55 protein-coding genes, 1 tRNA gene and 1 pseudogene (2 of these 57 cut by a window edge) are annotated in these 56838 nt (G+C 73.5%); 23 read left to right on the top strand and 34 right to left on the bottom strand.

Annotated features, from left to right (window positions below; translation table 11 throughout):
- Nucleotides 1–1659: the 5' portion of a thioredoxin domain-containing protein gene (locus ACPFP2_RS07795; protein WP_424087511.1), read on the bottom strand. It extends 378 nt beyond the left edge of the window; 1659 of the gene's 2037 nt are visible here — the first part of the coding sequence; the start codon lies at nt 1657–1659; the stop codon falls past the left edge of the window.
- A gap of 133 nt (nt 1660–1792) precedes the next feature.
- On the opposite strand from ACPFP2_RS07795, the gene ACPFP2_RS07790 reads away from it, so the two are divergent.
- Complete coding sequence (locus tag ACPFP2_RS07790) at nt 1793–2824, top strand: phosphatidylinositol-specific phospholipase C domain-containing protein (protein WP_424087509.1); 1032 nt, start codon at nt 1793–1795, stop codon at nt 2822–2824.
- Nucleotides 2825–2926: 102 nt separating this feature from the next.
- Here the strand turns inward: ACPFP2_RS07790 and ACPFP2_RS07785 are convergent, their stop codons facing one another.
- The 3 genes from ACPFP2_RS07785 to mca all read right to left on the bottom strand — a co-directional run bounded on the left by ACPFP2_RS07785 (nt 2927) and on the right by mca (nt 6860).
- A complete protein-coding gene (locus tag ACPFP2_RS07785) occupies nt 2927–5389 on the bottom strand; it encodes a putative bifunctional diguanylate cyclase/phosphodiesterase (protein ID WP_424087563.1) in 2463 nt (820 codons plus the stop codon).
- Between the two features lie 247 nt (nt 5390–5636).
- The gene (locus ACPFP2_RS07780) at nt 5637–5930 is read right to left on the bottom strand and encodes a hypothetical protein (RefSeq protein WP_424087507.1); all 294 of its coding nucleotides are present in this window, start codon (nt 5928–5930) and stop codon (nt 5637–5639) included.
- A 48-nt stretch (nt 5931–5978) separates the two neighbouring features.
- Entirely contained in the window at nt 5979–6860 is an 882-nt protein-coding gene (gene mca, locus ACPFP2_RS07775) for a mycothiol conjugate amidase Mca (protein ID WP_424087505.1), read from the bottom strand.
- A 186-nt stretch (nt 6861–7046) separates the two neighbouring features.
- On the opposite strand from mca, the gene ACPFP2_RS07770 reads away from it, so the two are divergent.
- Entirely contained in the window at nt 7047–7481 is a 435-nt protein-coding gene (locus ACPFP2_RS07770; RefSeq protein WP_424087503.1) for a DUF4307 domain-containing protein, read from the top strand.
- A 144-nt stretch (nt 7482–7625) separates the two neighbouring features.
- Nucleotides 7626–8126: a transcription elongation factor GreA gene (gene greA, locus ACPFP2_RS07765; protein ID WP_424087501.1), complete on the top strand. Its 501-nt coding sequence runs from the start codon at nt 7626–7628 to the stop codon at nt 8124–8126.
- Nucleotides 8127–8196: 70 nt separating this feature from the next.
- Here the strand turns inward: greA and ilvA are convergent, their stop codons facing one another.
- The 4 genes from ilvA to ACPFP2_RS07745 are packed head-to-tail and all read right to left on the bottom strand — an operon-like array spanning nt 8197 to nt 12927.
- Nucleotides 8197–9417, bottom strand: a complete 1221-nt coding sequence (gene ilvA / locus ACPFP2_RS07760; protein WP_424087499.1) for a threonine ammonia-lyase — start codon at nt 9415–9417, stop codon at nt 8197–8199.
- The gene (locus ACPFP2_RS07755) at nt 9414–10310 is read right to left on the bottom strand and encodes a DUF4328 domain-containing protein (protein WP_424087497.1); all 897 of its coding nucleotides are present in this window, start codon (nt 10308–10310) and stop codon (nt 9414–9416) included. Before ACPFP2_RS07755 ends, ilvA begins: the two co-directional genes overlap by 4 nt.
- A gap of 48 nt (nt 10311–10358) precedes the next feature.
- Nucleotides 10359–11768, bottom strand: coding sequence for an amidase (locus tag ACPFP2_RS07750; protein WP_424087495.1), 1410 nt, complete (start codon nt 11766–11768; stop codon nt 10359–10361).
- Nucleotides 11769–11784: 16 nt separating this feature from the next.
- Nucleotides 11785–12927 (bottom strand): cystathionine gamma-synthase, encoded by a 1143-nt coding sequence (locus tag ACPFP2_RS07745; RefSeq protein WP_424087493.1) that lies wholly within the window; start codon nt 12925–12927, stop codon nt 11785–11787.
- A 123-nt stretch (nt 12928–13050) separates the two neighbouring features.
- On the opposite strand from ACPFP2_RS07745, the gene ACPFP2_RS07740 reads away from it, so the two are divergent.
- Complete coding sequence (locus tag ACPFP2_RS07740; RefSeq protein ID WP_424087491.1) at nt 13051–13473, top strand: HIT family protein; 423 nt, start codon at nt 13051–13053, stop codon at nt 13471–13473.
- Nucleotides 13474–13705: 232 nt separating this feature from the next.
- On the top strand, nt 13706–15310 hold the full coding sequence (locus ACPFP2_RS07735; RefSeq protein ID WP_424087489.1) for a hypothetical protein: 1605 nt from the start codon (nt 13706–13708) through the stop codon (nt 15308–15310).
- 85 nt (nt 15311–15395) lie between these two features.
- Here the strand turns inward: ACPFP2_RS07735 and ACPFP2_RS07730 are convergent, their stop codons facing one another.
- Nucleotides 15396–15902, bottom strand: coding sequence for a hypothetical protein (locus ACPFP2_RS07730; RefSeq protein WP_424087488.1), 507 nt, complete (start codon nt 15900–15902; stop codon nt 15396–15398).
- A 211-nt stretch (nt 15903–16113) separates the two neighbouring features.
- Here ACPFP2_RS07730 and msrA point away from each other — a divergent pair, with 211 nt between their 5' ends.
- The 9 genes and pseudogenes from msrA to ACPFP2_RS07685 all read left to right on the top strand — a co-directional run bounded on the left by msrA (nt 16114) and on the right by ACPFP2_RS07685 (nt 24752).
- Entirely contained in the window at nt 16114–16776 is a 663-nt protein-coding gene (gene msrA / locus ACPFP2_RS07725; protein WP_424087486.1) for a peptide-methionine (S)-S-oxide reductase MsrA, read from the top strand.
- A gap of 40 nt (nt 16777–16816) precedes the next feature.
- On the top strand, nt 16817–17158 hold the full coding sequence (locus ACPFP2_RS07720; RefSeq protein WP_424087484.1) for a hypothetical protein: 342 nt from the start codon (nt 16817–16819) through the stop codon (nt 17156–17158).
- A 173-nt stretch (nt 17159–17331) separates the two neighbouring features.
- Nucleotides 17332–17721 carry a nucleotidyl transferase AbiEii/AbiGii toxin family protein gene (locus ACPFP2_RS07715; RefSeq protein WP_424087482.1) on the top strand — a complete coding sequence of 130 codons (390 nt, stop codon included), beginning with the start codon at nt 17332–17334 and terminating at the stop codon, nt 17719–17721.
- A gap of 95 nt (nt 17722–17816) precedes the next feature.
- A pseudogene (locus tag ACPFP2_RS07710) lies at nt 17817–17942 on the top strand (peptide-methionine (S)-S-oxide reductase MsrA); the annotation flags it as partial.
- Between the two features lie 247 nt (nt 17943–18189).
- Nucleotides 18190–19974, top strand: a complete 1785-nt coding sequence (locus ACPFP2_RS07705) for an N-acetylglutaminylglutamine amidotransferase (RefSeq protein WP_424087480.1) — start codon at nt 18190–18192, stop codon at nt 19972–19974.
- A gap of 2 nt (nt 19975–19976) precedes the next feature.
- A complete protein-coding gene (ngg, locus tag ACPFP2_RS07700) occupies nt 19977–21806 on the top strand; it encodes an N-acetylglutaminylglutamine synthetase (RefSeq protein ID WP_424087478.1) in 1830 nt (609 codons plus the stop codon).
- On the top strand, nt 21803–22978 hold the full coding sequence (locus ACPFP2_RS07695; protein WP_424087476.1) for an osmoprotectant NAGGN system M42 family peptidase: 1176 nt from the start codon (nt 21803–21805) through the stop codon (nt 22976–22978). Before ngg ends, ACPFP2_RS07695 begins: the two co-directional genes overlap by 4 nt.
- Nucleotides 22979–23316: 338 nt before the next feature.
- Nucleotides 23317–24246 carry a ribonuclease Z gene (locus ACPFP2_RS07690; protein WP_424087474.1) on the top strand — a complete coding sequence of 310 codons (930 nt, stop codon included), beginning with the start codon at nt 23317–23319 and terminating at the stop codon, nt 24244–24246.
- Nucleotides 24243–24752 (top strand): N-acetyltransferase family protein, encoded by a 510-nt coding sequence (locus tag ACPFP2_RS07685; protein WP_424087472.1) that lies wholly within the window; start codon nt 24243–24245, stop codon nt 24750–24752. The genes ACPFP2_RS07690 and ACPFP2_RS07685 overlap by 4 nt, the downstream gene beginning before the upstream one ends.
- Nucleotides 24753–24841: 89 nt before the next feature.
- Here the strand turns inward: ACPFP2_RS07685 and ACPFP2_RS07680 are convergent, their stop codons facing one another.
- The gene (locus ACPFP2_RS07680) at nt 24842–26212 is read right to left on the bottom strand and encodes a cystathionine beta-synthase (protein ID WP_424087470.1); all 1371 of its coding nucleotides are present in this window, start codon (nt 26210–26212) and stop codon (nt 24842–24844) included.
- A gap of 76 nt (nt 26213–26288) precedes the next feature.
- Nucleotides 26289–26645, bottom strand: a complete 357-nt coding sequence (locus tag ACPFP2_RS07675) for a YkvA family protein (RefSeq protein WP_088977466.1) — start codon at nt 26643–26645, stop codon at nt 26289–26291.
- A gap of 181 nt (nt 26646–26826) precedes the next feature.
- Here ACPFP2_RS07675 and ACPFP2_RS07670 point away from each other — a divergent pair, with 181 nt between their 5' ends.
- The 3 genes from ACPFP2_RS07670 to ACPFP2_RS07660 all read left to right on the top strand — a co-directional run bounded on the left by ACPFP2_RS07670 (nt 26827) and on the right by ACPFP2_RS07660 (nt 30078).
- Entirely contained in the window at nt 26827–27879 is a 1053-nt protein-coding gene (locus tag ACPFP2_RS07670; protein WP_424087468.1) for an SGNH/GDSL hydrolase family protein, read from the top strand.
- Between the two features lie 49 nt (nt 27880–27928).
- Nucleotides 27929–28732 (top strand): SGNH/GDSL hydrolase family protein, encoded by an 804-nt coding sequence (locus ACPFP2_RS07665; protein WP_424087466.1) that lies wholly within the window; start codon nt 27929–27931, stop codon nt 28730–28732.
- 83 nt (nt 28733–28815) lie between these two features.
- Nucleotides 28816–30078, top strand: coding sequence for an acetyl-CoA C-acetyltransferase (locus ACPFP2_RS07660; RefSeq protein WP_424087464.1), 1263 nt, complete (start codon nt 28816–28818; stop codon nt 30076–30078).
- On the opposite strand, the gene ACPFP2_RS07655 is transcribed toward ACPFP2_RS07660, so the two are convergent.
- The 4 genes from ACPFP2_RS07655 to ACPFP2_RS07640 all read right to left on the bottom strand — a co-directional run bounded on the left by ACPFP2_RS07655 (nt 30075) and on the right by ACPFP2_RS07640 (nt 32353).
- A complete protein-coding gene (locus ACPFP2_RS07655) occupies nt 30075–30395 on the bottom strand; it encodes a hypothetical protein (RefSeq protein ID WP_424087462.1) in 321 nt (106 codons plus the stop codon). The genes ACPFP2_RS07660 and ACPFP2_RS07655 overlap by 4 nt on opposite strands.
- Before the next feature lie 38 nt (nt 30396–30433).
- Nucleotides 30434–31189 carry a Bax inhibitor-1/YccA family protein gene (locus ACPFP2_RS07650; protein WP_424087460.1) on the bottom strand — a complete coding sequence of 252 codons (756 nt, stop codon included), beginning with the start codon at nt 31187–31189 and terminating at the stop codon, nt 30434–30436.
- A gap of 151 nt (nt 31190–31340) precedes the next feature.
- Nucleotides 31341–32162: a Bax inhibitor-1/YccA family protein gene (locus ACPFP2_RS07645; protein WP_424087458.1), complete on the bottom strand. Its 822-nt coding sequence runs from the start codon at nt 32160–32162 to the stop codon at nt 31341–31343.
- A 110-nt stretch (nt 32163–32272) separates the two neighbouring features.
- Nucleotides 32273–32353, bottom strand: a tRNA-Leu gene (locus tag ACPFP2_RS07640).
- Between the two features lie 102 nt (nt 32354–32455).
- Between ACPFP2_RS07640 and ACPFP2_RS07635 the strand changes: the two genes are divergently transcribed.
- Complete coding sequence (locus tag ACPFP2_RS07635) at nt 32456–34291, top strand: hypothetical protein (RefSeq protein WP_424087456.1); 1836 nt, start codon at nt 32456–32458, stop codon at nt 34289–34291.
- A gap of 94 nt (nt 34292–34385) precedes the next feature.
- On the opposite strand, the gene ACPFP2_RS07630 is transcribed toward ACPFP2_RS07635, so the two are convergent.
- The 16 genes from ACPFP2_RS07630 to eno all read right to left on the bottom strand — a co-directional run bounded on the left by ACPFP2_RS07630 (nt 34386) and on the right by eno (nt 48342).
- Nucleotides 34386–35738, bottom strand: coding sequence for an NAD(P)/FAD-dependent oxidoreductase (locus tag ACPFP2_RS07630; RefSeq protein ID WP_424087455.1), 1353 nt, complete (start codon nt 35736–35738; stop codon nt 34386–34388).
- 102 nt (nt 35739–35840) lie between these two features.
- Nucleotides 35841–36401, bottom strand: coding sequence for a hypothetical protein (locus tag ACPFP2_RS07625; protein WP_424087453.1), 561 nt, complete (start codon nt 36399–36401; stop codon nt 35841–35843).
- A 49-nt stretch (nt 36402–36450) separates the two neighbouring features.
- A complete protein-coding gene (locus ACPFP2_RS07620; RefSeq protein WP_424087561.1) occupies nt 36451–37830 on the bottom strand; it encodes a DUF58 domain-containing protein in 1380 nt (459 codons plus the stop codon).
- On the bottom strand, nt 37827–38834 hold the full coding sequence (locus ACPFP2_RS07615; protein ID WP_424087451.1) for an AAA family ATPase: 1008 nt from the start codon (nt 38832–38834) through the stop codon (nt 37827–37829). The genes ACPFP2_RS07620 and ACPFP2_RS07615 overlap by 4 nt, the downstream gene beginning before the upstream one ends.
- Nucleotides 38831–39418: a hypothetical protein gene (locus ACPFP2_RS07610; RefSeq protein ID WP_424087449.1), complete on the bottom strand. Its 588-nt coding sequence runs from the start codon at nt 39416–39418 to the stop codon at nt 38831–38833. The genes ACPFP2_RS07615 and ACPFP2_RS07610 overlap by 4 nt, the downstream gene beginning before the upstream one ends.
- Complete coding sequence (locus ACPFP2_RS07605; protein ID WP_424087559.1) at nt 39415–40158, bottom strand: DUF4129 domain-containing protein; 744 nt, start codon at nt 40156–40158, stop codon at nt 39415–39417. The genes ACPFP2_RS07610 and ACPFP2_RS07605 overlap by 4 nt, the downstream gene beginning before the upstream one ends.
- Nucleotides 40159–40177: 19 nt before the next feature.
- Entirely contained in the window at nt 40178–40891 is a 714-nt protein-coding gene (locus ACPFP2_RS07600; protein WP_424087558.1) for a uracil-DNA glycosylase, read from the bottom strand.
- 19 nt (nt 40892–40910) lie between these two features.
- On the bottom strand, nt 40911–41597 hold the full coding sequence (locus ACPFP2_RS07595; protein WP_424087447.1) for a dienelactone hydrolase family protein: 687 nt from the start codon (nt 41595–41597) through the stop codon (nt 40911–40913).
- A 204-nt stretch (nt 41598–41801) separates the two neighbouring features.
- On the bottom strand, nt 41802–42383 hold the full coding sequence (locus ACPFP2_RS07590; RefSeq protein WP_424087445.1) for an LppU/SCO3897 family protein: 582 nt from the start codon (nt 42381–42383) through the stop codon (nt 41802–41804).
- Nucleotides 42384–42602: 219 nt separating this feature from the next.
- Entirely contained in the window at nt 42603–43661 is a 1059-nt protein-coding gene (locus ACPFP2_RS07585) for an HAAS signaling domain-containing protein (protein WP_424087443.1), read from the bottom strand.
- Nucleotides 43658–43990, bottom strand: coding sequence for a PadR family transcriptional regulator (locus ACPFP2_RS07580; RefSeq protein WP_088977448.1), 333 nt, complete (start codon nt 43988–43990; stop codon nt 43658–43660). Before ACPFP2_RS07580 ends, ACPFP2_RS07585 begins: the two co-directional genes overlap by 4 nt.
- A gap of 140 nt (nt 43991–44130) precedes the next feature.
- Complete coding sequence (locus tag ACPFP2_RS07575; protein WP_424087556.1) at nt 44131–45063, bottom strand: exopolyphosphatase; 933 nt, start codon at nt 45061–45063, stop codon at nt 44131–44133.
- Between the two features lie 244 nt (nt 45064–45307).
- A complete protein-coding gene (locus ACPFP2_RS07570) occupies nt 45308–45811 on the bottom strand; it encodes an amino-acid N-acetyltransferase (RefSeq protein ID WP_424087440.1) in 504 nt (167 codons plus the stop codon).
- A 2-nt stretch (nt 45812–45813) separates the two neighbouring features.
- Nucleotides 45814–46371: a DUF501 domain-containing protein gene (locus tag ACPFP2_RS07565; protein ID WP_091293000.1), complete on the bottom strand. Its 558-nt coding sequence runs from the start codon at nt 46369–46371 to the stop codon at nt 45814–45816.
- 34 nt (nt 46372–46405) lie between these two features.
- Complete coding sequence (locus ACPFP2_RS07560) at nt 46406–47026, bottom strand: FtsB family cell division protein (RefSeq protein WP_424087438.1); 621 nt, start codon at nt 47024–47026, stop codon at nt 46406–46408.
- 32 nt (nt 47027–47058) lie between these two features.
- Nucleotides 47059–48342 (bottom strand): phosphopyruvate hydratase, encoded by a 1284-nt coding sequence (eno, locus tag ACPFP2_RS07555; RefSeq protein ID WP_088977443.1) that lies wholly within the window; start codon nt 48340–48342, stop codon nt 47059–47061.
- 233 nt (nt 48343–48575) lie between these two features.
- Between eno and ACPFP2_RS07550 the strand changes: the two genes are divergently transcribed.
- Together ACPFP2_RS07550 and nudC are read left to right on the top strand one after the other, a co-directional pair.
- Nucleotides 48576–49268, top strand: coding sequence for a hypothetical protein (locus ACPFP2_RS07550; RefSeq protein ID WP_424087436.1), 693 nt, complete (start codon nt 48576–48578; stop codon nt 49266–49268).
- Entirely contained in the window at nt 49265–50167 is a 903-nt protein-coding gene (gene nudC / locus ACPFP2_RS07545; protein WP_424087434.1) for an NAD(+) diphosphatase, read from the top strand. The genes ACPFP2_RS07550 and nudC overlap by 4 nt, the downstream gene beginning before the upstream one ends.
- Nucleotides 50168–50199: 32 nt before the next feature.
- On the opposite strand, the gene ACPFP2_RS07540 is transcribed toward nudC, so the two are convergent.
- Nucleotides 50200–51819, bottom strand: coding sequence for a DUF885 domain-containing protein (locus ACPFP2_RS07540; protein ID WP_424087432.1), 1620 nt, complete (start codon nt 51817–51819; stop codon nt 50200–50202).
- Between the two features lie 192 nt (nt 51820–52011).
- Here ACPFP2_RS07540 and ACPFP2_RS07535 point away from each other — a divergent pair, with 192 nt between their 5' ends.
- From ACPFP2_RS07535 to ACPFP2_RS07525, 3 genes are read left to right on the top strand one after another with little or no spacing between them, the layout of a single operon-like run.
- A complete protein-coding gene (locus ACPFP2_RS07535; protein WP_424087430.1) occupies nt 52012–52536 on the top strand; it encodes a PadR family transcriptional regulator in 525 nt (174 codons plus the stop codon).
- A complete protein-coding gene (locus ACPFP2_RS07530; protein WP_424087428.1) occupies nt 52533–53213 on the top strand; it encodes an ABC transporter ATP-binding protein in 681 nt (226 codons plus the stop codon). The genes ACPFP2_RS07535 and ACPFP2_RS07530 overlap by 4 nt, the downstream gene beginning before the upstream one ends.
- Nucleotides 53210–55372, top strand: coding sequence for an FtsX-like permease family protein (locus ACPFP2_RS07525; protein WP_424087426.1), 2163 nt, complete (start codon nt 53210–53212; stop codon nt 55370–55372). The genes ACPFP2_RS07530 and ACPFP2_RS07525 overlap by 4 nt, the downstream gene beginning before the upstream one ends.
- 141 nt (nt 55373–55513) lie before the next feature.
- Here the strand turns inward: ACPFP2_RS07525 and ACPFP2_RS07520 are convergent, their stop codons facing one another.
- Together ACPFP2_RS07520 and ACPFP2_RS07515 are read right to left on the bottom strand one after the other, a co-directional pair.
- The gene (locus ACPFP2_RS07520; RefSeq protein WP_424087554.1) at nt 55514–56497 is read right to left on the bottom strand and encodes a nucleoside triphosphate pyrophosphohydrolase; all 984 of its coding nucleotides are present in this window, start codon (nt 56495–56497) and stop codon (nt 55514–55516) included.
- Nucleotides 56494–56838, bottom strand: the final stretch of a protein-coding gene (locus tag ACPFP2_RS07515; RefSeq protein WP_424087424.1) for a hypothetical protein. Its footprint extends 441 nt past the window's final position; 345 of the gene's 786 nt are visible here — the last part of the coding sequence; the start codon falls outside the window, past its right edge — the gene reads right to left on this strand; its stop codon occupies nt 56494–56496. Before ACPFP2_RS07515 ends, ACPFP2_RS07520 begins: the two co-directional genes overlap by 4 nt.

The following is a 56838-nucleotide window of genomic DNA, read 5'->3' as shown; positions in this document are numbered from 1 at the left end:
CAGCGCCGCCACGATCGCCGAACGACCGGACGGGGTGGCGTTGTCCGTCGGGTCGGCCGGACGGGTGACCAGCCGCTCGGCGTCGTCGGCGGTGTCGTAGAAGCCGCCGTCGGGGGCGACGAAGTGGGCCAGGGCGGTGTCGAGCAGCGTGCCGGCCAGCTCCAGCCACCGCCCCTCGCCGGTGAGCTGGTGCATGGCGCAGAACGCCTCGGCGACGCAGCCGTAGTCCTCCAGCACGCCCGCCGGCTCGCCGACCACCTTGTCGCGCGACGCCCGGCGCAGCCGGCCGTCGACCAGGTGCACGGCGGCCAGGTGCTCGGCGGCGTCGCGCATCGCCCCGTCGGCGACGATGGTGACGCCCTCCATCAGGTTCACGTCCTCGTCCGCACGGGTGGCGTACCCGGCGGCGACCCGGAGGAACTCGGCGATGGCGGTGATCGCCAGGCCGTTCCAGGCGGCCACCACCTTGTCGTCGCGGGCCGGCTGCGGGCGGGCGTCCCGGGCGGCCAGCAGCCGGCCGACGACGTCCTGCCAGCGGGCCCGGATCTCCGGGTCGGCGTCGTCCACGTCGCGGGCCAGCTTGAGCACGCTCGTGCCGTGCTCGAAGGTGCCGTCCGGGGTGACGTCGAACAGGTCGGCGGCCCAGCGGCCGTCTGCCTCACCCAGCGCCTCGACGAGCTGGGCCGGCGTCCAGGCGTAGGTGAGCCCCTCCACGCCCTCGGTGTCGGCGTCCAGCGCCGAGGCGAACCCCTCCCCCGGCCGGTGCAGCTCGTCGGCGAGGAAGCGGGCGGTGTCCCGGGCGACCCGGCGGGCCGTCCGGTCGCCGGTCAGCCGCCACAGGTCGGTGTAGAAGCGCAGCAGCAGGGCGTTGTCGTAGAGCATCTTCTCGAAGTGCGGCACCGTCCAGTGACCGTCCACCGAGTAGCGCGCGAAGCCACCGGCGAGCTGGTCGTGGATGCCGCCCCGGGCCATCGCCTCGCCGGTGTGCCGGGCGATCTCCAGGCTGCGCGCCGATCCGGTACGCCGGTGGTGCCGCAGCAGGAACAACAGGTTCATGTGCGGCGGGAACTTCGGCGCGCCGCCGAAGCCGCCGTTCGTCTCGTCGTACTCACGGGCGAGCTGGTCGGCGGCGGCGTCGAGCAGTTCGGCGGTGAGCGGGGCGGTGGGGCCGCCCACGGCCTGGGCCCCGCCGATCGCCTCGACCACGGCGGCGCCCTGCTGGAGCACCGCCTCGCGCTGGTCGCGCCAGGCGGTGCCGACCGACTGGAGCAGCCGGACGAAGTTCGGCTTCGGGAAGTAGGTGCCGCAGAAGAACGGGGTGCCGTCCGGGGTGGCGAAGACCGTCATCGGCCAGCCGCCCTGCCCGGTCATCGCCTGGGTGGCGGTCATGTAGACCGCATCGACGTCCGGCCGCTCCTCGCGATCCACCTTGATCGCCACGAAGTTGTCGTTGACCAGCGCGCCGACGTGTTCGTCCTCGAACGACTCGTGCGCCATCACGTGGCACCAGTGGCAGGCCGCGTAGCCGACGGAGATCAGCACCGGCACGTCGCGCCGCTTCGCCTCGGCGAACGCCTCGGCGCACCAGGGCCACCAGTCGACCGGATTGTCCTTGTGCTGGAGCAGGTACGGCGAGGTGGCGTCCGCGAGTCGGTTCACCCGACGACCATATCCACCCCGCGACGCACCCGGCGGCCGGACCGACGGCATCAACGGGCCTTCCCCCGTTCACGTTCATCTATTTATATCTGTGCATGCCGGCGGTGGTCGCCGGCCTCGCGAGGAGGCACGCATGCGCGGAATCCGTACCCTGACAGCCCTCACCTCGATCACGGTGCTCACGGCGGTGCTCACCGGACAACCCGCCTCCGCCGCCGTGGACCCGCAGACCCGCGTCTCCGGGACCACCGCCGTCGGCACCCACAACGCGTACGAGAAGGGCACCTACACCTACCTGGCGCAGGCGCTCGACGCCCGGCCCGGCCTGATCGAGCTGGACGTCTGGCCGGACGTGTTCACCCGGCAGTGGCGGGTCAGCCACTCCAACCCGCTCGGCAACGACAACAACTGCGTCGCCGCCACCAGCGCCGCCCAGCTCTACACCGGCACCCGCAACAAGAACCTGGAGCACTGCCTGGACGACATCCGGCTCTGGCTCGGCGCCCACCCCGACGCCGGCCCGATCCAGCTCAAGCTGGAGCTGAAGACGGGCTTCAGCTCCCGTACCGGGCAGGGACCGGCCCAGCTCGACGCGCTGCTCGCGGCCCGCCTGGGCAGCCGGGTCTTCCGCCCGGCCGATCTGAAGGGCGGATACCCGACGCTCGACGCCGCCGCCCGCGCGGACGCCTGGCCGAGCCGGCAGCAGCTCGCCGGCAAGGTGATCGTCGAGCTGATCCCGGGCACGGTCGAGGAGGGCAACCCGACCGACACCCTCTGGACCGACGTCGAGTACGCCCAGCACCTGCGGACGCTCGCCGCGGCCGGCACGCTGGAGCGGGCGCAGGCGTTCCCCGCCGTGCACCGCGCCCAGGCCGGCGACCCCCGCACCCGGTACGCCGACACGAGCCTGCGCCCGTGGTTCGTCCTCTTCGACGGCGACGCGGGCGCGTACGTCACCGGCGGGATCGACACCTCCTGGTACGGCGCCAACCACTACCTGCTGGTGATGACCGACGCGCAGAACGTCGCCCCGGCCCTGCCGACGGGTGACGTCGAGGCCGCCCGGGCCCGGGTCGCCCAGCTCGCGGCCGCCCACGCCAGCATCGCCTCGGCGGACTGGGCCACCATGCCCGCCGTCGTCGGCACGGTCCTGCCCCGGGGCTGACCCGTCGGCGCTTTGCGGCGTGTCGCGGTGTCCCCGAGATAGGACACCGCGACACGCCGCATCTCGTGAGCACGGTGCAGGGTCGCCCGGCCGCGCCGACGGTCAGGAAGCCCCGTCGGCGCGCAGCGGGAAGACGTTCGACTCGGCGGCGTCGCGCAGCGAGCCGAGCACCGCGCCGATCTTGTCGGCCGGCATCGGCTTGAAGAAGTGGTAGCCCTGGGCGGCGGTGCAGCCCAGCTCGGCCAGGGCCAGCCGCTGCTCGGCGGTCTCCACCCCCTCCGCGACCACCCGCAGCCCCAGCTCGTGGGCGAGCCCGACGGTGGTCCGGACGATCGCGGCGGCCTCCGGCGAGTCGGCCATCCGGATTACGAAGGAGCGGTCGACCTTCAACTCGTCCACGGCGATCCGGGTCAGGAAGGTCAGCGACGAGAAGCCGGTGCCGAAGTCGTCGACGGCGAGCTGCACGCCCATCGCCCGCAGGGTCGCCAGCACCTCGTCGATCACCTCCAGCTCGCTCATCACCACCGTCTCGGTGATCTCCAGGACCAGCCGGTGCGGCGGCACCTGGTGCCGGCGCAACGCGTCGGCGATCTCGGCCGGGAGTCGCGGGTCGAGCAGGCTGCGCGCCGACAGGTTCACCGAGATCGGCACGTCCAGCCCCTGACGGGTCCAGTCGGCCGCCACCGCGAGCGCCTTGTCCAGCACGTACCGGGTGAAGGTGCCGAGCTGCTCGCTGTTCTCCACCGGGCGGATGAAGTCCACCGGGCCGAGCCAGCCGCGCCGGGGGTGCCGCCAGCGGATCAGCGCCTCCACCCCGGTCGGCGCGCCGGTGGCCAGGTCGACGGCCGGTTGCAGGGCCAGCACCAGCTGGTCGTCGGCTTGCAACGCCTCCCGCAGCTCGGCCAGCAGCGCGAGCTGGTCGGTGCTCGCGGCGTCGCGGGAGCTGTCGTACGCGGCGACGCTGCCGCCGCCCTCCTTGGCCTGGTACATCGCGATGTCGGCCCGGCGCAGCAGCTCGGTCAGGTCGGCGGTGCCCGCGCCGGCCACCACCACCCCGACCGAGACCTCGACGGACATCCGCACCCCGGCCACCTCGGTCGGTGCGGCCAGCCGCTCGGCGATCTCCCGGGCCTGGCGCAGCGCGTACGCCATCGGGGCCGCCCGGTCACCGACCACCGGGACCGACGTCAGCAGCAGGGCGAACTCGTCGCCACCGAGGCGGCCCAGCAGGTCGCCGGGGCGGGCGAGGGCGCCCAGCCGGTTGGCGGTCAGCCGCAGCAGCTGGTCGCCGGCCGCGTGCCCGAGGGTGTCGTTGACCTCCTTGAACTGGTTGATGTCCAGCAGCAGGAGAGCGACGGGATGGTCGTGGGCGAGCTGCCGCAGCGACTGGTCGCCCTTGCTGAGCATGGCCGCCCGGTTGACCAGCCCGGTCAGCGCGTCGTGCACCGCCTCGTACGACGACCGGGCGCTGACCAGCCGCAGCTCCCGGTGGGTGGCCGCGTCGTGCAGCGCGGCGGCGAGGGCGTCGGAGAAGGCGGCCACCGCGTCGCGCTCGCGGGCGCTCGGCGGCCCCGACGCGGGGAACCGGACCCGCAACTGGCCCACCACGACGTCGCCGACGGTGAGCTGGCGGGTCAGCTCGTGCTCCCCGGCGGTGGACGGCCCGGGCGGGCCCACCTCCCGGTCGCGGACCTGGCCCGCGGCGTCGCCCCGGTAGCGCCGCCACCGGTCGTCGCCCCGGGCCACGTCGACGTCGACCAGTTCGGCGCCGAAGAGGCGCAGCGCGCCGGTCACCGCGGCGGTGGCCACCCCCCGCTCGTCGAGCTGGTTGAGCGCGGCGGTGGCCTCGGCGAACGCCCGCCAGTCCCGGCGTTCCCGTTCGGCGCGCAGCCGGTGCCGGTAGGTCTGCTGGAGCAGCCAGAGCGGCGGCGGGAGCAGCAGCAGCCAGCGGGCGTCGATCTCCAGCAGCGCCACCACGGCCAGGCCGACCGCCACGTTGCCGACGAACATCAGCAGCTTGCCGCGGAGCGCGGCGAGGATCGGCGGGCCGACGGAGACGCCGTGCCGCAGGGCCAGGGTGGCCCCGCCGAGGCAGGCGGTGGCGAGCAGGTAGGTGACCGAGCCGGCGATCAGGGCGACCGCGAGCCCCGGGGTGGGGGCGGCCAGCAGCGGCGAGCCGAGCGCGGTGGCGACCGCGACGGCCAGCGCGGTTGCCGCGGTCAGTGAGGCGGCGATCCGCAGCACCTCGGCCGGGGGCCGGCGGTCGACGGCCAGGGACATCCCGCTCCAGGCCAGTCCGACGCCGAGCAGCGCCGCGGCGGGCAGCCACCCGGGCGGCACGAAGTAGAGGCAGACGATCAGGGCGGCCTCGCCCCAGGTGATGCTGACCATGCCGGTCGCGGTGCGGAACCGCAGCCGGGCCAGCTGGGCGACCGCGAACGCGGCGACCGCGAGGCCGAAGCGCGCCGGGGCGGGCAGGGGGTCGTCCGGCGGGAGCGTGACCGGGACGGTCAGGCCGATCACGACCGCCGCCAGCGCGGTGAGCGTGACGGCGGCGACCAGCAGGAGGACTCGCGGCGGGGTGCCGCGGGGTTCGGGCCGGTCGACGGGATCGCCGGCCCTGCCGGAGCTCACCGGCCCGCTCCGTCCGCCGGCGTCCGGGAGGCGCGCGGGACGGACGCTGCTGCCACGCTCATGGCGCCCCCTCCCGCGCACGGCTCAGGGACTTTCGATCCCCCCGGCGGAAGGCTAAGCCAATCCGGGTGGCCGCAACAGGGGGCGACGACCCGGATCGACGTGAATCACGACCCGATCAGCCGTTCCGGTGCTGCTGGTGGCCGTTGGGAGCATTCGTACGTGATTCCTGCGGCCCCGTCCCGTCGGTCGGATCGACGGCGGACGCGTCGGACCGGCCCTCGTCGGCCGACCCGCGCTGGTCGGGGAAGCGGTCGGGCAGCCGGCGCAGCCGGGAGTTCATGTTGCGGATCAGGAAGATCGTGGCGGCGGACAGCAGCAGGATGAGGAGCAGGCCCATGGGCCCGGCCAGGCCACCCGTGCGGGTGTCACCGAAGTTGTTCGCCGCGAGCACCTGGGCAGCGGTCAGCATGGTGGGTCTCCGATGTGCGGTGGGGTTTCAGCGTAGCCCGACGCCCGGTCAGCGGGCATGGACCGTCTCGCGCACCCCGGCGAAGAGGTCCGACTCGGGCAGCGGGCTGTCGACCAGCGAGCGGACGAGTTCGAAGTCCTCCGTCGGCCAGGCGCGCTTCTGCAGCTCCATCGGCACGTGGAACCAGAAGCCGTCCGGGTCGATCTGGGTGGCGTGGGCGCGCAGCGCGTCGTCGCGGACGGGGAAGTAGTCGGCGCACTCGACCCGGGTGGTGATCCGGGGGCCCTTGTCTGGGCGGCCCTCCCAGCGGGTGATCCACTCCTCGTAGGGCGATTCGAGACCGGCCTCGAGCATCCCCTCGTGCAGGGCCATGATCTTGCCCTTGGAGAACCCGATGTCGTAGTAGAGCTTCAGCGGCTGCCAGGGCTCACCCAGCTCCGGGTAGCGCTCCGGGTCACCGGCCGCGTCGAACGCCGCGACGCTGATCTTGTGGGTCATGATGTGGTCGGGGTGCGGGTAACCGCCCTCCTCGTCGTACGTGGTGACGACGTGCGGACGGAACTCGCGCATCAGCCGCACCAGCGGGCCGGCGGCGACCTCGACGTCCTGCAGGGCGAAGCAGCCCTCGGGCAGCGGCGGCAGCGGGTCGCCCTCGGGCAGCCCCGAGTCGACGAAGCCGAGCCACGCCTGCTCCACGCCGAGCACGGCGCGGGCCGCGTCCATCTCGGCCCGACGGATCTCGGCGATGTCGGCCCAGACGTCGGGCCGGTCCATCTTCGGGTTGAGCACGCTGCCGCGCTCACCCCCGGTGCACGTCACGACCAGGACGTCCACGCCCTCGGCGACGTATTTGGCGGTGGTCGCGGCGCCCTTGCTGGACTCGTCGTCCGGGTGCGCGTGCACGGCCATGAGACGCAGCTGCTCTGCCAACTCGGGCGCTCCTCGTCTGTGTCCGCCGGCGACCCGCCCGGGCCCCGGCTGACCTGCCGGAATCCTCCCCCGCACCGGATCCTGCCGGCACCGACCTGTCATCCTTGACCACAGGACGGGCTGGGAGAATGGAACCCTCCCATTCTTGCCGATGCCACCGACAACGACGCCAGGAGATGCCCGCCGGTGACCGAGACGCACGCCACAATTCCCCCGGGCGCGCCGGTGTTCCCGCCCGGTCGGTACGGCCGCCGGCGCGAGCCCGGCCGCCGCCGCCCCCTGCTGGTCGGGTTGCTGGTGGCCGCCGTGCTCGCCGGGCTGAGCCTGGTCGCCGTGCAGCAGTACGACCGCTACGGCGACCCGGACTACGACGCCGAGGTGATCACCTACACCGACATCACCGACACCGGCGTACAGGTCGCCTTCCGGGTCACCGTGCCCGAGGGCGGTGCGGCGGTGTGCCTGCTGCGGGCCCGCTCGCACGACGGCGCCGAGGTCGGCCGGGAGGAGGTGCCCGTCGACGCCGCGTCCGGCGAGCGGCACCTCACCGTGCGGCACCGGGTCGCCACCACCGCGCGCCCCTTCATCGGCGAGGTGGTCCGCTGCCGGCCCGCCGGCTGAGCCCGCCGACCACCGGCACGGACGCCTCGACGTCCGATTCGCGTGCGGCGCCCCCTGGTGATCGACGACACCCCGGGGTGTGCCGGCGCTGGTAACTTGGTAACTCACCTGTCAGCCAGTCCGCACAACCGAGGAGAACGCCCTGTGTCCACCAACGGCAAAGAGGCGCCCGCCACCTGGCTGTCCCAGGACGCGCACGACCGCCTCCAGGCCGAGCTCGACGAGCTGATCGCCAACCGGCCGGTCATCGCCGCCGAGATCAACGCCCGGCGTGAGGAAGGCGACCTGCGGGAGAACGGCGGCTACCACGCCGCCCGCGAGGAGCAGGGCAAGGCCGAGGGTCGCATCCTCTACCTCAAGGAGCTGCTGCGCACCGCCCAGGTCGGCGAGGCGCCGACCGCCGACGCGGTGTCGCCCGGCATGGTGGTGACGATCTACTTCGACGACGACACCGACGACACCGAGACGTTCCTGCTCGGGTCGCGCGAGGTCGCCTCCACCACCGAGTTGACCGTCTACAGCCCCGAGTCGGCGCTCGGCAAGGCGATCCTGGGTGGCCGCGCCGGTCAGGCCTGCACCTACACGGCGCCGAGCGGCGCCGACATCAAGGTGACGATCGTCAGCTTCGAGCCCTTCGCCGGCTGAGACCGGCCCCGCCGGGTCCGCGACCCGGCGGGACCTTCCCGCGTACGCCGAGGCGTGGCACCGTCAGGTGTCACGCCTCGGCCGCGAAGACCACCTGGTAACCGCTGGCCCGCAACGCGCTGATCAGCGTGTCGGAGTGCGCCACGCCCCGGGTCTCCACCGACAGCGCCACCTCCACCTCGCCGAGGCGCAGGTGCGGATTGGCCCGCTGGTGCTCGACGTCCACCACGTTCGCCCGGTGCTCGGCGATCTCGGCGAGCAGCGAGGCGAGCTGGCCGGGGCGGTCGGAGCAGCGCACCGTCACCCGCAGGTAGCGCCCGGCGGCGGCCAGGCCGTGCTCGATCACCCGCAGCATCAGCAGCGGGTCGATGTTGCCGCCGGAGAGCACCGCGACGACCGGGGTCTCCACCTCGACCGCCCCGGCCAGCAGCGCGGCCACGCCGACCGCGCCGGCCGGCTCCACCACCTGCTTGCCCCGTTCCAGCAGCATCAGCAGCGCCCGGGAGATGTCCTCCTCGGCAACCGTGACGATCTCGTCGACGAGCTTGCGGACGTGGGTGAAGGTGATCTCCCCGGGCCGGCCGACCGCGATGCCGTCGGCGATGGTGGAGAAGGCCGGCAGGCGTACCGGCTCGCCGGCGGCGAGCGAGGGCGGGAAGGCGGCGGCGCTGGCCGCCTGCACCCCGATGACCCGGACGTCGGGGCGCAGCGCCTTGGCCGCCACCGCCATCCCGGAGATCAGCCCACCGCCGCCGACGCCGGTGACGATCGTCTTCACGTCCGGGCACTGTTCGAGGATCTCCAGCGCCACCGTGCCCTGGCCGGCGATCACGTCCCGGTGGTCGAAGGGGTGGATCAGCACCGCCCCGGTGCGCTCGGCGAAGGTCTGCGCCGCCACCAGCGACTCGTCGACGGTGTTGCCGACCAGTTCGATCTGCGCGCCGTACCCCTTGGTGGCGGCCACCTTCGGCAGCGGCGCGTTGACCGGCATGAAGACCGTGGCGTGGGTGCCGACCAGGCCGGCGGCGAGCGCCACCCCCTGGGCGTGGTTGCCGGCGCTCGCGGCCACCACGCCCCGGGCCCGCTCCTCCGCCGACAGCCGGGAGATCCGCACGTACGCGCCGCGTACCTTGTACGACCCGGCGCGCTGCATGTTCTCGCACTTGAGCCAGACCGGTCCGCCGAGCGCGGCGCTCAGCGGCCGGGAGGGCTCCAGTGGCGTGGTGCGGGTGACCCCGGCGAGCAGGTCCCGCGCGGCCCGTACGTCGGCGAGACCGACCAGTTCCGTCATGCCCCGATCGTGCCACCCGGCGCCGGTGGGACCTGCGGTGACACCGGGGTCGGCGGGGTCGGCGCCGGCTGCGGGTACGACGGGACGGGCCCGCCCGGGGTCACCGTCATGCCCGGGGTGACCGGCCACGCGGGCGTGGCGCGGGCGATGCGGGCCTGCTGCGCGGCGGAGATCCGTCGGACCAGCACGATGAGGCTGGCCGCCGCGACCAGGCAGGCCACCGCCGGCACGAGGTGCCAGCCGAGGACGCGTTCGTAGTACGCGACGTAGGCCTGGAAGTCCGCCGCGTCGACCGGGTTCTCCGGCAGCCGGGCGTACTCGCGCTCGTCGCGCTTGTTGACGAACCGCTCGCCGAGGCTGAACACCAGCCAGGCCGCCCACCAGACGCCGACCAGCGCCGGGGTGCGCCGCTGCCACAGGCTGTCCCGGGCGATGTTGGCCACCACCCGGGCGGGCACCACCAGGTTGGCGAACGGCACCAGCCAGCCGGCGATGGCCCAGCCCGCGCCGAGCGAGGGCAGCGCCCCCGGGAAGGCCTCGATGTTCTTGCGCGCCCGCCAGGTCCAGATGATGACCAGCACGGCGGCGGTCAGGATGGCCAGGACGAAGGGGAGCGAGAACGCCAGCTCGACCACCGCGGCGCCGAGCAGCAGGTCGCCGTCCCGGTCGGCGGCGGCCCGGTCGGCCATCATCAGGCCGACGACCGGGAAGAGCGACACCAGCAGGAAGAGCAGAGCGGTCGCACCGACCGCGATCTGCACGGCCGTCCCGATGCCGCGCACCGCGTACGTCGGGAGCCCGGGCGTCACGGCCGGCCGGCCGAGCGGGGTGTGGCAGTTCTGGCACTCGTCGAAGGTCGGGGACGTGGTGTCCCCGCAGGTCTGGCAGTGCATCGATGACCGTCCTGGGGTGCGGCGGGGGTGCGCGCACACGCTAGACGATCATGCGGTGGCCGGCGACCCCGTTCCGACGCGCGGGTAGCCGGGGGCGTGCCGGGTCCAGGGCGCCTGCATCTCGAACTGCCCCGCCACGCCGAGCAGCAGCAGCTCCGAGCCGGGCGGACCGATGAGCTGCGCGGCGACCGGCAGGCCGTCCGGGCGGCGGCCGACCGGCACCACGATCGACGGCAGGCCGGCGATGTTCCACGGGGCCGCGTACGGGGCGTACCGGATGTTGGCCTTCATGTTCGCCAGCCAGGAGCGGCTGGACCAGGCGGTGGCCTCCGGCGGCGGACCGGCCAGCGCCGGGGTCAGCAGCAGGTCCACCGAGTGGTCGGTGAAGAACCCGATCGACCGGTCCCGCCAGGCGGCCCGGTCGGCCTCCCGCACGTACCCCCGCCGCTGCGCCCACTCGCCGAGCGCGACGTGCCGGCGGCTGCGGCGCTGGAGGTGGCGCGGCGCGACGCCGGCGGCCCGCACGTCGGCGGCGGCCGCGGCGAACCAGGTGGCGATGCCCTGCAGGCCGAGCGCCGTCGGGTAGACCGGGTCGGCCGGGACGGTGTCGTGGCCGGCGGCGGCGAGCAGCCGGCCGGCGGCGGCCACCGCGTCCCGGTTGGACGCGTCCGGCGCGACCCCGCGCACCGGGGAGCGGAGCGAGACGCCGACCCGCAGCCGCGACGGCGGGACCAGCTTCTCCTGTTGACGGCCGGCGAGCACCTGGAAGCCGACCGCCGCGTCGGCGACCGTGGTGGAGAGCATGCCGTGCTCGGTGAGGCCGAACCAGTCCTCCGCGCCCAACTGGCAGGGGACGACGCCCCGGCCCGGCTTGAGCCCGACCAGTCCGCAGCAGGCCGCCGGGATGCGGATCGAGCCGAGACCGTCGTTGCCGTGCGCGATCGGCACCAGCCCGGCGGCCACCGCGGCGGCCGCCCCGCCGGAGGAGCCGCCGGGGGTGCGCCCGGTGTCCCACGGATTGCGGGTGATCGCCGTCTCGTCGTCGGTGAGGCCCCAGAGGCCGAGCTCCGGCATCCGGGTCACCCCGAGGATCACCGCGCCCGCGCCGCGCAGCCGGCGGACCACCTCGTGGTCGGCCTCCGCCACTGGAGTACGTACCGCCGCCGACCCGTTCCAGGTGGGCAGGCCGGCGACGGCGGTGTTCTCCTTGACCGCGACGGGCACCCCGGCCAACGGCAGGTTGGCCAGGTCCTCCTGCTCGTCGACCTTCTCCGCCTCGGTGATCGCCTCCCCGGCGCGTACCGCGCGGAACGCGGCCAGCTCGGCGTCGGCCCGGGCGATGTGCTCCAGGTGGTCGGCGACGACCTGGGTGGCGGAGACGTCACCCCGGCGTACGCCCCGGGCGATCTGCTTGGCGGTCGCCCCCACCCAGGTCGGCATGATGTCCTGCACGGCCACCCTCCCCAGCCAGCGGTCAGCCCAGCGCCTGCTCCAGATCGGCGAGCAGGTCGTCGACCGTCTCGATGCCGACAGACAGTCGCACGAGATCGCCGGGAACTTCAAGCGGCGAGCCGGCAGCACTTGCGTGTGTCATCCGGCCCGGGTGCTCGATCAGGGACTCCACGCCGCCGAGGGACTCGGCGAGGACGAAGAGCTTCGCCCGGTTGCAGATCTGCACGGCGTGCTCCTCGCCGCCGGCCGCGCGGAAGGAGATCATGCCGCCGAAGCGGCGCATCTGCTTGGCGGCGACCTCATGACCGGGGTGCGAGGGCAGGCCCGGGTAGATGACCTGGCCGACCTTCGCGTGCCCCTCCAGGTACGCGGCGATCCGCTCGGCGTTGTCGCAGTGCCGGTCCATCCGTACCCCGAGGGTCTTGATGCCGCGCAGGGTGAGCCAGGCGTCGAACGGGCCGTTGATCGCGCCCATCGCGTTCTGGTGGTAGCGCAGTTCGTCGCCGAGGCCGGTGTCGGCGGCGATCAACGCGCCACCGACCACGTCGGAGTGCCCGCCGACGTACTTGGTGGTGGAGTGGACCACCACGTCCGCGCCGTGCGCGATCGGCTGCTGCAGGTACGGCGAGGCGAAGGTGTTGTCGACCACCAGCAGCGCCCCGGCGTCGTGCGCGACGGCGGCGAGGGTGGCGATGTCGGCGATGCCGAGCAGCGGGTTCGTCGGCGTCTCCACCCAGACGATCCTCGTGCTGCCGGGTCGGATCGCGGCCCGCACGGCGTCCGGGTCGGAGACCTTGGCCGGGGTGTACGCCAGCCCCCAGCGCTCGGCCACCCGGGCGAAGAGCCGGTACGTGCCGCCGTACGCGTCGTCCGGGATCACCACGTGGTCACCCGGCTGGCAGACCGTCCGCAGCAGGGTGTCCTCGGCGGCGAGGCCGCTGGCGAAGGCGAGCCCGACGGGGCCGCCCTCCAGCGCGGCGAGGCACTCCTGGAGCGCGTCGCGGGTGGGGTTGCCGGAGCGGCTGTATTCGTAGCCCTGCCGGGGCGCGCCGACGGCGTCCTGGGCGTAGGTGCTGGTCTGGTAGATCGGTGGGATCACCGCGCCGGTGCGGGCCTCGGGGTCCTGGCCGGCGTGGATGGCGAGCGTCTCGAAGCCGTGGTTCATGACCGAGACGTTAGTCCTCCCCCGCGTCCCAGCGTGTGGAACCCGGCCGCGGGTCACATCGCGCGTCCCGTGGCCCGGTCGCGGTGGCCGGTGGCGCGGTGGGCACGGCATTACGCTGCTCCGATGAGCGGGTGCGTGTTCTGCGGGATAGTCGCGGGCGAGGTGCCCGCGTTCCGGGTGGCCGACGAGCCGGACGGGGTCGCCTTCCTGGACACCCGGCCGGTGTTCAAGGGCCACCTGCTGGTGGTCCCCCGCGCCCACCTGGTCACCCTGGACGAGCTGCCGGCGGACGCGCTGCCCGGTTACTTCCGCCTGGTGCAGCGGCTCGCGGTGGCGGTGGAGACCGGCCTGGGGGCCGGCGGCACGTTCGTGGCGATGAACAACCGGGTGTCGCAGTCGGTGGCGCACCTGCACACCCACGTGGTGCCGAGGACGAAGGGCGACGGCCTGCGCGGCTTCTTCTGGCCGCGTACCCGTTACACCGACGACGCCGAGGCGCAGCAGTACGCCGGCCGGATCGCCGGGGCGTCACCCGCCACCGGATAGCGGATCGCGCCGCCGTCCTGGAAATTGCACGCCCGCCACAACTTCCGTCGACAGGAATCGCATTCACCACGGCGGGCGCGCGACTTTCTCGGGAAAGCTGTTCACAAGAGCAAAAATGGCGGACTGTCCGCCTACCGACTGAGGGAATGCCGAATATCGATCAAATGGCAGAGTGCATTCTGCCGAGCAGCGGGACAACAGGTCCCCGCCGGCTTCCGAGTCGGGAGAACAGATGCCAAGTAGATCGACAGTGGCGGCGGTGGCGCTCGCCACCGTGGCCGCGCTGGCGCCGCTGACATCGGCCACCGGCGCCGGCGCGACGACCGCGACCGCGGCGGCGCCCGCCGGGCCGGCCGTGCGGACAGCGCCGACGACCGTCCGGCCGGAGGGGCCCCTGAAGCAGTCGGCGGCCAGCCGTGAGCAGATGGCGGACCTCGACCGGCGCCACCGCGAGCAGCGGGAACGGATCGCCGCGGCGCAGCCTGCGCCCGCGGGAGCCCAGGTCGACGCGGCGGAGCGGGCGAAGCCGGTGGGGCAGACCGAGGCGGCGGAGATCAGCGCCCAGTCGCTGCTGATCCGGCGCAACAACGCCAACACGCGCGCCTCGGCGGTGAGCAGCACGCTGGGCGAGACCGCGGCGGCCAACGACGGCTCCTCGGTCTTCTACACCGGCAACACCTACGCGTCGTACTCCACCAACGACGGCAGCACCTGGACCGGGGTCGGCCTGCCGGCCGGTCCGGCCGACGCGCCCAACGCCTGCTGCGACCAGGACGTGGTACGGGCGCACAACACCGACCGGATCTTCAGCATCCTGCTCTACACGAACGCCGCTCTGAACAATGGCGGAGTTCGCATCTTCGTCCGCGACAATCCGGCCAGCGCGCCATTGTGCACCTACTACATCGATCCGGGCGGCGCCGCCGACGACGTGCTGCCGGACTATCCGCACATCGGGGTGAGCGCCAACGCCCTCTACCTGACCACGCAGAACCAGCGGGCCGGTTCCTGGATCGGTTCGCAGATCAGGCGGTTCAACCTCGCGCAGATGTCGGCGTGCACCACGGCCACGACCAACACCCTGACCCACGTCGGCTCGGTCGGCCAGCGGGTGCTCACCCCCATCGAGGGTGCTCAGGGCTCGACCACCATGTACTTCGGCGCGATCGAGAGCAGCACCTCGTTCCGCATCTTCAGCTGGGCGGAGTCGAGCACGTCGGTGCCGCAGACGGTTCGCACCATCAGCGCGTCCAACTTCAGCAATCCCGACTGCCGGGGTGGCACCGGCAACTTCGACTTCATCGAGCGCGCCACGTCCTGGACCGCGGCCGGTTTCCGGATGCGCGGCGCGCTGCACGGCTCCCGGGTCACCTGGTACTGGCACTCCGCCCCGACCGGCGGCATCACCCAGGGGCACGTCCGGGCGGCGTCGTTCCGCACCTCCGACCTCACCCTGGTCGAGCAGCCGCACATCTGGAACGCCTCGCTCTGCTTCGGGTACCCGGTGGTGAGCGGCAACGTCTTCGGTGACCTGGGGATCTCCATCGCCGCGGGTGGTGCCGCCGGTGGGGGCGGCGCGGCGGCGCAGGGCTACGTGGGCGTCGACGACACCCCGGCCGACGCGATCGCCTTCGGATCGGTGATCCTGACCGCCTCGGGTACGCACAACCGCACCGACGGCCGGTACGGCGACTACTTCACCGTGCGTACCAATGCGAAGTGCCAGCGGACCTGGGTCGGCACCAACTACGCGCTGTCCGGGGGCAACACGACGTCCGCCCACGTCAACGCGCGGTACATCGAGTTCGGCAGCACCCTCGATTCGAGTTGCTTCTGATCCCTGGTCACCGGCGGGTCGTCGGGTGACCGCCCACCCGGTGTCGCCCGTTCCGCGCTCCCTCGGGCGCGGAGCGGGCAGCGGGTCAGCCGATCCGGAACTCCGACGAGTGGGCCCACTCGGTGACGACGCCCTCCGGGGTGGACGACCGGCGGAAGCCGAAGGCGATCCGGTGGACGCCGGCCAGCAGCGGCGGCGTGGAGAAGTTGCTGCCGGCCGTGTCGAGCCGGATCTCGCGCCGTTCGCCCGGCGCCCAGGTGACGACGGCCGAGGCCCGCTCGACGCCGCAGTTGTCGTAGCGGGTCCACGTCCCGCCCTCGCGACGTTCGAGCAGCACCGGAGAGCAGTCGGTCCGCAGGTCGTCGGCGTACAGGGGCGCGGCGCCGCCGTTGACCACCGTCAGCACGATGACGTCACCGGCGCGGTGGCGGTCGGCCGAGACGGTCACCGTGACCGGCGGGGCCACCGTGCCGGTGCCGGACACGGTCGCCGGGGCGGAGGCGGCGGCCTCCGGCTCGGGCTGCGCGCAGCCGGCGAGCACGGCGACGGACAGGACCGCGACACCACCCAGGCACCTGCTCCATCTGCTCATACCGGTCAGACGCGTCACCCTCCCGGGCCGTTCCGCCACCCACGGTGACAATCCCCGCACTCGACGGGCCGTTGCGTCCGCCGTACCGGCCGGACGGCCATGGGCCCGCTCATCCCATCCTCGGCCGCCCGGCCTGAGCGGCGGTGGGACGGGTAAGGAAGTCGGGCCCGGCGGCGTTGCACGCTGGGACAGGTACGAGAGGAGTCCCACCGTGTTCCTTCGCCGCATGAAGGCCGAGTTGCCCACCCCCGACCAGGCCCTGCCGGGCCGGCCGATCGCAATGCCGATCGCCGACCGCCACGAGGTGCTCAACTTCTCGCTGAAGGGCCCGTTCCCGGCCGGTTCGCAGGTCGCGGTCTTCGGGATGGGGTGTTTCTGGGGCGCCGAGCGACTGTTCTGGACCCTGCCGGGCGTACTCACCACCTCCGCCGGCTACGCGGGCGGCGTCACGCCGAACCCCACGTACGAGGAGGTCTGTTCGGGCATGACCGGGCACGCCGAGGTGGTCCAGGTGGTCTACGACCCGGCACAGATCAGCTACGAGGACCTGCTCAAGGTCTTCTGGGAGAACCACGACCCGACCCAGGGCATGCGCCAGGGCAACGACGTCGGCACCCAGTACCGCTCGACGATCTACACCACCACCGACGAGCAGCTGGCCACCGCGCAGGCGTCCCGCGACGCGTTCGCCCCGATCGTGGCCCGGGCCGGCAAGGGCGAGATCACCACGGAGATCGCGCCGCTCGGTGACTACTACTTCGCCGAGGACCACCACCAGCAGTACCTGGCCCCGACGAAGAACCCGAACGGGTACTGCAACCACGGCCCGAACGGGCTGAGCTGCCCGGTCGGCGTGGCCCGTACCGCCGGCTGACCGTAGCCGCTAGCCTTGAGCTGGACGTAGGGAGGACACGATGGCCGGCGAGAGCGCGAACCGTCCGCGCGGTTACGCCAAGCCGGTTATCGTGCCCGAAGCTCTCGAACTGCTTCGCGGGCCGACCGCTGGAGTGGTCGTGCTGCCGCGTCATCTCAAGTGGTCGGGAAACGCTCGTTACGACCTGATGCAGCCTGGACGCATCGTCGATCTCTACCGAACGGTCCTGAACGAGGCCGCCAGTCCGGTCGATCTCTACGCCCACCTCGACCGGACGACGCTCGTCAAACTTTGGCCGTCGATGTGGCTGCCGGCGGCCGTCTGCCGGGCCTGGGAAGCGCGTTTCCCCGAACTACGCCCGGCCCATCGCAGCGCTGCCTGACCGACGCTCCCTCGTCACGCCCGGATCACCAAGGTGGCGCTGAAAGCAGCCGGCCGCTTCGGCTTCGCGCTCGCCGGCGGCTACGCGGTGAGCGCACACGGGATGGGCACCCGGCTCAGCGGTGACGTGGCCTCTTCACCGCATGGGATCTGCGCGCCTCATTCCCCGAAGCGGTGGACAACGTCGCCACGGCTTTGGAAGACCAGGGCTACGAGGTGACCACGGTCATTCGCAACGAGACCTTCACCCGCCTGCTCGTCGCCGATCCTTCAGGCGGCGAGCCGGACAAGCTTGAAATGTCGGCGGACTGGCGGGCGCAGCCACCGGTAATGTCCGAGCTGGGGCCGGTTCTACATCCCGACGATGCCGTCGCCAACAAGATGTGCGCTTTGTTCGGTCGCGCCGAGGCTCGTGATTTCCTCGACGTGGACGCCGCCCTGACCAGCGGCAGATACACCCGGGAACGTCTTCTGGAACTCGCCGTCGCCTCGGATCCCGGTTTCGAGCCCCGCGCGTTTGCGGATGCACTGGGGCACTGGATCAGATCACCGATGCTGATTTGACTGCTACGGCGTGTCCGTCGCCAGCTTGCCCACTCTTCGCGCTCGATTCAGGCAGTGGCGGCAGGAACTGATCGAGGGCACCGGCTTTCGCCGCTGACCACTACTTCGCCGAGGACCACCACCAGCAGTACCTGGCCCCGACGAAGAACCCGAACGGGTACTGCAACCACGGCCCGAACGGGCTGAGCTGCCCGGTCGGCGTGGCCCGTACGGCCGGCTGACGTCCCGGCGCCGGCGGAGGTCGGTGCCGACCTCCGCCGGCCGGCGGGCCGTCACGTCGGTGCGGTGTTTGTCACACGGGCGGCCCGGCCGGATCCTCGCAGCGTGACCCTCGCCGACACGGAACGCCAGCGCCACGGCCGGCGATCACGGCCTGCTCAGCGCGGGCGAGTATTCTAGCAACGTCGTCACACAACTGTCATCGTCTCAACAGGCGAATCGCAATACTGTCTGGCAGCATTGCCTGGCATGTGCGGACTGGCTGGGGAGTTCCGTCGTGACGGCTCACGCGCCGATGTCGCGGCGGTGGAGCGCATGGCGGCCACGATGAGTGACCGGGGACCCGACGACAGCGGGGTCTGGTCCCAGGGGCCCGTGGCCCTCGGGCACCGACGTCTGAAGATCATCGACCTGTCGGCGGCGAGCGGCCAACCACTGGTCGACCCGGACGCGGGACTCACCGGCGTCTTCAACGGCTGCGTCTACAACTACCGCGAGCTGCGCGAGGAGTTGCAGGCCAAGGGGCACCGCTTCTTCTCCACCGGCGACAGCGAGGTGGTCGTCAAGGCGTACGCCGAGTGGGGGCTCGACTTCGTCGACCACCTGATCGGCATGTTCGCCGTCGCCATCACCGAGCGGGACACCGGCCGGTTGGTGCTGGCCCGGGACCGCCTGGGCATCAAGCCGCTCTACCTGGCCGAGACCCCGGGTGCGGTGCGCTTCGCCAGCACCCTGCCGGCGCTGCTGGCCGGCGGCGGGATCGACACCTCCATCGACCCGGTCGCGCTCGCGCACTACCTCAGCTTCCACAGCATCGTGCCGCCGCCGCGCACCATCCTGCGCGGTGTCGCCAAGCTCCCCCCGGCCACCGTCCGGGTGTACGAGCCGGACGGCCGCACCCACGAGCGGGTCTACTGGGACCCGGCCTTCACCCGCGCCACCGGGCGCGCCGGCTGGTCCGAGCGGGACTGGCAGGACGCGCTGCTGGAGTCGCTGACCACCGCAGTACGCCGCCGGATGGTCGCCGACGTGCCGGTCGGCGTACTGCTCTCCGGCGGGCTCGACTCCAGCCTGGTCGTCGCGCTGCTGGCCGGCGAGGGGCAGCGCGGGCTGTCCACCTTCTCCATCGGCTTCGACGCCGTCGGCGGCCGGGAGGGCGACGAGTTCGTCTACTCCGACCTGGTCGCGAAGACCTTCGGCACCGACCACCACCAGCTCCGGGTGGCCGCCCAGGACCTCGTGCCGCCGCTGGAGGCGGCCGTGGCGGCGATGAGCGAGCCGATGGTCAGCCACGACTGCGTCGCGTTCTACCTGCTCAGCCAGGAGGTCGCGAAGCACGTCAAGGTGGTCCAGTCGGGCCAGGGCGCGGACGAGATCCTCGGCGGCTACCACTGGTACCCGCCACTCGCCGGCATCGACCGGGAGCAGGCGCTCGAGACGTACGCCGCGGCGTTCTTCGACCGGGACGCGGCCGGCCTGGCCCGGGTGCTGAACCCGGACCGACTGGCCGACGGCGACCCGGCGCGGGACTTCGTCGCCGCGCACCTGGCGCGGGCCGGGGCGGACACCGCGGTCGACGCCGGCCTGCGGATCGACACCCAGATCATGCTCACCGACGACCCGGTGAAGCGGGTCGACAACATGACCATGGCGCACGGGCTGGAGGCCCGGGTGCCGTTCCTCGACCACGAGTTCGTGGAGCTCGCCGCGAGCTGCCCGCCGGAGCTGAAGCTGGCCCAGGGCGGCAAGGGCGTGCTCAAGGAGATCGGCCGCCGGGTCCTCCCGCACGAGGTCATCGACCGGCCGAAGGGCTACTTCCCGGTGCCGGGCCTCACCCACCTCGAGGGCAAGCTCCTCGACCGGGTACGCGACGCGCTCTCCGCGCCCGCCGCCCGCCGCCGGGACCTGTTCCGTGCCGACTACGTCGACGCGCTGCTCGCCGATCCGAACGCCGAACTCACCCCGTTGAACGGAAACAAGCTGTGGCAGCTCGGACTCCTGGAAATGTGGCTCCAGAGCCACGGAATCGACTGACCGTGACCGACACCCTCGCCACCGGCGCGGCGCGTACCGATCGGGAACGGGTGTTGGGCCGACGCCGGGAACGGGTCGGGCCCGGCGGCGACCCGGTGGCCCCCGGCCCGCCGGAGCCGTGCCGGCGACCCGGCGGTGACGCGGACGTGGTGCTGGACTGCGGTTGGGGCCGGCTGGTCTTCGGGCAGACCTTCACCGACCAGGCGGCCGTGGCGGACGTGCTGCGCTCCGAGGCGGCCGGCTCCCGGGACATCTGCATCTACCTGCGCGATCCGCACGTGCTGGTGTCCCGCCTCCCCGACGAGCTGTTCATCGACCCGTCGCTGACCTACCGGTTGCCGCTGGGCGCGCGGCGGCCGGCGGCCATCGACGACGGCGACGAGGTCCCGGGGCTGGTGATCCGTCCGCTGCGCGACGCCGACGACGCGGACGCGGTGAACCGGATCTACGCCCGCAACGGCATGGTCACCGCGCCGGTCGAGGTGCTCGTCGACAACGCCGGCACCGACCGTTTCCTGCACCTGGTCGCCGAGGGGGGCACCGGCGAGATCGTCGGCACCATCACCGGGGTCGACCACGTGGCGGTCTTCGACGACCCGGAGAACGGCGCCAGCCTCTGGTGCCTGACCGTCGACTTCAACACCGCGCCGCCCGGCACCGGCCAGGCGCTGCTCACCGCGCTGGCCGACCGGCTGGACGAGCGCGGCCGGGCCTTCGTCGACCTGTCGGTGCTGGCGGAGAACTCCGGCGCGATCCGGCTCTACGAGCGGCTGGGCTTCCACCGCACCAACACGCTCTGCGTCAAGCGGAAGAACCCGATCAACGAGCGGCTCTTCCTGCCCGCCGCCCCGGAGGGCTACGACGAGCTCAACCCGTACGCGAGGATCGTCGCCGACGAGGCGATGCGGCGCGGCATCCGGGTGGAGGTGACCGACGCGCACTGGGGCGAGCTGCGGCTGAGCAACGGCGGCCGGACGGTCCACACCCGCGAGTCGCTGTCGGAGCTGACCTCGGCGGTGGCGATGAGCCGCTGCGACGACAAGCGGGTCACCCGGCGCATCCTCACCGAGGCGGGGCTGTCGGTGCCGCGCGGGCGGACCGCCACCGGCGAGCCGGACGACCTGGCCTTCCTGGAGGACGTCGGCCCGGTCGTGGTCAAGCCGGCCCGGGGCGAGCAGGGCAACGGCATCACCGTCGGCGTACGGACGCCGCAGGCGCTGACCGCGGCGGTGCGGCTGGCCCGGCGGTTCTGCCCCGACGTGCTGATCGAGGAGATGCGCGCCGGCGAGGACCTGCGGGTGATCGTCATCGACCACGAGGTGGTGGCGGCGGCGGTACGCCGGCCGGCGCAGATCACCGGGGACGGCGTCCACGACGTCACCGAGCTGATCGAGCGGCAGAGCCGGCGGCGGGCCGCCGCGACCGGGGGCGAGTCCCGCATCCCGATCGACGACATGACCCGCGAGGTGGTGGCGGAGGCCGGCTACCGGATGCACGACGTGCTGCCCGAGGGACAGGTGCTGGCGGTGCGGCGTACCGCGAACCTGCACACCGGTGGGACGATCCATGACGTGACGGCCGAACTGCATCCCACGATCGCCGAGGCCTGCGTGGCGGCGAGCCGGGCGCTGGACATCCCGGTGACCGGGCTCGACCTGCTGGTCGCCTCCCCCGACCAGCCCGAGCACGTCTTCATCGAGGCGAACGAACGGCCGGGGCTGGCCAACCACGAGCCCCAGCCGACCGCCGAGCGCTTCGTCGACCTGCTCTTCCCCGGCACCCGGGCGCCGCAGCGGCTGTGGAGCCCCGCCGGACCGGGAGGCGCGGCGTGAGCCCGAAGCCGCTGGAGATCGACCTGGACTACCTGCGCCAGGTGCTGCTGGAGTTGCTGGAGATCCCCAGCCCGTCGGGGCGGACCGACCACGTGCAGCAGTACGTGGGCGAACGCCTCTCCGCCCTCGGCATCCCGTCGACGCTGACCCGGCGCGGTGCGCTCAGCGCCTGCCTGCCGGGCCCCCGGCAGACCGGGGCCGACCGGGCGATCGTGGTGCACACCGACACCATCGGCGGCATGGTGAAGCGGCTGAAGGAGAACGGCCGGCTGGAGCTGAAGACCATCGGCACGCACAGCGCCCGGTTCGCCGAGGGCGCGCACGTGCGGATCTTCACCGACGACCTGGACCGGGTGATCACCGGCCAGGTGCTCCCGCTCAAGGCCAGCGGGCACCGCTACAACGACGCGGTCGACCTTCAGGGCGTCGGCTGGGAGCAGGTCGAGGTGCGGGTGGACGAGCCGGTCGAGGACATCGCCGGGCTCCGCGCGCTCGGCATCGACGCGGGCGACTTCGTGGCGTTCCTGCCGAACCCGATGATCACCCCGTCCGGGTACGTCAAGTCGCGGCACCTGGACGACAAGGCCGGCGTGGCGGCGGTGCTGACCGCGCTCAAGGCGATCGTGGACGCCGGGATCACCCCGGTGGTCACCGCCCACCTGCTGGTCACCGTCACCGAGGAGATCGGCCACGGCGCCAGCCACGGCCTCGACCCGGACGTGGCGGAGATCGTCTCGGTGGACGCGGCGGTGGTCGCCCCCGGCCAGCAGTCCCGGGAACACGCGGCCACCCTGGCCATGGGCGACGGCGTGGGACCGTTCGACTACCACCTGACCCGCAACCTCGCCTCGATCGCGAAGGAGCACGGGGTCGACCTGGTCCGCGACGTCTTCGAGTACTACCGCTCGGACGTGGCGGCGGCGGTCGAGGCGGGCGCGCACGCCCGGGTGGCGCTGCTCGGCTTCGGGGTGGACGCCACCCACGGGCACGAGCGCACCCACCTGGACGGGCTGCGCCACCTCACCCAACTGCTCTGCCTCTACCTCCAGAGCGACCTGGTCTTCCCGGAGTGGGACGCCGAGCCCGAGGGCGACCTGGCCGACTTCCCGTCGCTGGCGGTGCAGCCGGCCAACGAGGACGGCCCCCGCGAGGGCCCGATCGGCATCGACTGAGGTCGCCGCCCCGAAGGTTCGTGCTCCGGCGTGTGATCGAAATCCGTTGCCGCCGCCCCTGGGAAGTGGATAGCGTGGCCGTACACGGGAAAGGAGGTGGTCCAGACTTGTATAGCAATCGGACTCGTGAGGTGGCTGTCCGCTAGCCGCTGTCCTCGACAGTGAAAGACCCGTCCGCCGCGAGGCGGGCACAGCACCATCGTCGAGACCGTGTGGCAGCGGTGCGGCGAAACCACGACAGCCACCCGACCCCCGGGGTGCCGGCCCAGTCCAGCCGGCCCGCGCGTCAGCGCGGAAGCCCCGGGGGTCGCTTCATGTCAGCGGCGGGAGGAGCGACCGTGTCGATGCGCGAGCTGGTGGTGCTCGGGACGGCCAGCCAGGCCCCGACCCGGCTGCGCAACCACAACGGGTACGTGCTGCGCTGGGACGACGAGGTGATCCTCTTCGACCCGGGCGAGGGCAGCCAGCGGCAACTGCTGCACACCGGGGTCACCGCCACCGACCTGACCCGGATCTGCGTCACCCACTTCCACGGCGACCACTGCCTCGGCCTGCCCGGCACCATCCAGCGACTCTCCCTCGACCGGGTCACCCGGCCGGTGGCGGTGCACTTCCCGGCCGGTGGCGCCGAGTACTTCGCCCGGCTGCGGCACGCGTCGAGCTTCTACGAGACCGCCGAGCTGGCCGTCGAGCCGATCGAGGCGGACGGGCAGCGGATCAGCCTGGGCGTCGGCACGCTGGAGGCCCGCCGGCTGCGGCACCCGATCGAGACGTACGGCTACCGGCTGGTCGAGCCGGACGGCTGCCGGATGCTGCCGGAGCGGCTGGCCGCGTACGGCATCGCCGGCCCGGCCGTCGGCGAACTGCTCCGCGTCGGACACCTGGACCTCGACGGGCGCCGCGTCACCCGGGACGAGGTGAGCGTGACCCGGCCGGGCCAGCGGTTCGCCTTCGTGATGGACACCGGCCTCTGCGACGGGGTGTACGCCCTCGCCGAGCACGCCGACCTGCTGGTCATCGAGTCGACCTTCCTGGAGTCGGAGGCCGCCCTGGCCGCCGAGGTCGGCCACCTGACCGCCGCGCAGGCCGCGCGGGTGGCCACCGAGTCGCAGGTACGCACCCTCGTGCTCACCCACTTCTCCCAGCGGTACGCCGACCCGCGTCGCTTCGCCGACGAGGCGCGGGAGCACTTCACCGGTGAGCTGGTGGTCGCCGAGGACCTGACCACCGTGCCGGTCCCGCCCCGGCGGGTAGCCTCGGCCCGGTGACCGTCACGCTGCGTCCCGCGACCGTCGACGATCTGCTGGCGGTCGGCGCCCTGCACCAGCACTCCCGGGTGGCGGCGTACTCGTCGTTCCTGCCGCCCGAGGCGCTGGCCGAGCCGTCGGCGCGGGCGATGGGGGCCTACTGGGTCGAGCGGTGGGGCTGGGAGCGCGACGAGCACCGGATGACGGTGGCCGAGCGGGACGGGCGGCTGGTCGGCTTCAGCTACCTCGGCCCGGACGACGAGGGCGACCCGGACACCGGCCTGCTCAGCGCCATCCACCTGGAGCCGGACGAGCGGGGCCGGGGCACCGGCCGGAGCCTGATGGTCGACGCGCTGGACGCGATGCGCGCGCGGGGCTGGTCCCGGGCGGTGCTGTGGGTGCTGCGGGAGAACACCCGCGCCCGCACGTTCTACGCGCGTGGCGGCTGGACCCCGACCGGGCAGTCCCGGGACGAGCACATCGGCCCGGTGGTGGTTCCGCAGCTGCGCTACGACCGGCCGCTCTGACCCGCCCGTCCTGTGGGCCGGTGCGCGGCGCGGAACGGCGACAGGGCCCACCCCGGTGCGGGGCGGGCCCTGTCGAGGGAACCGTCGGGTCAGCGTGCGCCGAGGTGGGCGAGCAGGTCCTGCCGGGTGAGCACACCCCGGGGCTTGCCGTCGACCAGCACCAGCGCCGCGTCGGACTTCTCCAGCAGGTTGACCGCCTCGCTCACCGGCTGGCCACCACCGATCATCGGCAGCGGCTCGGCCATGTGCCGCTCGATGGTGTCGTGCAGGTGCGCCTGGCCGGTGAAGAGCGCGTCGAGCAGGTCCTTCTCGGCGATCGAACCGGCCACCTCACCGGTGACGACCGGCGGCTCGGCCTTGAGCACCGGAAGCTGGGAGACGCCGTACTCGCGCATGTAGTCGATGGCGTCCCGGACCGTCTCGGTCGGGTGCACGTGCACCAGCTCGGGCAGGCCGCCCGGCTTGTTCGACAGCGCGTCGGCGACGGTCGGCTCGGTGCCGGAGTTGTCCAGGAAGCCGTACCGGGCCATCCAGGTGTCGTTGAAGATCTTCGACAGGTAGCCCTTGCCGCTGTCCGGCAGCAGCACCACGACCACGTCGTCCGGGCCGGCCTCGCGGGCCACCTCCAGCGCCGCGACCACGGCCATCCCGCAGGAGCCGCCGACCAGCAGGCCCTCCTCCCGGGCCAGCCGCCGGGTCATCTCGAAGGACGCCTTGTCCGACACCTCGATGATCTCGTCGGCGACGCCCCGGTCGTACGTCTGGGGCCAGAAGTCCTCACCGACGCCCTCGACCAGGTACGGCCGGCCGGTGCCGCCGGAGTAGACCGAGCCCTCCGGGTCCGCGCCGACGACCTTCACCCGGCCCTCGGACGCCTCCTTGAGGTAGCGGCCGATGCCGGAGATGGTGCCGCCGGTGCCGACGCCCGCGACGAAGTGGGTCATCGCCCCCTCGGTCTGCTTCCACAGCTCCGGGCCGGTGGTCTCGTAGTGCGAACGCGGGTTCGCCGGGTTGCTGTACTGGTTGGGCTTCCACGCGCCGGGGATCTCCCGGGCCAGCCGGTCGGAGACGTTGTAGTACGAGCGGGGGTCCTCCGGCGCGACGGCGGTCGGGCAGACCACCACCTCGGCGCCGTACGCCCGCAGCACGTCCTGCTTGTCCTGGCTGACCTTGTCCGGGCAGACGAAGACGCACTTGTAGCCCTTGAGCTGGGCCACCAGGGCCAGCCCGACGCCGGTGTTGCCGCTGGTCGGCTCGACGATCGTGCCGCCCGGCTTCAGGATGCCGGCGGCCTCGGCGTCCTCCACCATCCGCAGCGCGATCCGGTCCTTCACCGACCCACCCGGGTTGAGGTACTCCACCTTCGCCAGCACCGTCGCCCGGATGCCCTCGGTGACGTTGCGTAGCCGTACCAGCGGGGTGTTGCCGATCATCTCGACGACGTTGTCGTAGTACTGCACCTCGTTGTGCCCTTCGTTGCGGCGCCGGCGTCGGCTGCCGGGCAGACGTTTGCTTCGCCGCCCAGCGTACGTCCCGTCAGCCGATCACCTGCCCGGGGACCACGGGACGGCGTGCGGCCTCCCACTCCAGGAAGCGCTCCGTCTCGGCCAGCACGCTGCCGGCCAGCCAGGTCACCATGACCGCGTCGTCCAGCAGGCCGAAGACCGTCAGGAACAGCTCCGGCACCACGTCGACCGGGGAGACGACGTACGCCGTCGCCGCCGCCATCAGCGCCAGCCGCAGGCCGCCGTCGTACTCGCCCCGGGCGGTCGCCCGGATCATCCGGGGCAGCGCGGCCACCCGGGCGCCCAGCGACGGGCCACCCCGCGCGCCCGCCGCCAGCGCCCTCGCCAGCGCGGTGAAGGCCGCGCTCCGCTTCAACGTCCTGCCCATCGTCCAGCCCCTCTCGCCGGTCCCAGCGTGACGCGGGCCCGCAAGCCCCGGCCACCTGCGCCCCGGGGCCCGCTCACCCGTCGTCGTCATCCCCACCGGTACCCAGAACGGTCGTCCCTCAGCCACCGGGGAGCACGTACGACGACAGCGGCGTGTCGTGCCGGCGCGATACTGTCGCCGTATGGGGGTCGCTGGTTCCGTCGTACCGGTTGGTCCGCGCTGGCAGCGCGTCCGGCAGATCGCCCGGGCCGCGGCGATCGGCACGGGCGCGACCGCGGCGGCCGTGGTCGCGACCGGCGGGGTGCTGCTCGGGCAGGCCCGGCAGGCCCGGCGGACCATCCCGATGGCCGAGGCGCCCCCGCCGCGCTGCGACGGCGTCTACGGCGTGAAGCTGCCCGGCCCGCCGCTGACCATGGTGATCCTCGGTGACTCCTCGGCCGCCAGCTACGGCGTGCACCGGCGGCGGGAGACCCTCGGCGCGCTGCTCGCCACCGGGCTGTCCCGCCGGCTGCGCCGGCAGGTCAGGCTGCACCGGTTCGCCGTGGTGGGTTCCCTGTCGGCCGGGCTGAAGCCGCAGGTCGAGTCGGCGTTGGAGCACGAACCGGACATCGCGGTGATCCTGATCGGCGGCAACGACGTCACCAACCGCACCCCGCCCGGTCTGGCCGTGCGCTACCTGGTCGACGCGGTCCGGGCGCTGCGCGCGGCCGGCTGCGAGGTGGTCGTCGGCACCTGCCCGGATCTGGGCGCGATCCAGCCGATCCAGCCGCCGCTGCGCTGGCTGGCCCGACGGTGGGGCCGGCAGCTCGCCGCCGCCCAGACGGTGGCGGTGGTCGAGGCGGGCGGCTGGACGGTCTCCCTCGGCGACCTGCTCGGTCCCCGCTTCGCGGCGGAGCCGACCCGGATGTTCGCCTGGGACCGGTTCCACCCCTCCGCCGAGGGGTACGCCGTCGCCGCCGCCGCGCTGCTGCCCACCGTGATCTCCGCCCTCGGCGCCGGCCAGGAACGCAGACCTGTCCTCGGCCGTGGTGAGGGCGTACGCTCGCTGCCGCAGGCCGCCCAGGAGGCGGCGCGGCACGCGGGCACCGAGGTCAGCGGCACCCAGGTCCGGGGCCGCGACCGTGGGCCTGCCGGCCGGTGGGCGCAACTGCGCCGGCGGGCCTTCTTCGGCGTCGGCGCGGTGCCGCAACCCGGCACCGACGCCGACTCAGCCACACTGGAGGGATCGGCATGAGCGGGCGCGGGGTGGCTCGGCGCGGTCCCGACCGGAGGGAGGGAACGGCATGAGCGAACGGTCGTCCGGGGCGGAGCTGGCACTCCGACTCGGCAAGGCGGCGGCGGTCTCCCTGGTCGCCGGCACCATCGGCGGGGCCGCAGTGCTCGCCGGGCAGGCCGTGGCGGCGCGCGGTCGCAGCTACGCGCAGCCGGAGCTCGGCCTGGCGCTGCGCGCCACGGTCGGGCGGGTGGGCGCGCCGCCGCTGCGGCTGGTGCTGCTCGGTGACTCCTCCGCCCTCGGCGTCGGCGTGGAACGCTTCGACGAGACCGTCGGCGGTCAACTCGCCCACCTGCTGGCCGAGGGCCCGACCGGGCGACGGGTGCACCTGTCCAGCGTCGGCGTCTCCGGCTCACGCTCCACCGACCTCGCCACCCAGGTGGCCCGCGCGCTGCTCGGCGAACGCCCGGACGTCGCGGTCGTCCTGATCGGGGCGAACGACGCCACGTCGATGCGCCGGCCGGCCGAGGCGGCGGCGTACCTCGGCTCGGCGGTGCGCCGGCTGCGCGAGGCACGGGTCGAGGTCGTGGTGGGCACCTGCCCCGACCTGGGCGCCGTGCGCGCCGTGGCGCAGCCGCTGCGGCAGGTGATCGGCTGGTCGGGCCGGCGGATCGCCCGCGCGCAGACCACGGCGGTGCTGGAGGCCGGCGGCACCGTGGTCGACCTGGCCACCGAGACCGGGCCGGTGTTCCGGGCCGATGCCGGGACGCTCTGCCACGACGGTTTCCACCCCTCCGGGGACGGTTACCGGGTCTGGGCGCACGCCCTGCTCCCGGCGGTCGCCGCCGCAGCCACCGCCGCTTCCCCGCACTGACCGTCCCGCCGGGTGGGGCGGGTGACATTTCCCGCCGGGCGGGCTCCTTCCGCCTCAAGTTACTCGCGGGTTAACGTTGGTTCATGCCGATTGAGTCGTCCCGCGACGCCGTCATCGTCGCCACCGCCCGGTCCCCCATCGGTCGCGCGTTCAAGGGTTCGCTGCGCGAGGTCCGCCCGGACGATCTCGCCGCGACGATCGTCCAGGCCGCGCTGGACAAGATCCCCGGGCTCGACCCGACCGAGATCGACGACCTCTACCTCGGGTGCGGCCTGCCCGGCGGCGAGCAGGGCTTCAACATGGCCCGGGTGGTCGCCACCCTGATGGGCCTGGACGGCCTGCCGGGCGCCACCCTGACCCGCTACTGCGCCTCGTCGCTGCAGACCACCCGGATGGCGATGCACGCCATCCGCGCCGGCGAGGGGGACGTCTTCATCTCCGCCGGCGTGGAGATGGTCTCCCGGTACGCCCGGGGCAACTCCGACACCCTGCCGCCGGAGGCGCAGGCGCTGGTCGGCGGCGGCTGGGAGAACCCGCGCTTCGCCGAGGCCCAGGCGCGTTCGACGCGGCGTGCCCAGGGTGGCGCCGAGGTGTGGACCGACCCGCGTGCGGCCGGCGAACTGCCGGACATCTACCTGACCATGGGGCAGACCGCCGAGAACCTGGCCCAGGCGTACGACGTCACCCGCGAGGACATGGACGCCTTCGGCGTCCGCAGCCAGAACCTCGCCGAGAAGGCGATCGCCGACGGCTTCTGGGCCCGGGAGATCACCCCGGTCACCACCCCGGACGGCACCGTGGTCAGCACCGACGACGGTCCCCGCCCGGGCGTCACCCTGGAGGCGGTGGCCGGGCTCAAGCCGGTCTTCCGCCCGGACGGCCGGGTCACCGCCGGCAACTGCTGCCCGCTCAACGACGGCGCCGCGGCCGTGGTGGTCATGAGCGCCCAGCGGGCGCAGGACCTCGGCCTCACCCCGCTGGCCCGGATCGTCTCCACCGGCGTGAGCGCCCTGTCGCCGGAGATCATGGGCCTCGGCCCGGTCGAGGCGTCCAAGCAGGCGCTCGAGCGGGCCGGCATGACCATCGACGACGTCGACCTGGTCGAGATCAACGAGGCGTTCGCCGCGCAGGTGATCCCCTCCTACCGGCAGCTCGGCATCGCCGAGGAGAAGCTCAACGTGATGGGCGGCGCGATCGCGATCGGCCACCCGTTCGGCATGACCGGCGCCCGGATCACCGGCACCCTGCTCAACGCCCTCCAGTGGCACGACAAGACCATCGGCCTGGAGACCATGTGCGTCGGTGGCGGTCAGGGCATGGCGATGGTGCTGGAGCGGCTGAGCTAGAGCGCGTCCCGGGTCGCCGTCACCTCGGCGGCGGCCCGGGCCAGCACGTCCTCCGGCGGCGCGGCCGCGACCAGGTCGGCCGCGACCACCCGGAGCTGGTCGACCAGGGCCAGGTCGTTCGCCAGCCGGGGTACCCGCCGGCGCGGCCCGCCCTCGGCGTCCGCGCCCAGGTCGGCGATCTGCTGCACCAGCCGGTGCACGTGGTCCGCCCGGGACCCGTCGCCGCCGTCGGGGCGCGCCGCCCACCGTTGCTGCTGCCAGTGCCCCACCTGACGGACCAGCAGTCCCACCGCCCGGTCCAGCTCCGCTGCGCTCATCGCCGCAGAGTCTACGGCCGCGGCGGGGCGCTGCCCGTTCAGCGCCGCAGGTAGCTGAGCAGCCGGAGGATCTGCCAGTACAGGAAGACCAGCCCGACCAGGATCCCGAACGCGCAGAGCCAGGCGTAGCGGCGGGGCAGGCCGGTCCGGACCGACCGTTCCACCTGGTCGAAGTCGAGGATGAAGCTCAGCGCCCCGGCGATGATGGCGACGCCCGAGAAGACGTACGGCAGCCAGCCCACCTCGCCGGTGAGGCTGTAGACCTCCACCCCCTGCCGGCCGGTGAAGAGCCGGAAGACCAGGTTGACCAGGCTGATCGCGAGTACCCCGACCAGCGTCCCGACCACCAGCCGGGCGAGCCGGGGGGTGGCCCGGACCAGCCGGGCCCGGTAGAGCAGCGCCATCCCGAGGAACACCCCGAAGGTGCCCACCACGGCCTGCGCCACGATCCCCGGGTAGACCAGCTCGAACGCCCGGCTGGCCACCCCGAGCAGCACGCCCTGGAGCAGGGCGTACCCGATGATCGGGGCCGGGTGGGTGATGCCGCGCAGCGAGATCACCAGGATCAGCGCCACGCCGGCCAGCGCGGTGCCGGCCAGCGCCGCCGAGACCCACACCGCCTGCGGCACGACCACCCAGGCCACCGCCGCGGTGACCCCGGTGAGCAGCAGCAACCCGACGGTACGGACCACCACGTCGTCGACCGTCACCGCCTCCGGGCCGGTCGCGCCCGGCAGCCGGTGCTGCCGGCTGGTGTCGTCGAGCCGGTTCAGTACCGGATTGGCGCTGCGCACCCCGCCACCTCCTCGCCCGGCGTATCCCCTGGGTGTCACTCTGCCTGCGCCGGCCCGGCGGTGGCGGGGAAACGGCGAGGGCGGGCGGCACGGACGACGGCGCCCGCCGCCGCGCGAAGCGGTGGCGGGCGCCGGGGTGGCGGCGGAGGCGTCAGTCGTCGCCCTGGAAGTAGCTGATCAGCCGGAGCAACTCCAGGTAGAGCCAGACCAGGCTGACCACGATGCCGAACGCGGCGGTCCAGGAGTAGCGGGCCGGCAGCCCCATCCGGACACCGTCCTCGACCTCCTTGAAGCTCAGCACGAAGCTGAGCGCGGCGACCACGACGACGACCAGGCTGAAGCCGATGGCCAGCGGGCTGCCGTCGCGCAGGCCGGTGTTGACGCCGAAGATCGCCAGCAAGAAGTTGATCATCATGACGGCGAAGAGGCCGGCCATCACGGCGATCATGCCCTTGACGAACTTCGGCGTCGCCCGGATGACCCGCGCCTTGTAGAGCATGGTCATCACGAAGAAGACACCGAAGGTGGCCACCACGGCCTGGAGCACGATGCCGTCGTACCGCGTCTCGAACACCTTGCTGACCAGGCCGACGAAGGCGCCCTCGACCACCGCGTACGCGATGACCAGCGCCGGGTTCGCCATCCGGGAGAACGAGATGATCAGGCCGAGGACCAGGCCGACCATGGCGGCGCCGATCCAGGCGGGGCCGAGCAGGGCGTCCGGGACCAGCACCCAGGCGGCCGCGGCGGAGACGCCGAGGATGCCCAGGAGGGCGACGGTCTTGACGACCACGTCGTCGATCGTCATGGTGCCGGTCGCCGCCGGGGCGACCGGGTAGCCGGGCTGACCCGGGTACTGCTGCGGAATGCCGGGCTGTCCGTAACCGAACTGCCCGGGCTGGGCGTACCCGGCGGAACGCTCCCGCTCGGCCGCCTGGCCGAGCCGGGCGAGCACCGGGTTCGAGGTCTTCACTTTCAGGCCTCCCTCAGGGGGTCGTCGCACGTCCGACGTGCCCTTCCAGGGTACGGCCACCGGCCACGCCGCGCCGCACGGCAGGCTGTGGGAAAGCTGAGAGTCTCCGGTGCCCGGGGCGGGGGTCGAACCCGCACGCCTTGCGGCAGCCGCTTTTAAGGCGGCCGTGTCTGCCGTTCCACCACCCGGGCGAGGGACACCGGCGTGCCGACACGCGGCGGTGCAGTGCCACCGTAACCGTTCCACCGTCACCCGGCGTACCCGGTGACCGCCGCCGCACTAGGGTCGAGCGGGTGACCAGCACAGCCCGTACGGCGCCCGGTGCCGACCCCGACCTGGCTGTCGGCCGCACCGAGCCGACCGCGACCGGCTCCCGCACCGCCTGCTGGCGGACCCTGCTCCTGCGGCACCGCGTCGACCTGTCGGTCGGCCTGGCCTTCGTGCTGCTCGCGAGCTGGCTCACCCACGGGCTCTGGCCCGACCCGGGCGCCCGGGTGCTGGCCCTCAACCCGGCCGACCAGGCGCTCTACGAGTGGTTCCTGGCCGTCGACGCGCGGGCGCTGCGGGGCGACTTCGGCCTGCTCACCGACCGGCTCAACGCCCCGCAGGGGGTGAACCTGATGACCAACACCACGGTCATCGCGCTCGGGGTGCTGTTCGCCCCGGTCACCCTGCTGCTCGGCGCGCCGGTCACCTTCGCCCTGCTGGTCGCCGCGAACCTGGCCGGCACCGCGATCGCCTGGTACCTGCTGTTCACCCGGACCCTGCACGCCCGCCGGCTCGCCGCCGCGCTGGGCGCCGGGCTCTGCGGCTTCGGCCCCGGCATGGTGTCGCAGTCCAACAGCCACCTGCACATGACGGCGCAGTGGCTGGTACCGGTGATCGTCTGGCTGGTCGTCCGGCTGCTGCGGGCCGCCGACCCGGGGCCACGCTCGCTCGACCGGGCCGACCGGCGGCGACTGGCCACCTCCGCGGTCGGGCTGGCCGCGGTGGTCACCGTGCAGGTCTTCGTCGGCGAGGAGGTGCTCTTCCTCGCTGCGGTGGCCCTGCTGGTGATGACCGTCGCGTACGGCTTCGCCGACCGGGAGCTGCTGCGGCGGGCGCTGCCCGGCTTCGCCGCCGGGATGACGGTCGCCACCGGGCTGGCCCTGGTCGCCCTCGGCTACCCGCTGTGGTTCCAGTTCGCCGGCCCGCAGGGCGTGGCGGACGGCATGTTCAGCCCGCACTACTTCTCGGCCGACCTGCGCAGCTGGTGGACGATCTCCCCGCTGTCGGTGGTCGGTGACGACGACGCGGCCCGGCTGACCACCGGCCCGGCCGAGTACAACACCTTCCTCGGCGCGCCCCTGCTGCTGGTCACCGCCGCCTGCGCGCTCTGGCTGCGCCGCCGGCCGCTGGTGGTCGCCTGCACCGCCGGGGCGCTGGTCACCGGGGCGCTGTCGCTCGGCCCGCGGGTCGTCCTCGACGGTGATCCCAGCCCGGTGCCCGGGCCGTACGCGCTGCTCGCCGGGCTGCCGGTGGTCGACGGCGCGCTGCCGATGCGGTTCGCCCTGGCCGTGCTGCCGCTGGCCGGCACGCTGCTGGTGCTCGCCGTGGACCGGGCCCTGCGCGCCCCCGGCCGGATCCGGCTGCTGGTCCCGGCCGCCGTCGGGGCGGCCCTGCTCACGGTCTTCCCCGCTCCCCTGCCGACCACCGACCGCCCGGCGTTGCCGGAGTTCATCAGCGGGGGCCACTGGCGCGACTGCGTACCCCCCGGCGGCGTGCTGGCGCCGGTGCCGGCGGCCACCCCGAAGGAACCGTGGCCGATGCGCTGGGCGACGGCGACGGACGCGGAGTTCGGCCTGCCGGAGGGCTTCTTCATCGGCCCGCACGGACCGGACGGCTCGGCCGCGATGGGCACCTTCAAGCAGCCCACCTCGGCGCTGCTGGCGGACGTGGCGAAGCGGGGCGGCGAGCCGGTGATCGGCGAGGAGCAGCGGCGGCAGGCCCGCGCCGACGCCGACTTCTGGGGCGCGTCCTGCGTGGCGGTCACCGACGACGCCCCGCACGCGGAGAGCCTGCGCCGCACGCTGGTGCAGCTCTACGGCCCGGGTACCCGGATCGCCGACGCCTGGACCTGGCGGGTCTGACCGGTCCCTGCCTCCTCGGCCCGGCCACCCCGGAAGCCGACGACGAAGGGCCCCTCCCGTACCCGGGAAGGGCCCTCTCGGCGTGCGTGCCGGGTCAGACCGGCTTGCCGGCGCCCACCGGCTGCTTCGGAGCCGGCGGCGCGGACGCCTCGACGAACTCCTCACGCGGGTCGTGCAGCTGGCCGAGGGCGACGACCTCACGCTTGAGGAAGAACGCCAGCGTCCAGTCGACCACGACCCGGACCTTGCGGTTGAACGACGGGATCCGGCTCATGTGGTACGTGCGGTGCATGAACCACGCCGGCCAGCCGGTCATCTTGACGCCGTACACCTGGGCGACGCCCTTGTACAGGCCGAGGCTGGCCACGCTGCCCGCGTGCTTGTGCTTGTAGTTGACCGGCTCACGCCCGCGGATCACGTTCACGATGTTGTCGGCCATCCGGGAGGCCTGGCGCACCGCGTGCTGCGCGCTCGGCGAGCAGAAGTTGCCCGGTTCCTTGGTGAGGTCCGGCACGGCCGCGCAGTCGCCCGCGCTCCACGCCCCCTCGAGCACCGTGTCGCCGTCGACGACCTGCAACGTCGGCAGGCAGGTGACCCGCCGCCGGTCGTCGCGCGGGAAGTCCGTCGCGTCCAGCATCGGCGAGGGCTTCACGCCGGCCGTCCAGACGATCGTGTCGGCCTTGAAGCTGTCGCCGTCGGAGAGCTTCACCACGCCGTCGACGCAGGACTCCAGCCGGGTGTCCAGCCGGATGTCCATGTTGCGCTTGAGCAACTGCTGCACCGTGTAGGCGCCCATGTCCCGGTCCACCTCGGGCAGCACCCGCTGGGTCGCCTCGACCAGCACCCAGCGCATGTCCTCGGGCTTGAGCTCCGGGTAGTAGCGCAGGGCGTCGCGGGCCATGTCCTCCATCTCGGCGAGCGCCTCGATGCCGGCGTAGCCGCCACCGACGAAGACGAAGGTCAGCGCGTTACGGCGGACCACCGGGTCGACCGTGGCGGCCGCCACGTCCAGCCGGTCCAGCACGTGGTTGCGCAGGTAGATCGCCTCGCCGATGGTCTTGAAGCCGATCCCGTGCTCGTGCAGGCCGGGGATCGGCAGCGTCCGGGAGACCGAGCCGGGGGCCACCACGACGTGGTCGTACTGGATCTCCCGGGTCGGGCCGCTGATCGGCTGCACCACCGCCGTCTTGCGGGCGTGGTCGATCCGCGTCACCGCACCCACCAGGACCTTGCACTTGCGCAACTCACGCCGCAGCGGCACCACGGAGTGCCGGGGCGAGATGTTGCCCGCCGCCGCCTCGGGGAGGAACGGCTGGTAGGTCATGTGCGGCTGCGGGTCGACCACGACGACCTCGGCCTCACGGGAGCTCAGCTTCTTGGACAGGCGCAGAGCGGCGTACAGGCCGACGTGCCCGGCACCAACGACAAGGATCCGCTTCGGATTCACGTCATCTATCTTTCCCCGGGCGGCTCGGCTAATCCCGTCCGAGACCCCCATCTGTGACGGAGCACAACCCTTGTGACCTGCGCAACTTCTCCCGCCGTCCCGCTATCTGCGACGCAGCAGCCACCCCAGCAACCCGCTCAGCACCACCGCCACCAGCAGTCCCGCCACCGTCGCCGCCTGGAACCCGTCAGCCCCGCCGATCTCACCCAACCAGGCCAGGACCACCCCGATCACCGATGTGGCGAGGACCACGGCGGCGGCCCGGGTGAGCCAGCTCACCAGCACGTCCGGGTCGACCACCGCGTCGTACGGCAGCACCGCGGCGAGCGCGCAGAGGGTGTGCCCGAGGTAGAGCGTCGCGGCCACGGCGAGCAGCCGCCAGAGCGCGATCGGGCGGTCGTACCCGGCGGAGGCCATCACCCAGCCGGCCACCGTGGCCAGGGCGGCGAAGGTCGGCCACACCCGGCGCGGCCCCACCGCCGGCAGCACCGCCGCCACCGTGAGGGCGAGCAGCGCCCGGGCGCTGAACATCTGCGCCGGGTACGCCAGCAGCAGACCGGCCAGCACCACCACGAAGATGCCGAAACGCACCAGCAGGGCCGTCGGGCTCACCCGGTTCAGGGCGGCACGCGCCGCCTTCGCCCGCTCGGCGACGGCATTCACGGGTGCCACCTTTCGTTCGCGACTGCGCGGTTCCGCAGCGCCGGCGCACTCACCGGGCACCCACCCTCGGGGCGGTGGCCAGCCGGGCCACGTCCCGCAGCACCTGGTCGAGGCTGCCCGCGCCGGCCCACGGCACCACCGGCACGCCGTGCTCCCGCAACTGGGCGATCATCGTGTCCCGGTCCAGCCGCCACAGCCGGTACGCCACCGGCGCCCAGCCCTTGTCGCCGGGCGGCGGGAGGTCGACCGGCAGGGTGTCCACCGCCACCACGAACCGGCCGCCCCGGGCCAGCCGGGCCAGCATCTGCGCCGACCGCTCGTCCAGCAGCGGGGTGAGCACCACCACCAGCGCGTCCGCCGAGAGCAGCTGCGGGCCGAAGACCTGGTCGTACGGCTCGTGCGGGGAGGACTCGGCGTGGGTGTCGAGCAACCACTCCAGCACGGTCAGGTACTGCCGCCGTCCGGTGGCCGGGCGCAGCCGGCGGGCCGCCGGCCCGTACTCCAGCATCGCCACCCGGTCACCGCGGTGCAGGTAGTGCTCGGCGATCGCGGCGGCGGCCCGGACCGTGGTGTCCAGCACCGACGCCGCGCCCTTCACCCCGCCCGAGCGGCCCGCCTCGGCGAGCACGTCGAGCAGGACCACCACCTCGGCGTCCCGGTCGGAGAGGGTGGCCGCCACGTGCAGTTGCCGGGCCCGCAGCGACACCCGCCAGTCGATCCGGCGCAGCCGGTCGCCCGGCGCGAAGACCCGTACGCCGGCCAGTTCGCCGCCCTCGCCGGGCCGGCGGGAGTGGTGCGCGCCGACCAGCCCGGCGGCCCGGGGCATCGCCTCCACCGCGTCGAACGGCTCGGTCATCGGGTAGACCCGCATCCGCACCGGCTCGGTGATGACCGCACGGGAGACCAGCAGCCCGTCGGCGGTGGCGACCCGGGCGCCGGCCGGGCCGATCGGGTGCCGGCCCCAGCGCAGCGCGGTGCCGGTCAGCTCCAGGTCGACCGCGGCCCCGGTGGGGATGGCGGTGGCGAAGGGGCGGTCCGCGCCGCCGGAGCGGCTGACGTCCACCCCGGCGCCGCCGAAGCCGACCCGCTCGACCCGCAGCCACGGCGAGACCCGGGTCCGCACCACGGCCAGGTGGTACGGCACGGTGTCCGGGTTGCCGACGCTGACCGTCGCGGCCAGCGCGCCGCCCTCGACCAGGTGCGCGTCCTCGGCGGTGATCCCGAGCTGCGGGGCGGCCACCGGCCGGCGACGCAGCGCGTACGCGGTGCCGAGCGCGAACGGCGTGGCGAGCACCACCAGGTCGACCCGGCCGAGCAGCACCGCGGCGATCAGCAGCAGCCCGGTGAGCAGCACCGCCCGGCCCAGCGCCCAGGTCGGCGCCCAGCCCGCCGTGGGTTCCTGCCCGTCCTCGATGGGCACGGCCGTCAGCGCCCGGCCCGGCCGGCCGCGTGGCTGGGCAGCGCGCCGCTGGCCGGGGCCGGAGTCTGCTCCAACACCTCACCGACCACGAAGGACGGATCGACCCGGCGCAGCCACATCTCCGGCCGCAGGGTGATCCGGTGCGCCAGCGCCGGCGCCGCCACCTCCTTGACGTCCTCCGGGACCACGTAGTCGCGCCCGGCGAAGACGGCCCGGACGCGGGAGAGCAGCAGCAGCGCCAGCGACCCACGCGGGGACGCCCCGACCAGCACCGACGGATGCTCCCGGGTGGCCGCGGTCAGGTCGACGATGTACCGGCCGACGGAGTCCTCGACCACCACGTCCTCCAGCGCGGCCTGCATGGCGCGCAGCGTGGCCGCGTCGACCACCGGCTTGATCTCGGCCTCCTCGCGGCGGCGGGCCATCCGCCGGCGCAGCACCTCCCACTCCTCCTCGCGCTGCGGGTAGCCGAACGACACCCGCAGCAGGAACCGGTCCAGCTGCGCCTCCGGCAGCGGGTAGGTGCCCTCGTACTCGATCGGGTTGGCGGTGGCGAGCACGTGGAACGGCTCGTCCAGCTTGTAGGTGACGCCCTCCACGGAGACCTGCTTCTCCTGCATCGCCTCCAGCAGCGCCGACTGGGTCTTCGGCGGCGTCCGGTTGATCTCGTCGGCCAGCAGCAGGTTGGTGAAGACCGGACCGGCGCGGAACGAGAAGTCGCCGCTGCGCTGGTCGTAGAGGAAGGAGCCGGTGACGTCGGCCGGGAGCAGGTCGGGGGTGAACTGCAGGCGGCGGAAGTCCAGCCCGAGCGCCTGGGCGAAGGACCGCGCGGTCAGCGTCTTGCCGAGGCCGGGCAGGTCCTCCAGCAGAACGTGTCCGCCGGCCAGGATGCCGGCGAGCACCAGCTCCAGCGCCTCCCGCTTGCCGACCACGACCTGACCGACCGCGTCCAGCACCGCCCGGGCCAGGTGGCCCACCTCGGTGGCGGGGATGCTGCGGTCCACGTCGTTCATATCTTCTCCAGTTCGGCGACGATCGCCGCGAGGTCGCGCGGCGACGGGGGGCGTCGGGAGGGGGTGTCGAGGAACGTCCACAGCGGCTCCCCGAGCAGGGCGCGGGCCCGGGTCGGGTCGGATTCGCGGGTCACCCCGTGTCGCTGGCGCAGCCGCTCGTCGGCCAGCTCGCCGAGGCGGGGCAGGATCCGCTCGGTGAACCGCTCCCGGTTGCCGGAGGACCAGTCCAGTGGCCGTTCCCAGCCGTTGATGGCGGCACGCAGGGCGTCGCGGGCACCCCAGTTCCACCCGCTGGGCTCCTCCCCGGTGGGGGCGCGGACGCCGGCCCTCGGCGGGGGCGGCGGGGAGAGCGCGGCGGTGACCCGTCGCACGGCGAGGACCGCGAGCACGCCGGCCACCACGATCCAGATCGAGAGCTGGAGGCCGACGGCACGCAGGCAGACCAGGACGACCGCGGTCGCCGCGGCGGCCACCGCGAGGGTACGGAACACCGTCCGGGCCCGTCCGCCCCGCGTACGGCCGGCCCGGGGCGGGGCCTCCTCCTCGAAGCTGAGCAGGTCGTCGAGGCCGGTCCGCTCGCTCACGCCGGTACCTCGTCGGTGGCGGTGGCGAGGGCGGCCAGCTCGCCGCGCAGCCGGCGCAACGCGGCCCGGGCCTGGTCACGCATCCGCGCGTCCACGGTGTGGGTGGCGTAGCGGGCCTCGCGGTAGACGTGGGCGAACTCGGCCAGCACGTCGGCGCTGGCGATCGCGGGGACCCCGGCGGCCGGGTCGCCCCGCAGCAGCCGGGTGACCAGGTCGGTCGGGGTGTCCCCGGTGCGGCGCGGCACCCCGGCCTCGGTGGCGGCCTCCTCCAGGCGTACCCAGCAGGCGATGACCGCGGTGCGCGGGTCGGTGTCGGTGTCGTCCAGCTCGACCAGGCCGGCGTCGAGGGCGGCGACCACCTCCCGGGCGGTGCCCTCGGCGGTGCGCCGGGCCCGGGCCACGGGCACCGCGCGGGTCCTCCGGCGCAGCGCGCCGCGCAGCAGCGTCCAGGTCAGGTAGCCGAGGGCGGCCAGGATGGCGAGGCCGAGCAGCACGATCGCCACGGTGGCGATCCACTGCGGCACGTCGGCCTGGGTCCGCTCGGCGCCGGTGCGCGGCTCGACCGGGATCGAGGGGGCCGGCTCACCGGCCGGGTAGTCCGGGACGTACGGGATGTTGTCGGCGACCGGCGGGATGCGGCTGGCGCCGATCGAGGAGTTGCCGGCGGCGAGCGCCGCGGCGGCGAGCAGCAGGACCACCACGGCGACGGGCCACCATCTGCGCAGCACGCCGAGGTCCATCGCCACCGCCCCACGCAGCTCAGTCCACCCCGGCGAGTTGCTTCGCCCGGGCGAACACGTCGTCCAGCATCCCTGGTGTCAGCCGTCCCGTGAACGTGTTCTGCTGGCTGACGTGGTAGCAGCCGAGCAGCTCGGGGGCGGCCGTCCCGGACCAGTGTGCCCCATGGCCGAAGACCGGTCGCGGGCTGGGCGGGCGGACGCCGTACACGTGCCGCAGCGTCGGCCACCACGCGGCCCAGGCGAACGCGCCCAGCGCCACCACCACGCGCAGGGTGGGCCGGATCAGCGCCACCTCGCGGTGCAGCCAGGGGGCGCAGGTGTCGCGTTCGGCGGGGGTCGGCTTGTTGTCCGGCGGCGCGCACCGCACGGCGGAGAAGACCCGCAGGTCACGCAGGGTCAGTCCGTCGTCGGCGGCGACGCTGGTCGGCTGGTTGGCCAGCCCGGCGCGGTGCAGCGCGGCGAAGAGCACGTCGCCGGAGCGGTCACCGGTGAAGATGCGGCCGGTGCGGTTGCCGCCGTGCGCGGCCGGGGCCAGGCCCAGGATGGCGATCCGGGCGTCCGGCGCGCCGAAGCCGGGAACCGGGCGTCCCCAGTACTCCTGGTCCCGGAAGGCCGCCCGCTTCGTCCGGGCGACCTCCTCCCGCCAGGTGACCAGGCGCGGACAGGCGAAGCAGTCGCCGACCGCGCCGTCGAGGTCGGCCAGGTCGGTCGCCCGCGCGGCGCGGGCGACCACCTCGTCGGGGGTACGGGCCTCAGCCAAGCTTGGCCCGGAAGAGCTCGAGGGTACGGGCCCAGGCGGTGGCGGCGGCGCGCTGGTCGAAGTTCTCCGGCCGGTCCTCGTTGAAGAAGGCGTGCGCGGTGCCCGGGTAGTCGTAGGTCTGGCAGCTGCCGCCGCCGCTCTCGACGGCCCGCCGGACGGTCTGCACACCCTCGTCGGCGGAGGTGCCGTCCGCCTCGGAGCAGTGGATGACGGCGGCCTTGCCCGCGTAGTCGGCCCACTCGGAGCCCATGCCCTCCCACGGCAGGCGGGGGTAGAAGGCGGCGGTGGCGACGATCCGCTCGGAGCGGGTTGCCGCCCAGAGGGCGAGACTGGCTCCGGCGCAGAAACCGGCGCAGCCGACCTTGCCGGCGACCTCGGGGCGACCGGCCAGGTAGTCGGCCGCGACGGCGATGTCCGCCGCCGCCTCGTCCATCTGCACGCTGTTCAACATCTGCCGCGGCTCACTGGGCCGGCTCGCCGGCTGGCCGTGCCGGAAGTCCGGGGCGAGGGCGACGAAGCCCGCCTCGGCGAACCGGTCCACGACCGACCGTACGTGGGGTACGAGCCCCCACCAGTCCTGGATGACGATGACCGCGGGGCTGGCCGCACCGCTGGAGGGTATCGCGAGATACCCCTCGCGCGTCCCTCCGTTGCCGGTGAAGCTCACCATCTCGCCCATTGGTCTGTCCTCCTGACGGTCAGTCATCGTTGGCTGGTCGCACAGTGGTCGTACGTGCCGGTAGCCTGCCACGCCCCGAGCGCGCCGGGAAGACGCGAGAACAGTGGCATATACCTCCCGTTCACCCGGCGTGGACCGGCGGAAACGCCGACGGCGGCGCGGAGTCCCTCCCGCGCCGCCGTCGGCGGTGTCCCACCGCTGCCGTCAGGTGCGCCGGGTGAGGCAGAGCAGGTAGCCCTTCTCGCCCGGGGCGATGTTGTAGAAGACGTAGCCGTCCTCGTCGGGCTGCACGAACTGCTCGCACGCCCGGCCGGAACGCGCCTGCTCCTGGGTCTGGTCGTCGACCCGGCCGGCCACCGTGTACGCGGCGTCGGCGGAGCCGCAGTCCACCACCGCGACGTCCCGCACCGTCCGCTCCTCCGTGCCGCTGACCTGCGGCAGCTCGGTCAGGCAGTCGCCGGCCTCCGCCTCGGCCACCGGGTCGGGGCGGAGCAGGTCGGCCAGCGCCGCGCCGGCGCCGAACTTCAGCCCGGCGACGACGAGCACCCCGACCACCGCGGCGACGACGGTGAGGACCTTCGCCACGGCCAGCACCGGCCGCACCACTCCGGCGGCCCCCTCCTCCGCCGGGGCGTCGTCCGGTCCCCCTGGCCCGGTCGCCGCGCCGTCGGCGTCCGGCCCGCCCGGCTCCTTGGCCGCACCGTCGGTGCCCGGCCCGTGCAGCTGTGTGGCGTCGGCGTCCGGTCGCAGGTCGCCCGACTCCGTCTCCGGGTCGTCGGTGTCCACCTGTGTGCCGCCCGGGGACGGCTCCGGCCCGGGGTGCGTGACCTGCGCTGCCGGCTCCCCGGCCGGTGGTCCTGCCGGAGGGCCGGCGGGCGGTGCGACCTGCTCGGACAATGACGTTCCTTCCTGTGGGGTCAGTGAGCAGACGACACCGTAGCCACCAAGATCGGAATGCGTTGTCCCGTCGGGCTCACCCGTTCAGCCATTTCCGGGTGTCGATGCTCACCGGGTCGGCTCCGGGGCGGGCGACACGGACGTCGGGGCCGCACCGACGGACGCGCTCGCGCTGCCGTCGGGGGTCGGCACGGCGGGGGCCGGGGCCGGGGTGGTCGGGGCCGGTGCCACCGTCGGAGCCGTACCGGGCGGGGCCGGCGCCTCCGTCGTCGGAGCCGTACCGGGCGGGGCCGGAACGGCGGCCGGCGGACGAGGCCGGAACGGCGCCTGCTCCGGGCAGTACGGGTAGCCGCGCTGCACCGGGTTGACGTCGGGCAGCGACGGGTCGGCGCAGCTCGGCCAGCCGAGCCGGATCGGGGTGCCGTTCTGGTCGAAGAGCCGCGCGTTCTCCACCAGCCGGCCCTCGCTGTCGTAGACGAAGACGTCCTGCACCTGCTCGTACGGGTTCTGCACGGAGATGGAGTCGTAGCCGTAGGGATGGTGCGTGCGGGCGTCCTGGTCGACGTCCAGCAGGGTGGCCAGGCCGAAGACCACCAGCACCAGGGTGCCTGCGTGCATCAGCCGGCGCGGCCAGCGCCGCAGCGTGCCGGTGTTGCGGCCGAGCCAGACCGAGGCGAGCACGGTCGCGGCGAGCAGCACCAGGCCGACGAACTCGCCGCCACCCACCCGGGGCAGCAGGCCGAGCGGACCGTCCGAGGTCATCACGCTGAGCAGCATGGCGACCAGGTAGCCGCGCAGCACCCACCAGGCCGGACGGAGCAGCCGCAGGAACTCGCTCGCCGAGGCGTACCCGAGCAGCGGGCCCAGCCGGGTGTCGAAGCGGGCGAGCCGGCCGCGGACCTGGTGCGTGACGGCGCCGACCCGCTGTTCCAGCCGGCGGCGACCGGCGGCGGGCTCGGCCGCACCGGCGGCGGCCCGCAGTTCGGCCGCGTACGCCTCCGGTTCGCCGAGGCGTTGCACCAGCGAGCCGTCGCCCTCGGCGGCGACCTCGGCCAGGTGCTCCGGCAGGTCCTCGGTCAACTCGTCGCGCACCGCGGGCGGCAGGTCGGCCAGCGCGGCCCGCACCCGCCCGACGTAGTCCGCTATCTCCTGCCCAGTGACGGTCATGCCGCCATCCCCCGATCGTCGAGCAGTCTGTCCATGGTGGTGGCGAACGAGCGCCAGGTCTTGCCGGAGCGGGTGAGCTGGTCCCGGCCGGCGGCGTTGAGCGCGTAGTACTTGCGGTGCGGCCCGGACTCGCTCGGCACCACGTACGTGGTCAGCAGCCCGGCGGCGAAGAGCCGGCGCAGGGTGCCGTAGACCGAGGCGTCGCCGACCTCCTCCAGCCCGGCCTCGCGCAGCCGGCGCAGGATGTCGTAGCCGTAGCCGTCCTCGTCGCGCAGCACGGCGAGGACGGCCAGGTCCAGGACACCCTTCAGCAGTTGGGTGGTATCCACGCTTCGCACACTACTGCGCAGTGCGAAGTACCGTCAACAACGCGGTAGTACGACAAACAGGAGTCGCTCGCCGACGTCATCGGACATCGCCTGACCACCTGCGACGTTCCGGGCGAGGTCACGCCCCTGACGCCCCGCTTCTACGCGGCGAGGCTCCAGGCGATGCCGTCGAGGATGTCGTGCTCGGAGGCGACCACCGAGGACATCCCGGCCCGCTCCATGATCACCCGCAGCACCAGCGCGCCCGCCCCGATCACGTCGGCCCGGCCCGGGTGCATCACCGGGATGGCCAGCCGCTGCTCGCGGGACTTCGCCAGTAGGTCGGCGGTCACTCCCGCCACCCCGTCGTACGACACCCGAGCGTGGTGGATGCGCTCCGGGTCGTACCCGGTCAGGCCCTGGGCGATGGCGACGACGGTGGTGACCGATCCGGCGAGGCCCACCAGCGTGGCGGCCTCGCGGCCGGGAACGGCCTCCAGCGCGCGGTCCACCGCGACCGCGATGTCGGCCTGCGCGGCGGCGATCTCGTCCAGGGTCGGCGGGTCGCCGTGCAGGTGCCGCTCGGTCATCCGGACGCAGCCGATGTCCATCGAGATCGCCGCCTGCACCCCGCCCTCGCGGGTACCGACGACGAATTCGGTCGAGCCACCCCCGATGTCCACCACCAGGTACGGCGGCTCGGCGTCGGCGGGCAGGCCGCGCACCGCGCCGGTGAACGAGAGCCGGGCCTCCTCGTCGCCGGTGACCACCTCGGGCGCGACGCCGAGGGTCTGCTCCACCATGGCCCGGAAGTCACCGGCGTTGGAGGCGTCCCGGGAGGCCGACGTGGCGCACATCCGCACCCGCTCGGCGCCGAGCTTCTCGATCTCGGCGGCGTAGTCGGTGAGTGCCACCCGGGTCCGCTCGATCGCCTCCGGGGCGAGCCGGCCGGTCCTGTCGACGCCCTGGCCGAGCCGGACGATCTCCATCCGGCGGGTCAGGTCGACCAGCGGCGCCTGCGGCCCCGCCGACTCCCCGGGCAGGTCGGCGACCAGCAGGCGGATGGAGTTGGTCCCGCAGTCGATGGCGGCCACACGCGTCGTCACGGCAGCAACCCTACGGCAGCCGGGCCGGACCGGCAGCGGCCTCGTCGGCAGCGCTCCGTCCCGGCCACCTGCCGGCCGTCGGGCGTGGCACGAACCGGCCCGAGTCCCGCTCGGCCGCACCCGATCCGCCGCCCCGCTCGACCGCACCTCGCCCAGTGTGACGACGGACGGCCGACCGCGGCACCACCCGCGAACGGCGGATGCCGGCCGGCGGCACCCGGTCCGCCCAACGCTAGAGGCGCAGCAGCATCCGGGTGTTGCCCAGGGTGTTCGGCTTGACCCGCTCCAGGTCCAGGAACTCGGCGACACCCTCGTCGTACGAGCGGAGCAGCTGCTCGTAGACCGGCTGCGGCACCGGCGCCCCGTCGATCTCGGTGAAACCGAACGAGCCGAAGAACCGGGTCTCGAAGGTGAGCACGAAGATCCGGGCGACGCCCAGCTCGCGGGCCGCGTCGATCAGCTCGCCGACGATCCGCTGACCGAGCCTGCGGCCCCGGCAGGCCGGGTCCACGGCGACGGTGCGGATCTCGGCCAGGTCCTCCCACATCACGTGCAGCGCGCCGCAGCCGACCACCGTGCCGTCGCCGGCCACCGCGACCCGGAACTCCTGCACGTCCTCGTAGAGGGTGACGGTCGCCTTGCTGAGCAGCCGCCGGTCGTCGGTGTAGGTGTCGATCAGCCGCCGGATCCCCCGCACGTCGCCGGTACGGGCCCGCCGGACGACGATCTCGTCCATCGTCACTCCGCCGCCGGGACGTCCACACACGGTCCGGCGGACCACCACTTCTCCACCAGGGCCAGGGTCTCGTCGCCGAACGGGTTGACCCCGGGCCCGGCGCCCAGCGCGTGCCCCAGGTGCACGTGCAGGCACTTCACCCGCCCCGGCATGCCACCGGCGGAGATGCCGGCGATCTCCGGCACCTCGCCGATCGCCTCCCGTCGGGTGAGGTAGTCCTCGTGCGCCGCACGATAGCGGGCGGCCAACTCCGGGTCCTCGGCGAGGCGGTCGGCCATCTCCTTCATCAGCCCGGCCGACTCCAGCCGGCTGCACGCCGCGGTCGCCCGCGGGCAGGTCAGGTAGAACAGCGTCGGAAACGGGGTGCCGTCGGCCAGCCGGGGCGTCGTCTCCACCACGTCGGGCAGTCCGCACGGGCAACGATGGGCCACCGCCCGGGTGCCGCGCGGCGGGCGTCCGAGCTGCGCGGCCACCGCGGCCAGGTCGGCCTCGGTGGCCGGTTCGCGCTGCGGCGGGGGTACGGAATCCGCCGCCGGCTCCTGCGGTGGTACGACAGTCACGGTGCCCATCTCTCGTTCGGTGCTCGGGTGCTGCTCACTGCTCGGGCTGGTCGTCGTCCGCCGCCCGCACGCTCGACCACAGGGTGTCGTACCAGGGGTCCGGTGTCTTCGGCGGGGCCTTCGGCCGGCCCGCGGCGGCGTCCCGGGCGGCGCCCTCCGGGTCGTTCAGCACGATCACCGGCACCTCACCCGGCGGGACCATGTAGAACCGCTCCCTGGCCTGGATCTTGATGTACTCCTTGTCCTGCCACTTCGCCGCCTCGGCCGACAGGTCGGAGATCCGCTGCCGCTGGGCGGCCTGGGACGCCTCCATCCGCTCGATGTCGACCTGCTGGTCGAGGTAGACCCGGACCGGATAGGTGTACGCCAGGGCGAGCGCGATCAGCACCGCGAAGAGCACGGTGGCCCGCCCGGTGAAGCGTCGGGGGTGGGGTGCGGTCAGCCGCTTGATCGTGCCGCCGGCCGCCGTACGCCGGGCGGCGGCGGGCCGGTTCGCGGAGCGTACGCCCTCCGCGCCCCGAGCCCGCGCGGCGCCGGCCCGCGGCTCGGCGCGGACCACGCCGTCACGGACGGTAGCCCGGGCGCGGGCCCCGCCCGGCCGACCGGTCGGTCGACGGACGGGACGCTGGCCACCCGGTGTGCGGCGCTGCTGCATCGTCACACCCCTCCCCCGAGGCCTCTCGCGGCTCAGGCCGAACGGTAACGCGGGAACGCGCCCGCGCCGGCGTACCGCGCCGCGTCGGCCAGTTCCTCCTCGATGCGCAGGAGCTGGTTGTACTTGGCGACGCGGTCGGAGCGGGCCGGGGCGCCGGTCTTGATCTGGCCGCAGCCGGTGGCGACGGCCAGGTCCGCGATGGTGGTGTCCTCGGTCTCGCCGGACCGGTGGCTCATCATGCACTTGAAGCCGGCCCGGTGGGCCAGGTCCACCGCGTCCAGGGTCTCGGTCAGCGAGCCGATCTGGTTGACCTTCACCAGCACCGCGTTGGCGGCCTTCTCGGCGATGCCCCGGGCGATGCGCTGCGGGTTGGTGACGAAGAGGTCGTCACCGACGATCTGGATCCGGTCGCCGACGGCGGCGGTCAGCGTGGCCCAGCCGCTCCAGTCGTCCTCCGACAGCGGGTCCTCGATCGAGACGATCGGGTAGTCGCCGATGAGCTTGGTGTAGTAGTTGCTCATCTCCTCGGCGCTCTTCGCGCTGCCCTCGAAGGTGTAGGTGCCGTTGTCGAAGAACTCGGTGGCGGCCACGTCGAGGGCGAAGACGATGTCGGTGCCGAGCCGGTAGCCGGCCTTCTCCACCGCCTCGGCGATCAGGTCCAGCGCGGCGGCGTTGCTCGGCAGGTTCGGGGCGAAGCCGCCCTCGTCGCCCAGGCCGGTCGACAGGTCCTTCTTCTTCAGCACCGACTTCAGCGCGTGGTAGACCTCCGCGCCGGAGCGCAGCGCCTCGCGGAAGCTGGGCGCGCCGATCGGCGCGATCATGAACTCCTGGACGTCGACGTTGGAGTCGGCGTGCGCGCCACCGTTGAGGATGTTCATCATCGGCACCGGCAGCAGGTGCGCGTTCGGGCCGCCCAGGTAGCGGAAGAGGCTCAGCTCGGCGCTGCCGGCGGCGGCCTTCGCCACGGCCAGCGAGACGCCGAGGATGGCGTTGGCGCCCAGCTCGCCCTTGTTGTCCGTGCCGTCGAGGTCCAGCATCTTCTGGTCGATCAGCCGCTGCTCGCTGGCCTCGTACCCGATGAGCTGGTCGACGATCTTGTCTTCGATGTTGGTGACCGCGTTCTCGACGCCCTTGCCCTGGTAACGATCCTTGTCACCGTCGCGCAGCTCGATCGCCTCGAAGGCGCCGGTCGAGGCGCCGGACGGCACCGCGGCGCGGGCGATCGTGCCGTCGTCGAGCCCGACCTCGACCTCGACCGTCGGGTTGCCCCGCGAGTCGAGAATCTCCCGGGCGACGATTCCTTCGATGCTTGCCACTGAGTCGCTCCTCGTTCGTGTGTGCGAGTCCGGTATGGGCCGCGACGGTGCGGCTGGGGCAGGTGTTGAACGCAGCGTATCGGGCGACGGCCCGCCGCATGCCGTCGCCCGCCGTACGAACCGTGCCGTGGGACCCCGTCACCGTGACGGACGGTACGGACATTCCCGGATTCTCGGCCCTCAACCGGCAACGGGTTTGCGTCCGGTGGACCCGATCGACCACGCTGGTCGCCATGCCCGCCGTCTCGACCACTCTCCGCATGCTCTCCGTGTCGGTCATCGCGTCGCTCACGGTCACCGGCTGTCAGACCCTCGACGACGCCGGTCGGGCGCTCGGCCGCTCCGACCTGGTCAACGACCTCGCCGCGCGGATGGACGGCGCGCTCACCGCCACGTGGGCCGCCGACTACCAGCTCCCCGGCGGCCGGACCGCCTCCGTCGCCCAGACGAAGACGCCGCTGCGCTCGGCGTACACCTGGCCGGACGGCAAGATCACCGTCACCCAGGAGTCGGTCACCCGGTGCGAGACCACGGCCGGCCGTACCGCCTGCACGGTGCTGCCCCCGGAGCTGACCGCCGGCAAGCCTTCGGTGCTCGTCTGGACCGAGGCCGAGAAGCGGGGCCTGGTCACCCCGCCGGCGGTGATGGGTCTCCTCACCGACGCCGCCCTCGACCCTGACGCGGTCATCACGCAGAGCGACACCACGGTGGCCGGGCACCACGCCACCTGCGTCGACGTGAAGCGTTCCACCGGCGACTTCACCACCTGCGTCACCACGGAAGGGGTGCTGGGCAGCTTCTCCGGCACCCTCGCCGGCACCCCCACCGAGGTGACCATGAGCCGTTACACCGAGTCGGTCGACCCGGCCGCCTTCGACGTGCCGGCGGGGGCGGGCGTCGTGGACCGCCGCACCGCCACCCCGTGACCGACCCGTCCGCCGACCCCGACGTGACGACCGCAGCCGACGGCCTGGTCGGCGGTCCCGCCGCGCCTGCGGACCCGGCCTCGGGCTTCCTGCCGGGCGCCGATGCCGGTGTCCCGCCCGGGCCGGACGACCTGGCGCTGCCGGTTGCCGGCCGCGCGCTGCTCACCCGGCCGGACGGGAGCCTCGCCCGGGTCGGGGACCTGCCGGCGAAGACGTCCTGGGTGCCGCTCGGCACTCTCGACGGGATCCGCGCGTGGGGCGCCGAGGTGGCCCGCACCGACGACGGGCACTGGCGGAGCTGGCGCGCCCTCGCCGCCGAGCTGCCCGAACCGCACGCCACCCTGGCCGGGCGGGCGCTGGCGGTGCTCACCTGGCGGCGTACCCACCGCTGGTGCGGGGCCTGCCGCGCCGAACTGGCCGACGTGCCCGGCGAGACGGCCCGCCGCTGCCCCGACTGCGACCTCTACGTCCCGGTCGCCCTCTCCGCCGCCGTCCTGGCCGCCATCACCCGCCCCGGCCCGGCCGGACGCCCCGAAGAACTGCTGCTGGTCCGGCACTCCTCCGGGCCGACCGGGCTGTGGGCCCTGGTCGCCGGCTTCCTGGAGGCGGGCGAGTCGCTGGAGGCGGCCGTGCACCGCGAGGTCGCCGAGGAGGTGGGGCTGACCCTCGGCTCGGTGGCCTACTTCGGCAGCCAGCCCTGGGCTATGTCCGGGCCGGGCACCCTGCTCGCCGGCTTCACCGCCACCGTCGCCGACCCCACCGCCGAGCCGGTGGTCGACGGAAAGGAACTGGTGCAGGCGCGCTGGTTCCCGCTGGACGCGCTGCCGGCGCAGCTGCCGCCGGCGTACTCCATCTCGCGCTGGCTGATCGACGCGGTCGCCGCGGCCGGACGGCGCTGACACCCCGACGGCCGGGGTCCCGGCCGGCGGCGTCAGATCCCGAGCAGGGTCCGCAGGTGGCGCGGCGGCGGGCAGTCGTGCGCCAGCATCGCGTCGTGCCACTCGCGCACCGGCACCCCGTCGGGCCGGGACCGGGCGATGTCCGCCATCTCGCTCCACCCCACGAAGTACGTGGAGAGCTGGGTGGAGGTGAGCAGCGCCCGCCGCCACTTGCCGGCCGCCTCGCCCTCCTCCTGGAACCCCCGCCCGGTCATCAGCGCCATCGCGTCGGCCTCGGGCAGGTCCTCGCAGTGCACGAGCTGGTCGAGCAGCGCGTTGATGGTCATCCGCAGCTGCATCTTGAGCTGCTGCAACCGCACCGGCAGGCCGCCGAAGCCGAGACCGACCATCAGCTCCTCGGCGTAGACCGCCCAGCCCTCGATGAAGACCCCGGACTCGGTCAGCGGCCGGACCCGGGTCGGGCCGGCGTACCGGCGGGCGTGGGCGAGCTGGAGGAAGTGCCCCGGCATCGCCTCGTGCACGGTCAGGTTGCGGATCATATGGTCGTTGTACTCGCGGTAGAACGACTCGACCCGGTGCGCGGGCCACTCGGCCGGGGTGGGTGCGATGCAGTAGAAGGTGGGCAGGTTCGCCGTCTCCAGCGGGCCGGGCGAGTCGCAGTAGGCGACCGCGACGCCCCGCGCGAACTCCGGCATCTCCTGGATCACGCACGGGTCGTCGACCAGGCTGACCAGGTCGCGGGCACGGACGAAGTCGGTCGCCTCGTCCAGGCTGACCGAGGCGAGGTCCACGATGGAGTGGTCGTCCGGGTGTTCGGCGGCCAGCAGGTCCAGCGCCCGGCGTACCGTCTCGTCGTCGCCGGGGCCGCCGACCAGCTCGACCGCCGCCGCGCGGATCTCCTCGGTGACCCGCTCCAGGTTGGCCCAGGCCCGGCGCTGGATCTCCGCCGCGCCCAGCTCGGTGTCGAGGGTGTGCCAGAGCCGCGCCTCCCAGCGGCGTCGCCCCAGCCGGGGGTCGCGTCCCGGCCCGGAGTCGGCGGCGAGACCGGCCCGCAGCCACGCCACGAACTCCTCCAGCGCGGCGATCGCCGCGGTGGCCGCCGACTCCACCCGGTCGTAGCGGGTGGGAGCCTCGGCGAGCAGGTGCGGCAGCTCGTCGCGGATCAGCGCCGCCGTGCCGGTGAACTGCACGACCGCCGTCTCGGCGTGGATCCGCGGCATGTCCCGCAGCGTCGCGCGTGCGGTGGCCAGGGCATCCGGTACGGCCGCCAGCCGGCCGGCGAGATGGGTCAGCCGCTCCTGGACCGGGGCGTACGGCCGGGCGAACAGGGCGTGCAGCAGCGGGCCGGGGTTGTGCCGCAGTGGATCCCACTCGTGCCCGCGGATCTCGTCGCTCTCGAAGAGCGCCCGGTCCACGAACGAGCCGAGCAGCGCGTGGTCGACCTGCTCGTCGACGTCGAGCGAGTCCGCGTCCAGCTCGGCGAGGGCGTCGGCGGCCTCCCTCAGCATCGCCCGGTCCGCCGCGACCGCCTCGGCGGAGAGGTCGGGCAGTCGGTCGTCGTACCGGTGGTCGCCGGCGGACGTGGCGAGGCCGGGGCGGCTCTCCAGCAGGGCATCGACGATCCGCTCGGCGAGGGGCACGAAGGACTCCATCCCCCGACCCTACCGACGCCTGGGCGCCCGTCACCCCCCGCCGACGCGCGTGGCCCGGCCCGTACCACGCACATGGAGTCTGTTCCCGCTGCCGGGCCCTCCCACGTTGGTTCACACCTTGCCGGGCGGTGCACGACCACGAAAAACCCGAGGGTATACACGCGGTGTATACCCTCGGTGTAGTCTGCTGCCATGAACGTTCCCGTCACCCTCCTCGGCCTGCTCGAACGAGAGCCCAGCCACGGCTACGACCTGAAGCGCGAATATGACGCGTACTTCGGCCGCGGCAAGCCGCTGCCGTTCGGCCAGGTCTACTCCACACTCAGCCGACTGGCCCGCGACGGCAAGGTGGTGATCAGCGAGGTCGGCCCGGGCGACGGCCCCGACCGCAAGCGCTACGTCATCACCGACCTGGGCGCGACCGAGGTCGAGCAGTGGCTCACCCAGCCGGTCGAGCCGGCACCGCATCTGCAGACGGTGCTGTTCGCCAAGGTCGTGCTCGCGCTGATGCTGGACCGCCCCGCCGGCGAGTACCTCGACACCCAGCGCCGCGCACACCTGCAACGGATGCGGGAGCTCACCGGGATCAAGCGCACCGGCAGCCTCGTCGACGCGCTGCTGGCCGATCACGGCCTGTACCACCTGGAGGCGGACCTGCGGTGGATCGAGATGACCAGCGCCCGGTTGGACGCCCTCAAGCAGGAGGTACAGCCATGACCATCGCGATCGAAGCGCGCAACGTGGCGTTCTCGTTCGGCAGGACTCCCGCGCTGCGGGGCGCCAGCATCGCCGTGGACTCGGGCGAGATCCTCGCCGTCATGGGGCCCAGCGGTTCGGGCAAGTCGACGCTGCTGCACTGCCTCGCCGGCATCCTCGTGCCCGGCTCCGGAGAGGTCCTCTTCGACGGGGCCCGGGTCGACTCCATGACCGAGGCCGAGCGCAGCGGGCTGCGCCGGGACCGCTTCGGGTTCGTGTTCCAGTTCGGTCAGCTCGTCCCGGAGCTCACCGCGGTGGAGAACGTCGCCCTGCCATTGCTGTTCAGCGGGGTGCGCCGGACGGAGGCGCTGCGCAAGGCGTACGGCTGGTTCGAGCGGCTCGGCATGGACGGCATGGAGCAGCGCCGGTCGGGGGAACTGTCCGGTGGCCAGGCGCAGCGCGTCGCCATCGCCCGCGGCCTGGTCGCCGGGCCGGAGGTCCTCTTCGCCGACGAGCCGACCGGTGCGCTCGACTCGCTCACCGGCGAGCAGGTCATGGACCTGCTGGTCGCCGCAGCCCGCGAGCAGGGCACCACGGTCGTCCTGGTGACCCACGAACCACGGGTCGCGGCGTACGCCGACCGCGAAGTCATCGTCCGCGACGGGCGCGTGAACGCGCCGGACCGGATCGCGTCATGATCGGCTTCGGGCTACGCCTCGCTGTGGCCGGCGGCCGGGAGGCGCTCACCCGACTCGTCATCATCGCCGCCGCGGTCGCCGTTGGCGCCGGGCTGCTGCTGACCACCCTCGCCGGCATCAACGCCGTCGACGCGCAGCTCACCCGGTACGCCTCGATGCACCCCACCGCGTCCACCGGCGGCACCGTGGATCCACTGTGGTGGTCGACCCGGGACGACTACTTCCGCGGCGAGCAGATCATCCGCATCGACGTCGCCGCGACCGGGCCGGACGCGCCCACCCCCGTCGGCATTCCGAAGACGCCGGGGCCGGGCGAGTACTACGCCTCACCGGCGATGCGGCGACTGCTGGCCACCAACCCCGCCGACCAACTCAGCGACCGCTACCCCGGACACGACCTCGGCACGATCGGCCCGGCGGCGCTCACGTCGCCGGACACCCTGCTCATCATCGTCGGCGGCACCCCCGACGAGGTCGCCGAGCTGCCGAGAGCCAGACAGGTCACCAGCACCGGCGACGACACTCCCGCGCTCCCCGAGACCATGGTGAACCTCATCATGGGCGTGACAGCCGGTGGGCTGCTGTTCCCGGTGCTGATCTTCATCGGCACCGCCACCCGGCTCAACGCCGCCCGCCGGGAGCAGCGGTTCGCCGCGATGCGTCTGGTCGGTGCGACACCCGAACAGATCTCGGTGATCGCGGCGGTCGAGGCGGCCGCTGCCGCCGCCGTCGGCACCGCCCTGGGCTTCATCCTGTTCTTCGCGCTCCGCGGCCACCTCGCCGCGATTCCGTTCACCGGCATGCGGTTCTTCACCGACGACATGTCGCTGGGAGCGCTGGACATCCTGGTGGTCGCGCTCGGCGTTCCGGCCGGCGCGGTGCTGGCGGCGCAGGTCTCCCTACGGCGCGTCCGGATCTCCCCGCTCGGCGTCACCCGGCGGGTCACCACCCGGCCCCCGCGCGCGTACCGGCTGATCCCGCTCGTGCTCGGCGTCGCCGTGCTGGCATTCGCCCTCGTCCACCGGCCCCCGACGTCGGACGGCCAGACCGCCGTCTTCCTGCCCGGGCTGCTGCTGATCATGGCCGGTCTGATCCTCGCCGGCCCCTGGCTGACCATGACGGGCGCCGGGGCCATGGCGCGGCGCGCCAGCCGACCCGCCACGCTCATCGCGGCGCGGCGTCTCGCCGACAACCCGAAGGCCGGCTTCCGGGCGATCAGCGGCATCATGCTCGCCCTCTTCGTCACGAGTGTGGCCGTCGGCGTGATCACCACGATCGTCGCCAACCGCGGTCCGGCACCGGTCGGATCGACCGACGCCGGCACGATGTCCACCGTCTTCACCGAGAACCCGCCGTCGGTGCCCGACACCGTCCTGACCGACCTGGGCGCGATCCCTGGCGTGCGCAGCACGACGGTGGTCCGCGAGAACCCGGTCCGGGGCTACGACCGCGATGCAGGGGTGGTCGCGTGCACCGATCTCCCGGCGGCGTACGGCCGGTGCGCCGACGACGCCACCGTCGCCGAGGTGCCGATGAGCCTCACACCCTTCAGGCAATCGGCATCGTCCACGAGGGTCTGGCCCGCCGCATCGGTCACGGTCGACGAACTCCAGCGGTTGCCGGTGGTATCGATCGTCGTCGGCACCGACGCTTCGATCGCCGCGCTGGAACGCTCGCGCACCGTCCTCGAGGTTGCCTACCCGACGGAATTCTGGGTGGCCCCCCACGTGCCCGGCGACTTCGAGGCCGACTTCGCCAACCAGATGCGCGGCTGGCAACAGATGGCCCACGTCATCGTCATCGCCAGCCTCGCACTCGCCGGCTGCAGCCTGGCGGTCAGCGTGGTCGGCGGCCTCAGCGAACGCAGACGCCCGTTCAGCCTGCTCCGCCTCAGTGGCGCGCCGGTGCGGATCCTGCGTCGCGTGGTTCTCCTGGAAAGCGCCGTACCGATGCTGGTCGTCGCCGTGGTCGCGGTCGGCATGGGCTTCCTCGCCGCCCAGTTGTTCCTCGAGGCGCAGATGGACTACACGCTCACGCCTCCAGGCGTGGGGTTCGCTGCGATCGTGATCGTCGGCCTGGCCGCCTGCCTCGGCATCATCGCCTCCACCCTGCCGTTGCTGGAGCGCATCACCGGTCCGGAGACGGCACGCAGCGAATGACCGGGAGAGTCGGCGGGGGATCACACCCCCGCCGCTCGCGGAAACCGTGCGGCAGCTGCCCGGCCCACCCGGCTCCTGCCGTCCAGCCGGCGGGTTCGAGGCGAAACGCCACTGAGGGACGCGGTGTGGGGACGCCCGAGGTCAGTGGCGAGTGGCGCGTTCGGCGACGCGGACGGCGTCGGCGTACGCCAGGGTGGCGCGGCGCAGCGCCGCCTCCGGGTCGACGCCGGCCTCCCGGGCGGCGGCGACCGTGGCCAGCAGGCCGGCGCCGAGGCGCGCCTCCGGGTCGACCTGACCGTCGGCCAGCGGCGGCGGAACGGCCAGGCCGATCCGGCCGGCCCGGTCCAGGATCTTGGCGGCCAGGGCGAGCGCGGGCTGGCTCAGCGCGATGCCGTCCAGCACCGACTCGCGGGCCTTCTCGGCCCGCTTGATCCGCTCCCAGCTCGCCTCGATCTCCTCCAGGGTGCCCGCCTCCTCCCCGGCGAAGACGTGCGGGTTGCGGCGCACCATCTTGTCCACCAGGCCGCCGGCCACGTCGTCGACGGTCCACCGCTCACCCTCGGGCAGGTTCTCCGCCAGCCGGGCGTGCAGCAGCACCTGGAGCAGCACGTCACCCAGTTCCTCGCGCAGGGCGTCGGTGTCGTCGGCGCTGATCGCGTCGTACGCCTCGTAGCACTCCTCCAGCAGGAACCCGGCCAGGCTGCGGTGCGTCTGCGCCCGCTTCCACGGGTCACCGCCCGGGGACGCCAGCCGGTCCATCACCTCGACCGCGTCGAGCAGCCGGGCGCCGGGCGGGTCCCACGAGCCGTACATCAGCTCCAGCTCGGCCAGCCCGGGCTCCCGGGCCAGCCGCAGGCCCAACTCCCGGGCCAGCGACTCGTCGCCCGCCGGACCGGCCAGCCAGACCACCGTCCCGTGCGCCGCCACCGCGTCGAGCAGCGCCTGCGTCGCCCCGGACCCGACCACCGTGACCTCGGCGCCCGCCGCGCGCACGGCCGTGGTCACCGGGCTCTCCGCGCCGGCCAGCACCGGCGCGGTGCGTACGGCGTCCCAGGCGGCGGCGGTCAGCAGGCCCGCCGGCAGCCGGGGCGAGGTGACCAGCAGGACGATGCGGGACGTGCTCAGGGTGCCACCGGCGCGTTCTGCTCGGCCGGCGTGACGACCGGCTCAGGGGTCGAGATGTCGGTGACCGGGCTGCCGGACTCGACGTACGGCAGGGCGTAGAAGACCAGCTCCTGGCCCTTGTTCACCCAGGACGGCACGCCGAGCGGGCGGTAGCGCGGGTTGACCGAGAGGTCCACCTCGTCGGCCTCCTGCTCCAGCGCCGCGCTGAGCGCCGAGGCGGTCCGGACGAACCCGCCCTCGCCGAAGAGCTGGCGCACCTGGGTCACGGAGAGGCCGGGCTGGATCCCGCCGGCCTTCGCGATCGCCTGGTAGACGGCCATCACCGACTCGTCGCTGAGCTC

Origin of the sequence: Micromonospora citrea (assembly GCF_049629545.1) — a bacterium.
GTDB classification, from domain to species: Bacteria; Actinomycetota; Actinomycetes; order Mycobacteriales; family Micromonosporaceae; genus Micromonospora; species Micromonospora citrea_A.
Note: the sequence above shows the minus strand (reverse complement) of the source record. Positions and strands in the feature narration are given on the sequence as shown.

Coding starts and splice junctions, on each gene's coding strand:
- ACPFP2_RS07790 (WP_424087509.1), top strand. CDS start 1,793: ATGCGCGGAATCCGTACCCTGACAGCCCTCACCTCGATCACGGTGCTC.
- ACPFP2_RS07780 (WP_424087507.1), bottom strand. CDS start 5,930: ATGCTGACCGCTGCCCAGGTGCTCGCGGCGAACAACTTCGGTGACACC.
- ilvA (WP_424087499.1), bottom strand. CDS start 9,417: ATGACGGAACTGGTCGGTCTCGCCGACGTACGGGCCGCGCGGGACCTG.
- ACPFP2_RS07755 (WP_424087497.1), bottom strand. CDS start 10,310: ATGCACTGCCAGACCTGCGGGGACACCACGTCCCCGACCTTCGACGAG.
- ACPFP2_RS07745 (WP_424087493.1), bottom strand. CDS start 12,927: ATGAACCACGGCTTCGAGACGCTCGCCATCCACGCCGGCCAGGACCCC.
- ACPFP2_RS07740 (WP_424087491.1), top strand. CDS start 13,051: ATGAGCGGGTGCGTGTTCTGCGGGATAGTCGCGGGCGAGGTGCCCGCG.
- ACPFP2_RS07735 (WP_424087489.1), top strand. CDS start 13,706: ATGCCAAGTAGATCGACAGTGGCGGCGGTGGCGCTCGCCACCGTGGCC.
- ACPFP2_RS07730 (WP_424087488.1), bottom strand. CDS start 15,902: ATGAGCAGATGGAGCAGGTGCCTGGGTGGTGTCGCGGTCCTGTCCGTC.
- ACPFP2_RS07720 (WP_424087484.1), top strand. CDS start 16,817: ATGGCCGGCGAGAGCGCGAACCGTCCGCGCGGTTACGCCAAGCCGGTT.
- ACPFP2_RS07705 (WP_424087480.1), top strand. CDS start 18,190: ATGTGCGGACTGGCTGGGGAGTTCCGTCGTGACGGCTCACGCGCCGAT.
- ACPFP2_RS07675 (WP_088977466.1), bottom strand. CDS start 26,645: ATGGGCAGGACGTTGAAGCGGAGCGCGGCCTTCACCGCGCTGGCGAGG.
- ACPFP2_RS07670 (WP_424087468.1), top strand. CDS start 26,827: ATGGGGGTCGCTGGTTCCGTCGTACCGGTTGGTCCGCGCTGGCAGCGC.
- ACPFP2_RS07665 (WP_424087466.1), top strand. CDS start 27,929: ATGAGCGAACGGTCGTCCGGGGCGGAGCTGGCACTCCGACTCGGCAAG.
- ACPFP2_RS07660 (WP_424087464.1), top strand. CDS start 28,816: ATGCCGATTGAGTCGTCCCGCGACGCCGTCATCGTCGCCACCGCCCGG.
- ACPFP2_RS07655 (WP_424087462.1), bottom strand. CDS start 30,395: ATGAGCGCAGCGGAGCTGGACCGGGCGGTGGGACTGCTGGTCCGTCAG.
- ACPFP2_RS07615 (WP_424087451.1), bottom strand. CDS start 38,834: ATGAACGACGTGGACCGCAGCATCCCCGCCACCGAGGTGGGCCACCTG.
- ACPFP2_RS07605 (WP_424087559.1), bottom strand. CDS start 40,158: ATGGACCTCGGCGTGCTGCGCAGATGGTGGCCCGTCGCCGTGGTGGTC.
- ACPFP2_RS07595 (WP_424087447.1), bottom strand. CDS start 41,597: ATGGGCGAGATGGTGAGCTTCACCGGCAACGGAGGGACGCGCGAGGGG.
- ACPFP2_RS07585 (WP_424087443.1), bottom strand. CDS start 43,661: ATGACCGTCACTGGGCAGGAGATAGCGGACTACGTCGGGCGGGTGCGG.
- ACPFP2_RS07570 (WP_424087440.1), bottom strand. CDS start 45,811: ATGGACGAGATCGTCGTCCGGCGGGCCCGTACCGGCGACGTGCGGGGG.
- ACPFP2_RS07560 (WP_424087438.1), bottom strand. CDS start 47,026: ATGCAGCAGCGCCGCACACCGGGTGGCCAGCGTCCCGTCCGTCGACCG.
- ACPFP2_RS07550 (WP_424087436.1), top strand. CDS start 48,576: ATGCCCGCCGTCTCGACCACTCTCCGCATGCTCTCCGTGTCGGTCATC.
- ACPFP2_RS07540 (WP_424087432.1), bottom strand. CDS start 51,819: ATGGAGTCCTTCGTGCCCCTCGCCGAGCGGATCGTCGATGCCCTGCTG.
- ACPFP2_RS07535 (WP_424087430.1), top strand. CDS start 52,012: ATGAACGTTCCCGTCACCCTCCTCGGCCTGCTCGAACGAGAGCCCAGC.
- ACPFP2_RS07530 (WP_424087428.1), top strand. CDS start 52,533: ATGACCATCGCGATCGAAGCGCGCAACGTGGCGTTCTCGTTCGGCAGG.
- ACPFP2_RS07525 (WP_424087426.1), top strand. CDS start 53,210: ATGATCGGCTTCGGGCTACGCCTCGCTGTGGCCGGCGGCCGGGAGGCG.